Here is a 53,704-nt window from a genome sequence, read left to right on the forward strand (position 1 = left end):
CTCAATGCCCTCCCCGGCCTCCGCTTCGGCGACATCGCCATCCGGCCCTTCCGCCACGAAGTCGACGACGTGCTCTTCGGTCTCGTCATCGAGACCTTCGAAGGCACCGAGCACGCCGAGCTCTACCCGGACGACCTCGGCTTCTACGAACCCTGGGACGGCTCGTACGACACGTAGGGAAGGGCAGATACCTCGTCAGTGGCATCTCGCCCTGCTCAGGTGGCGGTTGCGGGTCGGTGGCGTGTGATCGTGTAAGGCGGGGTTGCTGTATGAGGCTGCTGTACGGGACTCCGCTCGGCGTGCTCTCCGGTGCTGCTGCCACCAGATTCACCGCTTGGGTGGAAGGATCGGCAGCGGTCTTCTGGCCTCTCAATCGGCGGCAGACGGATACCGGGATGCCGCAAGGTCTTCGGCAAGATCCTTCAAGGTGAGGTCGGCGTTCAGCGCGGTGACCACCGCCTGCGTCAGCGGACGCAGGGCATGGACGTGCCGCACCGCGTCGAGGTCTACGGGCACTTCGTAGTAGTCCTCGGCGAACCACCGGAACGCCTCCGCGGACGGATCGACGAGCAGCCCGAACAGGTGCGCCGCTCCGTCGGGATCGCTCTCACCGTCCGGATACTCGATCTCACCCGCCCGCCAGCGGTCGTCGCCGGCCTCGCGCCACAGGCAGGCGGTCACGATCGGCATGCCGTCCTCGTCGCAGAACGCGGGCTCTTCGACGCAGTGGCGGAAGATGTCGGGGACCGAGTCGAGCACCCCCGGCCACGGCCCGTCGTTGTTGTACGGACTCATCACCGCCTCGTGATCGAAGCCGCGGATGTACGCACCCGTCGCTGAGAAGACGATGGAGTACTCATCTCCAGAGCCGTTGCGCATGGAGGCCATCTCCTCCCTCGGGCTCCAACCCGCGTCGAAGGAGTGGTAGCGGCTCGCCCACTCCGGGCTCAGGATGGCCTCCAGCACCGCCATGGACCGGCACAGGTCGCGGAGTATCGGGACACCGGGCAGCAGGCGGGCCACATCATGAGCAGTCATACGCCCATCCAATCGAACGCCAGTGACTGAATCGTCCCGGGTTTCGAGGACCTTGCTGTGTCCTGAGTGTGCCCTGCCCTCGTAGATCTGGGTGATCTCCGGCTCGCGATGCGATCACCTGCGAAGACAGCTCGACCATGCGGCTGAGCAGCGGCTACGTATGTGGACGTCTCACACCACTTCTCGCTGGTCCCGGTGCTCCTACGGAACGGCGACGGAACAAGGGCAGAGCACGGGGGCGGTCTGCGCCGCATCTTGGTGAGCGCCTGCTTGCAAACGGGAGCCAGGCACGACGTAGAGGGCTTCTCGCCCTGGCCAGATGGCAGCTGCGCTATGGTGGCGTGTGATCGTGTAAGGCAGGTTGCTGTATCCGCCTGCTGTACACAGCACCCGGCTCCGGTGGCGACACCGCCTCGGCGGCCTGCGACGCCGTTACCGATGCGGACGGGGGGAACCGCTGTAGCCCTCGCGGACCCGTACCAGAGTGGAACTCTGGCGACCACGTAGGAGAGCGTGTCCGAGGGGCGTGTTGAACCGTTCACCTATCTCGCTGACCAGGAGAAACGCTGGCTTGAGCTCGATGAGTAACGTTGCGGCGGCTCCCGCCAGGCGCGCTTCTGCGGACACGGCGTGATCGGGAATGCCGTAGCGTCGAGCCCTGCCGTAAGGCGATCTTGATAGCAGTTCCTCAAGGAGAGGATGGCATGACGGCGTTCGATCAGGCCGAGCGTCGGTCCTGGGCGGGACAGGCTACTGCCTACGCGAGCAGTTTTGCCAAGCTCTGCGCGTATCCGGTGCCTTGGGTGCTCGATGCCGCTGAAGTCTGTGCGGGAACTCGGGTGCTCGATGTGGGGACCGGCACCGGAACCGCTGCTCTGGCTGCCTGTGAGCGAGGAGCGAGAGTGACTGCCGTGGATGCTGAGGCAGGCATGGTTGCCCTCGCCGCACGGGCTGCATCCGCAATCGACGTGCGGCTCGCCGCCCTGCCCCACTTGCCCTTCGGGGATCACGAGTTTGATGCCGTGATCGGCAATTTTGTACTCAACCATGTCGGGCGTCCACGAGATGCCGTAGCGGAGTTGCGGCGAGTGACGCGCCCAGGCGGACGCATCGCTGTGACCATCTGGGCGGTCCCTGGCGCTCCCGGACAAGCACTGCTTGGTCAAGCTGTTCAGGCAGCAGGGGTTGCTCGTCCTGCTCACCTGCCCGCTCTTGCTCCTGAGGATGACTTCCCTCGCACGGAACATGGCTTCGCCGCACTGTTGAGTGAGATGGGCCTGGCGGACGTCTCCTGCGACACTCTTACTTGGAATCACCGGACGACCCCAGATGAGTGGTGGAGCGGTCCGGCCGCTGGCGTGGCGACGATTGGGCAGATCGTGAGGAGTCAGCCCAATGCGATCATCATGGAAATCAAGGGCCACTACGACGCGTTGAGCGCGCAGTTCGCTGACCCGGATGGTGTATTGATGCTCCCCCACGCGGCACTGATGGCGCATGGTCGGGTGTGAAGGACGAACGACCTTGGCCCCGTGGCCCTGGTCTGCTCGGCTCGTCCCGGGTCGATGGCGGGCGGGATGGTCAGGTCTCCACCTCAGCCACCTGCGCCCCCAGGCACCCGACGCAGCGATCATCCCGGAGCCGGAGCGCCCCGCCGGAGGCATCGAAACCTCAACTTGAGGCACTAGCGCGACTTGGGACAAGTGGAGCTAGATCAACTGGCGGTGCGATCGTAGAGTACTTCCTTGTCCTATCGATCACTGGAGTGAAGCGCGAGGATCATTTGGTCAAGGGCGTGATGTTCGATTTCTCCGGGACGCTCCTGAGGATCGAGCCCATAGAGCAATGGCTGCGGGGTGCTCTGGATGACAGCGGCCGGCTTGTCCGCGACGACGCCGAGGTCACGGCGTGCGCTGACCGTCTGCGGCTCATGGGTGCCCAGCCCGGCGGTCCTGTGCCCCACGTGGTGCCCCAGCACCTGGCCGATCTCTGGCGTGATCGCGACCTAACCGGTGTGCATCATCGGGCCTGCTACACCGCGCTGGCACGAGAAGCCCAGCTTCCTGACCCTGCCCTGGCCGAAGCTCTCTACGAGCGAACTTTTCATCCGATGGCTTGGCAGCCCTACCCGGACACTGTGCACGTCCTCAGAGAACTGCGCCAGCGCGGAGTGCCTACGGCGGTTGTCAGCAACATCGGATGGGACCTGCGCCCTGTATTCAAGTTTCACGGCTTAGCCCAGTACATCGACTTCTTCGTGCTCTCCTACGAGATCGGTGTGATGAAGCCTGATCCCCGGATCTTCCACGTCGCTTGCGATGAGCTTGGACTTGCGCCCGACAGTGTTCTGATGGTCGGTGACGACCGTGATGCTGATACTGGTGCCGCCACACTTGGCTGCCCTGTGCATCTTGTCGAGCCGCTACCTGTCAGCGCTCGCCCGGACTCCCTTACGCGTGTTCTCGATCTGCTCGGGGATGGCTACCGCTAATCCTTCGGCTACATGGGGCGCCGAGACGTTCGGTCGGTGTTGCCGACGTCGTGGCGGTGCGCCGCCGAGGTCGGTTGGTTTGCTGGGCGGGGCGGGCGCGCGCGCCGTGGGTAGGGTAGGCGCGAACCGCCGCCGCCCGGGACCGGCCCCCAGGTCAGAGGGTGGTGGGATGGTGGCCGAGGTGAGCCCGCGTGTGGGGACGTTGCTGTCAGCACTGCTGTCACCGCCCCGCCGGAGCCTGCCGAGGACGTTCCAGTCTGTAGGACCATGTCCCCATGTCAGTGACCGAGTTCGCCGGCGTGGCCGAGGACCAAGATCGTGGCGTCACCCCCAGGGCAGGGCTGTACGAGTTCTGGACCGCAGAAGACGCCCACATCTACCTCCACGACACCGACTTCAGACGCCTGACCTATCAGCCCGGCCAGCCGCCGGTGCTGGAGCTGGAGTTCGTCTACGACCCGCAGTGGACTCCACCCGAGCTGTCGGGGACGCCCGCCGTGGTCTTCCGGTTCGAGGATGTACGCCTCGTCGAGTGGTGTGAGGACCAGGAGGGGCATGACTGCGTGGCCACCCACCCAGATGCTCCTCACGGTCAGGTCAGCTGCTTCGACTGGGACGGCAGCGACCTGTTCGTATTGGACACCTTCACGTTGCGTCTGGCCTTCCGTGCGCCGCGAGTAGTGGTGACGGTGCACGCGAAGTAGAACGGGGAGCCCAACACACCTTCCCGCTTGAATCTCAGACCACTTCATTACGAGTGAGAACGAGATCGTCCACAGGTGTCCACGAACCTCCGCCAGCCCAGCTTGCGCACCACTATGAGGGCCTAGTCATCCACAGCCATCCACAAGCGTCCGCTGCCGTTGTTAGCATCCGCGTTAGCAAGATCACAGGACATGGAATCACGGGCCTGCCCCGAGGCTGGACCAACGTGAACTGCCAGATCTCCGATACAGCGCGAGATGCCAACCAGAATTGGCGGCCCTGTAGGCAATGATCGGTAACGCATGTGTCCCCATGTTGTTCAAGGAGTGCCATGATTGCTTCCGATGACGACGGATGGTGGATCGTCGGCTATGGGGGAGACGGATGGGCAGACCTTGACCTGATCCGCGACCGGCTCGCCGCGGGCGCTGATCCCAACTCCGGCGTGAATGTCTTCGACAAACCGCTGCACGTAGCAGCTGATCGGGGATCGCCGGAAGTGGGTCGCCGAGCTGGCCGCGCGCGTTGACGATGTCGATGCCGAACATCGGGGCCGTACCGCTCTCTGGATGGCTGTCTTCGAAGGACGCGACGACAACGCTCGAGCCCTCGTCGCCGCTGGAGCGGACCCGTGGCGCCTCATGATGGACGGCTGGTCCCCCGGCCGCCTCAGCCTGGCCGGACCCACACCCGACCTCTTCCCCATCCCCTCACCGGAGATCGGCCTCTCCGAGACCGAGGCCGCCGCCGCCGCAGAAGCCAAACGTCTGATCTGTCCATCCCCTAAAAACGTGGAGACTCGGTTATGCGGCGGTGGCTTCCTGAAACCTCGCCGTGGTGGCTGTTCGCGCGGTCATGATCTGCCGCTCGTAGACGATCGGGGGTAGCCCGTCGGCGGCACTATGTCGGCGGCGGGTGTTGTAAAAGTCGACGATCCAGGTAGCGATCTTGAGATGTGCTTCGGCCCTGGTGGCGAAGCGGTGCCGGTGGACGTATTCGACCTTGAGGGTGGAGTTGAACGATTCGGCGGCGGCGTTGTCGAGCGCGCAGCCGACCCGGCCCATCGATTGGACGACGCCCCAGCGCCGGCAGGCGTCCTGGAAGCGGGCGGCGCTGTATTCGCTGCCGCGGTCGGTGTGGAAGATCACCCCGTCGACGGTGCCGCCACGGGTGACGGCGGCCATCTGCAGCGAGGCGATGGTCAACGCCGCGTCGTGATGCTCGGACATGGCATAGCCGAGCAGCCGGCGGGAGAACAGATCTTCGACCGTGGCCAGGTAGAGCTTGCCCTCGTCGGTGACGATCTCGGTGACGTCGCCGCACCACAACACATCCGGCGCGACCGCGGTGAACATGCGCCGGACCAGGTCGGTGGCGGCGGGGCGTTTGCCCTGACGGGTCAGCGACCGGCGTCTCTTGGCCGCTCTGCCGGCTAAGCCGAGTGTGGCCATGCGTCTGGCGACGGTGTTCTCCGATACTCGCCATCCCGCCTCGTGCAGATCACGAGTGATGCGCGGGCTGCCGTAGGTGCCGCCCGAGGCGGTGAACCTGGCCTCGATCACCGCGTCCAAGTCCGCGCGGCGCTGCTGTCTGGCCGTCGGCGCCCGGTCGCGCCACTTGTAGTACCACGACTGCGAGACGCCCAAGGCCCGGCAGGTCAACGCGTGGGGCACGCCGTAGTCGGTCTTCTGGGAGCTGATGAAGGCCGCCACGTCTATCGGCCCATCGCCTCTCGAACCCACAAGACCACCGAGCGTTTGAGGACATCCCGCTCCATCTCCAGCTCGGCGCGTTCCTTGGCCCATTCGGTCCGCTGCCTGCGCAGCCTGGCGAGTTCCTCCCGCTCCGACTCTGCCAGCTCACCACCATTGGTGTCCTGCTCGCGGGCCAGCCGGTCCATCTGCGCCCAGTTGGCCAGCGTGCCCGCATTGATGCCCAGATCCTTTGCGACCTGCGCGATCGGCTTTCCTGTCTCCCGCACGATGCGCACCGCACCCGCCCGGAAATCCGGATCGAACCTGCGTCTGGTCTCTCCCACGACCCAACCTTCTCCTTAGGTCAGGTCTCCACGCTAGAAGGGGAGGGCCAGATCCCCGCATTGGGAGACTTCTATTACGACGGCCTGAGCCTGGCCTGCGTGGCCGGTATCAGCACAGCCGAGGCGACAGCCCGCCTGGAAGCCACACCTGCCGACGACGTGAACATCGACGCCCTGTACGAGGCCTGGTACAACGTCCCGGACGCCGACCGGATCATCGGCATCACCGACGTGCCCGGCGGCTGCGTCATCACCCAGCCCTGGGGATACACCGCCGATACTCCCGGCCTGGTCAAGCGCGTTTCGTCGGGCACGGTCTGCTACAGCCTGTACTCCAACCCCAAGGGTGGCATCAGCGGATACATCGTCCGAGACAGCACGGTCGTAACTTGGGAGGCGCACACCGCCTACATGACTCCCCCTGACGCCCCTGCTGAGGAGATCCTCGCCGCCTACCTCTACCGCAACCACCCGCCAGCGTTTTGCTGCGCTGGTGCGGACCTGCGCCTGGCCGACGCCCGGCCGATCACTGGCCCACCCGGCGCCTGGTTACGACTGCCCGAGCGGGACTGGTCGAACTGATCAAGCGGCATAGGAGTGCCCGGCTCCATGATCCGGAACCGGGCCATTATCTCGGTTGCGCAATGAGGAGATTTCGAACCTCTGACCCCTTCGATGCGAAGCCGCTTGATCGCGCCGCTCATCAGCGTCATTGACCAACTTGACCTGTGAAAACAGTCCAGCGAGATCCATGACGTCCGCGCTTGTACGCCTCGATCGTCACTCAGCTGGTCACCTACACCTACCGGTCGGCTGACACCGGCTCTTCACGCATGCCCTTGTTACTCGCCCTCGTCGGCGACCCGCGCAACAACTTCGATGACCTTCCAGAGGGCACTGTCCGATCGGCGGTAGTAGACACGGCCATCCCCATCAAGCCTCTCCTCGACCAGCATCCCAAGGTCTACAAGACGCGTGAGTTCTTGCCGTACAGCCGTGGGAGCACCACATGTACGAGGAGGCTCCGACTGATAGAAGCGCGCCTGGTCGAGCTGAAGCACCCACAGCGCCAGACGCAGGCGGGTCTCGCGGCCGAAGAGCAGGCGCCCTACTTGCCCGATGCGGAGGCATCATTTGCTCCCACCCTTGTCAGACCGCCCTTCCCAGTACCGTGCGATCCGCGGAAACCGATGCCGCATGTCGTCCCAGCTATCGATAGTCCACTGTTCGCCACGAAGTTCCGACGAATTCGTGGCGACACCTCGCGCGCCCACCTGGCTAAAGAGGTGCTCTATCTCTAAACCGGTCATGGCTTTGTATGGGTCCCAAGCCACGTAGGAGAGCTGTTCAAATTCAGGCCATTCTTCATTTGTCCACCTGCAGCCTTTGCGAGCTAGAAGGCGCAGCAGCTCTGGAACTTCGATCAGACTGTCAGGATCGGCCACAACGCGTTCAAAGGTTTCGCGTCCCAGTCCCTGGAGCCACCGCCGGAAGTACTCAAAACCATCATCGGATCCCATGCCGAAGACAGCGAAATACGCCCCCCAAAGCTCCCAGGTCGCGGCTTGTGTCTGTACCACATCAAGCCACATCTGGAAGTCGACGATCTCCTCAGCCGTACGCTCTCGCAAGTGGGCGTCCAACCAGGCTAAGCGCTTCTTCTTTGTCTTGGCGGCGCGGCCGGACTCCTCGATCAGAACCCAAAAGCCGTCTATGTCCATAAAGAAGGATCTTGACATAAAGGCTGATACTTCACCAGGCCAGGGAGTGCTCGGGTCGTTTCTATAGCTCCAGTACCGCCTGAGCAGGATGCAACCAACTGAGGTTTTCTCAATGAAGACTTGCGCCAGTACTTACATCAGCAGGCCCTATGGAGCCCTATAGACAGCCTCGCGTTGGCCTTATGGCATCGGTGAGGCACGGTCTGGACCTGCTCCGGCAGGAGTTCCCCGCGTGGGCCATCTTCCTGAGCGACGGGGGCGCGCTGTACGCAACCCGACGCGGTGTCTCCCTGACCGGCGCTCAGATCTACAAGGGCATCCACCAGACTGTCGCCGCCGACGACACCGAGACCCTTGCCCGACTCCTGCGCAAGCAAGAAGGCATGACCGATGGGTGACTACGTCGGCTACCACGGCATCCACGTCGCGCTCGGATATCCACAGTGCGCCTCCATTGAGTGGAATCCGGTGACCCCTAGAGCTGACCGCGTACGAGTGCAGGCAAGCACCTGCGGTTGCTCGCAGGTCATTTACGAGTACTGCTCGGCGGGCGGGCTGTTCTTCGTCCGCCGCCACGACCGGACGGGCGATCGTATGTCGGTCATGGAAAGCGACTGGCTGATTCGGCGCCTTACAGAGTCCCTGTGGTTGCGCATCCTCAACGGCGAAGCGAGGTGAACCGCCGGCCAAACACGTAGCCCAGCACGCCGCGGCGTCCACAACTTCATCACCGCATCACCACAGGTCGACACCAGACCTGCGGTTCCGCGTGCCCGCGCACTGGCAGTTTTTCTGCCAGTGGCCTACATCACCCGCCTCATCGTCGAAGCAGGCGACGACGACAAGGAGGCGGCACGTGGCAACCGAGCACCTCACGCAAGGCCAGCGCATCGCGCGGGCACGCCACCGCAAGGGCTGGGATCAGGCCGCACTCGCCGAGAAGATCGGGCGTTCCGTCTCCTGGTTGTCGAAGGTCGAGAACGGGCGGATGCCTCTGGACCGGATGAGCGTCGTGGGACAGCTCGCCGAGGTCCTCGAGGTGGAGGTATCCGAGCTGACCGGCCAGCCGTACCGGCATGAGTCGGCGGATCTCGACTCCGGACACGCTGCGATCCCAGGGCTGCGGCTCGCACTCCAGCAAGCCACGATGCCCGGCGGGGCGGCGCTCCTCGCGGGCCGTCAGCCGCGCAGTCTCGACGAGCTGGAGGCACACGTACGGCTCGCCGAACAGCTCCGCAAGCTACCGCATGCCCGGCTACACGATCTCCGGCACATCCACGCGACCACGCTCCTCCTGGCGGGGGTGCCCGTCCACGTCGTCGCGGCCTGCCTCGGCCACGCCGACCCCTCCATCACCCTGCGCGTCTACGCTCACGTGATCCGCGCGGCGGAAGCCTCGGCGGCAGACGTCTTCGCTCAGGCGATCGGAGAGTAGCGGAAGCCAGGCTGTTAGCAGGGGCGTTAGCAAGATCCCGAGATTGTCCTGACAAACACGAAGGCCCGCTCCAGGTTGTCCCTGGTAGCGGGCCTTTCGAGTGAGCGCGGCCGAGAGGACTCGAACCCCTAACCTTCTGATCCGTAGTCAGATGCTCTATCCATTGAGCTACGGCCGCTCGCTGCGTAAGCAAGCATAGCGGACCTGAAGCCATGCCTCGAACCAATTCGCCGCGTCATCCCCGCCGACGACCCTGTGTACAACCTTCTGTGTATCCACAGCCCACCCCCCGGTGTCATCCACACCCGCGCGACCGGTGATGAGATTGGGGGATGAGACGAGACGTCCTGGCCGCCCTGGCTGCCTTCGCCGTGGGTCTCGTCCTGCTGGCGGCCAGCGCCTACTACCACCGCGGCGGCCCCGCCTGGCTGCCGGTCGTGCCGTTGGCGCTCACCTGCGCCGGCGTGGCCGTACGGCGGGCGGCGCCGCTGGCCGCGCTGGCGTTCGGCGTGGCGGGGCTGGGCCTGGACGTCGCCTTCGCGGGCCCTTCGCTGCCCACCACGCTGATCTTCACCGACAACCTCTACTCCGCCGCCCTGTACGGCCCGGCGCGGTTGGGCAGGTGGCTGCTCTACGTCACCGCCGCTGGCGCGGTGATCATCGGCGTTGTCTTCAGCTTCACCGAGAAGAACCTGTGGAAGATCTCGGTCGTGGGCATTCAGGCAGGACTGGTGCTCGTCGTGCCGGTGACGACCGCGATGGTCCTGCGGCAGCAGCGCGACCAGGCGGCGGCCGAGCGGGCCAGGGCTGAGCAGGTGGCGCATCTGGCCGAGCTCGACCGCAACGCCGCGATCGTCGCCGAGCGCACCAGGATGGCCAGAGAACTGCACGACATGATCGCCAATCACTTCAGCGCCATCGCGATCCAGTCCACGGCGGTGCTGTCGCGCAAGGATCTCGACGCGGGGGCCGTCCAGCAGATCATGGCTTCGATCAGGGAGAACAGCGTTCAGGGCATGGCCGAGATGCGCACGATGATCGGATTGCTGCGGCAGGAGGGCGAGGACCCTGACGCGACGACGAGGCCACGGCTTCGGGATGCCGCCGACCTGGCGGAGCGGGCGCGGCAGGCGGGCGTGGAGACGCTCATGACGGTCGAGGGCACCCCGAGGGAGCTGCCCGTTTCGGTGGATCTGGCGGGGTATCGGATCGTGCAGGAGGCGTTGACGAACGCGATGAAACATGGCGGCGACCGGGCGGAGGTCACGATCACCTACGCGCCCGCGCACGTGGGAGTCGTGGTCGACAATCCGTTGAACGACGACGGCCCGGCGCTGCCCGGCTCGGGCGCTGGGCTGATCGGGATGCGGGAGCGGGCGACGCTGGTGGGCGGGCTGTTCGAGGCCGGGCCGTACGAGGAGAAACGTTGGCGCGTGCGGGCGACGCTGCCGACGAAGGAGGAGCGGTGACGATCAGGGTGCTGGTCGCCGACGACCACGCGGCGGTCAGGGCGGGGATCGTGCTGATCCTGGGCGGCACCGGTGACGTCGAGGTGGTGGGTGAGGCGGGCGACGGCGAGGAGGCCGTCGCTTTGGCACGCGACCTGCGGCCCGACGTCGTGCTGATGGACGTCAGGATGCCGAAGAAGGACGGCATCTCGGCCACCAGGGAGCTGGCCGGCGTGGCGGACGTGCTGATCCTGACGACGTTCGACGTGGACGAGTACGTCTTCGGCGCGCTGCGGGCGGGCGCGGCGGGGTTCCTGTTGAAGAACACCGACGCGGAGGCGCTGGTCGACGCGGTCCGCCTGGTGGCGCGGGGCGACGGGCTGATCTCTCCCTCCGTGACCCGGCGGTTGATCTCGGCCTTCGCCGAGCAGCCGGTACGGCGGGAGCCGCCCAAGGACCTGCTCACCCCGAGAGAGCGCGAGGTGCTCGCCTGCGTGGCCAGGGGCCTGTCCAACGCGGAGATCGCCAAGGAGCTCGACATGGCGGAGGCGACGACGAAGACCCACGTCAGCAGGGTGCTCAACAAGCTGGGCCTGAGGAGCCGCGTGCAGGCCGCCATCTACTACTCCGAGGGGAGCTGACGGCGGCCCGCCGCGGGATCGGCCGGCTATTCGGCGACGGGCACGTAGAGCAGCAGCGCCTCCGCGACGCAGACGGGACGGCGCTCGCCTTCGAGCTCGACGGACACCTTGACGGTGGCCAGCTGGCCCGCCGGGCTGTTCTTGATGTCGACCAGTTCGCCGCTGGCCCGCACCCGCGACCCGACGGGCACGGGCTTGGGGAAGCGGACCTTGTTGAGCCCGAAGTTGACCGCCATCTCGATCTGGCCGACGGTCATCAGCTCGGTCAGGAAGGAGGGCAGCAGCGACAGCGTCAGGAACCCGTGGGCGATCGTCCCGCCGAAGGGTGTCTCCTTGGCCCTTTCGGGGTCGACGTGGATCCACTGGTGGTCGTCGGTGGCGTCGGCGAAGAGGTTGACCTGGTCCTGAGTGATCGTGCGCCACTCGGTCGGGCCCACCGTCTCGCCGGCCGCCGCCTTCAACTCCTGCACGTTCGCAAAGCTCCGCATGGGTCGAACCCTATTGCGCGGCCGCGAGGTTGACCATTCGGAACGCGTCCGGCTTGTCCCCCTTTGTGGCTCCCCAGTACAGGATCGTGCTGGGCGCCGAGGAGGTGCCGACGCCGCTCCAGTTGCCGGGGTTGTCCGGCAGGGTGATCGTCTCGCCGGTCTCCAGGTCGCGGACGGTGTCGCCGAGGAACACGTACCTGTCGAGGACAGGGTAAGGCGACAGGCCGGAGAGGAACCCGTCGAACGGCTTGACGTCGGACCCGTCCAGCCGCTGGCTGAGCCCGTCTCCCAGGCACCAGACGGGTCCGCAGCGCAGTCTCTTGGCGTCCGGAGAAGCGGTGACCTGCCGCGTCTCGCCGGTCTCCAGGTTCACTACCTTCGTCTGGTTCGCGCTCGTCCCGCCTTCGCGCGAGGCGGCGTCGCCCGCCCACGGCCAGCTGATCAGGTGCAGGCCGTCGGCGATCTTCTCGGGGTCGCCTCCTGCCTGCGGCAGGCGCCACACCGTGCCGTCCAGCTCCGACCAGTAGATGTGCTCGCCTTTCACCGCGATGGCCTCGATCCCCATGTGCTCGCGGGTGAAGGTGGCGACCATGCGCGCCTGACCGCCGGCCAGCGGCACCGTCCAGATCTCCCGCACCTTGTCCGCGTTCACCCACCAGACGATGCTCTTGTCGTCGAAGGCCGCGTCCTGCGGGTAGTAGCGCTTCAGTCCCGGGGTGGCCGGCACGTCGGTCACCTTGCGGAACGTTCCCGTCTCGCTGTTGTAGACCTCGATCGCGCCCGCCTTCTCGAACGCCGCTTCCGCGTTGAGCAGCACCTCGGTCGGGCTGATGCCGGTGATGGGGCGGTATCTCCAGCCGTCGGCGTTCTTCGCGGGCATCGTGAACAGCGCCTTCGGCCAGGCCTGCCCGATCGGCTTCCCGCCGACCTCCCGCGGTGGGGTCTCGACGTCCGTCTCCATGCTCGCCACCGCGTCGCCAGGGCTCTCCGAGACCGGAGATGCCACGCCGCCTTCGCCCCCGCTGGAGAAGACGCCTCTGGCGATCGCGGTGCCGGTGCCCGCCACGCCGATCACGGCCGCGACGGCCAGCGCCGCGCCCATCCATCTCCGCTTGGTACGGCGGCGCCGCCGTACCGTGATCGCCGCCGTCAGGTCCCGCTGCGGCGCGGACTCGGCCGCCTCCCGCAACGCGCGGACCAGATCTTCCTCAGTCCTCATCACGCTTTCCCCTTTTCGAGCACGCCAGGACTGACGCGGAGTTTCTCCAGCGCGCGTGAGGCCTGGCTGCGCACGGTGCCCCGTGAGACGCCGAGGATCTCGGCGATCTCCTGATCGGACAGGTCCTCGTAGTACCGCAGCACGATCACCACGCGCTGCCTGCGAGGCAGCGCGCGCAGCTCGTTCCACAGCTCTCCGAAGGAGTGACTGTCGTGGTAGGAGCCCTCGGGAAGGTCGTCCGTGAGGTGCTCTCTGCGGCGCCTGCGCCACCAGCTGACGTGCTGGCGGGCCATGATCGTGCGCACGTACCCCTCGGGGTTGTCCTTGTTGCGCACGCGCGTCCAGGTGTCGCCGAGCTTGAGCAGGGCTTCCTGCACGAGGTCGGCCGCGTCCTCGGCGTTGCCGGAGAGCACGTAGCCGTACCTCAGCAGCGCCTGGCCCCTGGCGCGGACGAATTCTTCGAACTCCACGTACCGGGGACGCTCGGGGGGCTCAGGCTGTTGCAAAGATCTTTACTCGAATCTCTCGCGCACGTGTTCGATGGCGCGCTACAGTTCTCGGGAGGCTCTCGAACAGAGGTTCGGCCAGGTGGGAGGGGGTGCCATGCTCGTCCAGACACGCCGTAGGTGTTTCTTCCCAACTCTAAGACGGCCGCTATACCCGGCTATAAAGTCCGAGAGCGTGGATCCTGTGCGCAATCCCTACGCCCCTGGCGCCGGACAGCGCCCGCCCGAGCTCGCCGGCCGCGACCGCGAGCTGCAGCAGTTCGAGGTCGTGCTGGAGCGGGTGGCCCGGGGCCGCCCCGAGCGCAGCATGGTCGTGACCGGTCTGCGTGGCGTGGGCAAGACCGTCCTGCTCAACACGTTCAAGTCCATGGCGATGCAGCGGCTGTGGGGCACCGGCAAGATCGAGGCCAGGCCCGACCAGTCGATCCGCCGTCCTGTCGCCGCCGCTCTCCACATGGCGGTGCGCGAGCTGGCGCCGAGGCACCGCGCGCCCGAGCGCATCGAGGAGTTCCTCGGGGTGCTGAAGGCGTTCGCGATGCGCGATCCCGCCGCGGCCAAGGGCACCTCCCACTGGTCGCCGGGCATCGACGTGCCGGCCAGCAGAGGCCGTGCCGACTCGGGCGACCTGGAGATCGACCTGACCGAGCTGTTCGTCGACGCGGCGAGTGTGGCTACCGACCTCGGGGTCGGCGTGGCGCTCTTCATCGACGAGATGCAGGACGTGCAGGCCACCGACATCTCCGCGCTCTGCGCCGCCTGTCACGAGCTCTCCCAGACCGGCGGGCCGCTGATCGTGGTCGGCGCGGGGCTGCCCCACCTGCCGAGCGTGCTGTCGGCCAGCAAGAGCTACTCCGAGCGGCTGTTCCGCTACGCGCGCCTCGACAAGCTCGACCGCGACGCCGCCGACATGGCGCTTCTCGTCCCCGCCAGGGAGGAGGGCGTGGAGTTCACCCAGGACGCGCTCGACGCGCTCTACGAGGCGGCCGACGGTTACCCCTACTTCGTCCAGGCCTACGGCAAGGTCGCATGGGACTACGCGCCGCGCACCCCCATCACCCTCGACGACGTCAAGGTCTCCGCGCCCGAGGCCGAGGAGGAGTTGGCGGTCGGCTTCTTCGGCAGCCGTTACGAGCGGGCCACGCCCGCCGAGCGCGACTACATGCACGCCATGGCCTCGATCGGCGACGAGCCCGTGGCGACCTCCGACGTGGCCGACGCGCTCGGCCGCAAGCCGTCGAGCCTGTCGCCCGCCCGCGACAGCCTCATCAAGAAAGGGCTCATCTTCTCGGCCGAGCGCGGCCTGATCGCGTTCACGGTGCCCCACTTCGGGAGGTTCCTGCGCGCTCAGCCCATCTGACTCTCTCTAGCCGTGTCTAGAGGGGAAGCTAGGCACGGCTAGAGAGACCCATATTTCTTTGTATAACGCTGTCTAGCGTCAGGCCGATACGGCCGTATATTCCGGCATGGAGCCGGTGTCGTCCCTGCCCACTACGGCCATGCGCACGATGGGATGCCGTCCGGTGAGGTAGACGGCGAACACCACGTCGTCCCTCTCACGGTTCGCGAAGACGAAGAACCGCCAGCACAACTCCCGCCACGTGTCGTACGGCTCGGCGGAGAGCAGCTCGTCAGCGTGCGACCGCCAGGTTGCGCTCGCCTTGAGCCTGGCCAGACCGACGCTCTCGGCGGCGGGCCGCTGCTCGCACGGCGCGCGGTAGCGGATCCGGTCGACGGCCTCCTCCAGCTCGGGCGACAGGACGGCCAGCACGGCCACGCCGGCCAGCGTCCACCACGACAAGCCGGACATGCCCGTTACCGGCGCCCAGACCGACAGGATCGCCATGCCGGTCAGCACGACTGTGCGGGCGATCGAGCGCACCCCGACCGGGGTCGAGCTGACCTCGCCGAAGCAGCCGCAGCCCGCGTCGGGCCGCCGCCTGCGCAGTTCGAGCAGCACGTAGGTCGACAGCGCGAAGAACACGACGGTCCCCCACCTGAACAGCGGATGGATCGTGAGGAGCAGCCCGACGGCCAGCACCAGCTCACCCACGGCGCAGCAGACCAGCGCCGGCTTGCGCAGCGGTCCCGGCACGAGCACGGCGGGCCCGAGCCTGGTCAGCGCTCCGGGCTCGCTGTCGGTGTGGACCGTCGCCAGCTTCGCGAACGTCCCGAGCACCAGCAGCACGATCAAGATCGGCAGTTGCGATTCGAGCATGCGTGTCACCCCAATCCGACCCGGGCATTGAAGCACCCCTTGGTCAGTTCCCCACCCAGTTCCACGAACGACGAGGTCGACAGCTCCACGATGCGACCCCTTGGGGAGGTGCCGCACTCGACGCACCGATCGCAGAACCGTCCGGCCATGCAGCCGCACGCCACGATCGGCAGGCTCGCCGCCCTGTCTGTGCAGACATTACGGATGTGCAGTAACGAACCAATTGCCAGGTACGGCAGCCCGACGCACGAGACCTCGGCATCGGGACACGCCGCGTCAGAACGCTCCACCATGGGATAGGCCGCGCCGCGTTCGTCGCAGTCGAAGGCGTCGGACCAGGTGGCGGTTCCGTTGATGCGTTGCTGCGCTCCGCCGTACGCGGGGGGAGGGGTTGGTACGGCACGCGCGGGATGGCCGGGCTGCGACGTCGCGGGCAGCAGAGCATGGCCCACCCCGTCGTCGCGGATGCCGATGGCGTCGAAGAGGTAGCCCGGTTCGAGTTGGGGATGGCGCACGCGGAGGCGCCCGGTGGTCCGGTAAGGGATCACCACGCTGCGGCGTCCCCTATGGGGACCGCAGTCGAGTTCGACGTGCAGGTCACGGCGGCCTTCGATGGAAAGGATCGCGCCGGTCATGCGGGTGATGTCAGCCCAGATGCGATCGGCGACCTTTCCGTCGCGCAGCGCCCTGATCAGGACGGTGGCGCCGATGGGGAGATCGCCTGGCGCCAGGTCGCCGCCGTGCCACGCGGTCGCCCAGGGCGCGATGACCAGCCGCTCCTCGGCGCCCTGCTCGGTCTCGATGATGATCAGATGAGGGCTGACGTCGACGATCTGGCCGTTGACCGCGCGCAGTGGATCGCCGCTTTCCGGATCGGGTCCCGGGTGGCCTGCGTCGCGGCCGAGCGCCGCCGCCGCGAGGATCCGACGGCGTTCCGTGCTGTTCACTCCCCTAGCGTCACATAACTCCCGGCTCTTGCCCGCAGAGGAGAGCAAAATACACATCCTCGGTGGAACGCATTGACAACCGATGTGCGGCAGACCTTGACTGCACTTTGCTGTTGGTGGGGCGAATCCTGGATTCTGGTTCAGCCGCAATAGGGGCTCGGGCTGCGATTCTGGCGACGATGCAGATTGCCCGGCTGGATGAGGAGTTCCGCGAATACGTCAGGTCTCGCGGACCTGCGCTCCTGCGCGCCGCCCACCAGCTGACCGGGCATCCCTGCGACGCCGAGGACCTGCTGCAGACCGCGCTCGCCAAGACCTACCTGGCGTGGGACCGCATCAGAGATCACGCCGCCTTGGATGGATATGTACGGCGAGCAATGATCAATATCAACATTTCGCAATGGCGCAGGCGGAAACTGGAGGAGTTTCCCGCCGACGAGCTCCCCGACATCCCCGTGGCCTTCGAGGCTCCGTGCGAATGGGAGGAGTCGCTCGAACACGCGCTGAAAGGGCTCCCCGACCGCATGCGCGCCGCCGTCGTGCTGCGCTACTACGAGGACATGACCGAGCCGGAGATCGCCAGAACGCTCGGCATCAGCGTCGGCACGGTCAAGAGCACCGTCTCGCGCGCGGTGGCCAAGCTCAGGGACGAACTGTCTGTCCCGGCTCAATCGCCCCCGCGGTAGCGCAGGGGTGAACGACGTCTCTGATCACGCGCAGCGTGGCCAGGAACTGCTCGAGCTGCTCCTCGGTCAGCAGCCCGGTGAACGCCTCCTCGATGTCCATGAGGTGCTGGGGCAGCAGCGCCTGGAGCTTCTCCGCCCCCTTGTCGGTCAACGCCGCATACGAGGCGCGCCTGTCGGTGGCGCACGCCTGGCGCACGACGAGCCCGTCACGTTCCAAGCGATCGACGACGCGCGTCACACCACTGGTGGACAGCCCGGTCTGCGCCGCGAGGTCGCCCATCCTCAGGCTCTGCTCGGGCGAACGGGCGAGCCTGATCAGCGTTCCGAAGTCGACGTCCGACAGGCCGGACGAGGCGAGAGCGGGGGACATCCTCGCCACCAGGCCGGCGTGGACCTCCGCCAGCAACCCGAACGCCGTCAGTCGGGGGTCATCAAAGGGGATCACGTTCATATCGTAGACGACGATAGTTGACGAGGGGAATATTCCTCGTGTAGACATCTGTTGTCGCAAACATCCGCAGCGCAAACATCTCTGCCGAGGGAGAACACAGACATGAGCACTCGCACCTGGGAAGGCCTCTCCATCCCCGCCGCCGGCACCTACACCATCGACGTGAACCACACCCGCATCGGCTTCGTCGCCAAGCACATGATGGTCAGCAAGGTCCGCGGCAGCTTCGAGAAGTTCAACGGCTCCATCACGATCGCCGAGAACCCGCTCGAGTCGTCGGCCGAACTCACGATCGACGCCGCCAGCATTACCACCAACGTCGGCGACCGTGACGCCCACCTGCGCAGCGGCGACTTCCTGGACGCCGAGAAGTACCCCGAGCTCACCTTCAAGAGCACCCGCGTCGTCGGCCACAAGGGCGACGAGTTCACCGTGCTGGGCGACCTCACCATCCGTGGCGTCACCCAGGAGGTCGAACTCACCGTCGAGTACGGCGGCGTCGGCACCAACCCCTGGGGCCAGCAGGTGTGGGGCTTCTCCATCTCCACCGAGTTCGACCGCGAGGAGTTCGGCCTGACCTGGAACGCCGCGCTCGAGACCGGCGGCGTGCTGGTCGGCAAGAAGGTAAAGATCGAGGTCGAGGGCGAGGCGAACCCCGCCGCCTGACCCCTTTGTCCACAGCCCGCCGCGACCTGAGCGGGCTGTCATCCACAGGTAGCGAGCACGTTACCCACAGGCAGTGGATAACCTTGGTGACAACCCGCTGGTCAATCACTTTGCCGCGCCGCCGGAAGGCCGGTACTCTGTCCTGAGCCAGCTGGCAACCAGGAGGATTCGCCTAGTCAGGTCTATGGCGCCGCACTGCTAATGCGGTTTGGTGGCAACACCATCCGGGGTTCAAATCCCCGATCCTCCGCAGATCGAAGGCCCTCTCCCGAAACCGGGTGAGGGCCTTTCTGGTGTCCGGGTTGCAGTTTGGGTTGCAGTTATCCCCAGAGGGCCGAGTCCATGCGACCACTCGCGTCCTTCATCTGCATGGTGGCGACGTGTGTGTACCGCTCGGTGGTCGTCACCCTCGTATGGCCGAGAACCTCTTGGACCACGCGGATGTGGACGCCTTGCTCGATCAGGAGCGTGGCGGCCGTGTGTCTGGCGTCATGGACCCTGGCGTCCCGTACGCCGGCCTGCTTGAGGATGGTTTTCCACATCTTCCAGTCCTCGGTTCGCTCGATCGGACCCCCGAGGCGGGTCGTGAAGACCAGGTCGTGATCCGTCCACCTCTCCCCCGCCTTCAGCCGCTCGGCGGCCTGGATCTTCTTGTGAGCCTTCAGTTGTTCAAGTAGCGCGGGAGGGCACTGGAGGGTGAGCTTGCTCTTACCCTTACGCGGCCGGAAGACGAGACCGCCGCCCGAGCGCCGCGGGCACTTGTCCGCGTGGCCAGCGCAGTCCTTCAGGCACGGCCGCTTGTAGCACTTGTGCCCCGGCTTGGCGCAGGTCGGTTCACAGCTCCGATCATGGCTGTGGACCGTGCAGTTCTTCTTGCACGGGAGGCGATGCCACTTCCTCCCGCAGGCGTGCGGATCAGCGCACCCATGACGCCACTCCGAGCGTTGGATCTGGAACCAGGCCCTGATCTCGCCGGTCTCCAGGTCGATGTACGACCAGCGAAGACCCAGCGCCTCCCCCTGCCGGATGCCCAGAGCAAGAGCGACTGACCAGCGTGCGGCGTTTCGTTTGGTCTTGGCGGCTTCGAGGATGCTTCGCGCCTCTTCGCGGGTGAGCGGATCTATCTCTGTGACCGTGGCCGAGGGAGCGTCGATCAAGGTGGCGACGTTCCGATTGACGCGACCCCGCCTGAGGGCGATGGTCAGGGCTCGGGACAGGATGCGATGGACCTTGAGGACGGTGCTCGTCGAGAGTCCTCGTTCGAGCATGGTCGTGTACGCGGCGTCCAGGTGCTCAGGGGCGAGCTTGTCGAGGCGGTGCTTACCGAGGAGCGGCACGATCCAGTGGCGATTCTTCGAGCGGTAGTCGGCTAGCGTCCGGGGGGCCAGCTTGTCGGACAGCACAAGGCGCTCACAGATCACGTCGAGGAACTCCGTCATCCACTCTTCGACCGTGGGGACGCGGCCCGGCTTGTTGACGTTGCCTGACTCCCTTTGTCGCTCCAACTCGCGAACCTTACGGGTGACCTCTGCCTCGCTCACGCCCTTACGGTGGCGGCGGTCAGGGGAGCCGTCCGGCTTGATGCCCACGGTCACCCAGCCATGCCAGAGGCCATCCTTGCCCTGGTAGATCGATGAGCGCCCGTTGGGCTTTCTGCCGGCCATCAGGCGACCTCCTCGTGTTCCAGGGAGTGGGCGAACTCCGCAAGAGCAGCGGCGGGGATGAGGCGGTAGCCATCGTGTTTGATCGAGCGAAGGTCGCCCGACTTGATCAGCCGGAAGACGGCGGTACGGCTCATGCCGAGCATCACGGCCGCGTCCTTCGGGCGGTAGAACAGGGGGTCCATGTCAGGCCGCCTTCCCGGTTGCCGAAAGGTCTGGTGGTGGTTCGCCTGTCGCTCTGGCTTCGAGGGCCAGGAGGCTGGCGCGAAATTGCTGGCGCCGTGCGATGCCCCGGAGGAGTTGCGCGGCGCGGGGTGTGCGGGTGGGGTCGCTGCTGGAGACCGGGTGCCAGATGTAGCGGTGGCGGTCGTTGGCCGCCGGGTCGTCGAGGCCGAGGAGTTCCAGGGCCCAGGCGCGGCGGTCCTGCTTGTGTTCGCGGAGGGTCTTGTTGGACCACTTGCGGGAGACCAGGACGCGTCGGCCCGCGTAGCCGAGGTGTTCGGGTCGGTGGGCTTTGCCGCGGCAGTGGCCGGGAGTCATCCCCCGCTTGGCGTCCTTGGGCTGGACGCCGTACCGCAGCCAGTTGGGGCAGGTGGGCGAGCACGGTTCGTAGCGCAGGGCGTCGAGCATGCGGGTGACGTGGTCGCGGCGTGCCTGGTCCTCGTCGTCGGGGTCGAGCGGATCGCCGAGTGACTTGGTGAGGTACTTGGTCAGGTAGCCGAGGGCTTTGTTAGCGGCGGGGCTTCCAGCGAGGACGCCTTGGACGTCGGCCTGGTCGCCGAAGCGGAGAACGTGCAGGGGCTCTTCCAGGTCGTCGAGGGCCTGGTCCCAGGTGGGCAGGATCTCCCCCGTGGCCGGGTCGAGGTAGCCGTCTTCGTCGTTCCAGATCGGAAGGTTCTCGCTGTCGTGCTTCACTTCGTCGGCGGGTGGCCACCAGACCTGGTGATAGGTGGCCGCGGCGATCTGCTTCATCTCGGCGCGGGGCAGGGTGCCGCGGATGGCCATGTGGAGGTGTGGAGCGAGGCGCTTCTGTGGTTCGACGCTGGCGAAGTACTGGACGTCGTAGCCGGCCACGCGGCGGAGGTTCTGCACGAAGCGGTCGACGAGCTTGGAGAAGTGCAGCGCGTCGCGGGCGGCTCGTCGGTAGTCGTAGCTGGTGGGGTCTGCGGGTGCGCCCTTCCGGATCTTGCCGTAGGACGGGAGGGTCAGCGTGACGAACATCGAGGGCCGGTAGACCTGGCCCTGGGAGCTGGTGAAGGTGCGGCCGAGGGTGGTGGGTCGTCGGGTTCGCTTGGGCAGGTCGGGGGCGTCCTGGCGGCGTCGGGTTGAGCGGGTTCGCTTGGCGATCTGGCGGCGGCCGAGGAGGTTGCCGCGCATGCCTGCCTCGTTGATTTCGGCATCGACGGCGACGATGGCAGCGTCCCAGTCTTCTACGTCTTCGCCCGCCTGGTCGCGCTTGGCTTGGACGTCGGCGCGGAACTCGACCAGCCAGCGTTGTTCTTCGGTGGCGGCGGCCGGGTCGGCGGTCGGTTCGTGGTCGAGGTGCCAGCCTTCCCGGCATTGGGCCTTGCGGAGCTGCTGGTTGCGCTTGGCGCACGGTGGGCACTTGGCTTCCTGCGTGGTGCCGCATGGGAGGTCGAAGGGCTCGATCTGGCCGGTGACGATGTCCTGGCGGCGGAGTTCGATGGGGCGGATGCATACGCCGTTGGATTTGGCGATCTCGATGGCGACGTCCAGGACGAGGGGCATGGTGTCGCGGACGAGGCGGGGAAGGGTGCGGTCGGTTCCGTTGGTCACACGGCCTCCTCGAAGAGGGACGCCATGTGGCGGATGTCCTCGTCGGAGACATAGGCGGCGCGTGCCCTGATCGGGTCGGGCGACGTCTCCAGCCGTACGTACGACACGCCCGCACCCACGTGGGGAACCGGGGAGATGTGGTCGGCCAGCGCTCCCCTGTCGCGGGCTCCGTCACCGAGCACCATGTCGACCTGTTCGGATTCGTCGAGCCGGAGCGCGATCTTGTCGGGGAACAGGTTCCGGATCGTGATCACGTCCTTGCGGGGGTCCTGGAGAGCTGCCAAGACGCCCACGCCGACCGCACGGCCTTGTGTCGTGAGGGTGGCGAGCGCGGCGGAGATACGCTGCCGTAGCGCCCGATCGGACTGGTAGGCGGTCAGGAACGCGATCTCGTCGACCACCACCAGGACGAAGGGGTCTTGCACGGTGGGGACGTGGTCGCGCTGGACTCCGGCGAAGCGGCCGGCCCGCTCCTGCATGACCTTGACCGCCTCGTCGAGTAGGTCGGCGCAGTCGGCCGGGTCGGCGGCGTAGCGGTCGCCGAAGATGGCGCGGCCGAATGACAGCTCCATGAGCTTGGGGTCCAGGGCCCAGATCTCAGCCAGCCCGGACAGGATGGCGGGGATGAGCCCGCGGATGGCTGACCAGAGGATCGAGCCCTTGCCCGCTCCTGTGGCGCCGGCGACCAGGACGTGTGTGCCGTGCAGCTTGAGGAGCCACGGCTTGCCGTCCTCGGTCTGTCCGATCTCGACCGGGCCGACCGTGGCGGCGTCTGGCATCGGTACGGCGGGCAGGGGTTCGGCGAGGGGATCGCGGCGGGGGAAGGTGAGCAGGAGTCGGCCGGCTCGTTCGACGCTGACCCGGCATGAGGGGGCGCCGAAGCCGTGGGCCAGGGCCTCGATGCGGTCGGCCCAGTCTTTTGCCGCTTGCCCGTCGAGCATCTTCACGGTTACGACGTCGGCCCACGAGGTGCAGGCGACGCGGAGCAGGCGGGGCAGGTAGTCGCGGCCCTTGATGTGGCGGCCGAGTCCGGAGACGACCATGACGGGTTGCCAATGGCGCCGGTAGATCCAGACGAGCCGCCACCAGGCCAGAAGGCGGTAGCCGATCCAGGGGAGGACGACCTTGGGGTAGGTGATCGCCCACGGAGCGACCAGGACGATCGGCACCGCGACGACGACCAGCGCCAGGCGCCAGCCGTACAAGCTGAAGATTGTGCTTGGCGCGGCGGCCACGGCCGAGGCGATGGGGTGTCGCCAGAGGGACCGGACGAGGCCGATGACCAGACGAGCCGCGAAGATCACGATGGTGACGATCGCGGGGGTCTGGACGACGGCGGGGCGGAAGACGACGGCGGTGTCGGGGGTGGTGGAGACCAGGCCAGAGACCGGATCGCCGGGCAGTTTCTTCAACATTAGGCTGGGGGCCTTCCTTGATGTGAGAACCCAGGGGAGAACCAGGGCCGCCGGAAGTTGGCGCTTCTGGCGGCCCGCTTGGAATCACGCCTGCTTGGCGTGGAAGCTCTCGCAGGCGGCGAGGTAGGCGGCGGCGCTGCGCGCCAGCTCTTTGGCGAAAGAGAGGTCGGCGTCTGTCACCTCGGCCGAGCTGCCGGGGCAGAACGACACGTTGAGGGAGCCCATGTAGAGGGCCAAGATCGGGGATCGGTTGCTGTAGGTGTGACAGGTCACCCATGTCCCCTCGCCGCTCTTGAAGGAGTGGCTGCTGACCGCGCTGGTCATTTCGGCGTCTCCTTGGGAGCAGGCAGGGAGCGGAACATGTGCTCCACCGCGGCGGCGAAGGCGGCGGCCTCCTTGGCCAGCTCGCGAGCGAACGTGACGTCTGCCGGGGTGATCTGGTTGCTGTGAGACGTGGTCACCAGGACCGATATGGCGTCGAAGTCGAGGGCGAGGACCGGGGTCCTGCGCGGGTACGGGTGGGATTTGGCGCTGGACGGGCCGCTCGACTTGAGGGTGATCACCGAGACCGGGCGGGGGCGCTTCATGCCTGGTCCTTGGGCTTGGCCTGCGCGCGGGGAGCGCGCATCCCGGTGGCGCGGATCGAGTAGGCGAGGCGGCCGGTGTTCTGGGCGACGTACGGCGTGACGGTCATCCCGTCGAACTCCACGGGGACGATCGGGAGTCCAGGCGCCGCGGCGGGAGCGATGGGCTGGGTCGGAGCGAGGATCTTCACGGCCACGGTCTTCTGGGAGATCTTCGTGGTCGGGTCGGCGTCCATGACGGCGACCTGCCAGACCAGCTCTCCCGTGGTCTTGTCCTTGGCGTAGACGGTGCGGCCGTTGGACGAGGCGTCGAAGTCCTTGACCTGCTCGACCTCGCCGACGAGGTAGCAGCCGTGGGGGAAGACTTGATCGAAGCCGATGGGGATGGGGCCTTGGATGGCCATCGTTCTCTACCTCCTGTGTATCCCCCTAGACAGTTGCGGGCGGGTCCGCTTTCGAGTGGGTGTCTAGGGGGCTATGCACTGAAAGTAGATCGCAGTTTGAGAACTGTCTAGGGGGGTGGACGAAATCTCTTAGGAGAACGTCCAGTAGATGGCAGTGGCGTCATCGGAAGCCTTGCCCCGCGGCCATCGAGCACCGTCCAGGTCGCCGGCCTCAGCCTCACGGACGTGCCGGATCAGCTCGTCCGGCCCGTACTCGTCGAGCAGGTTGAGGGCCTGCTGCCAGGTGGCCAGTTCGAAACGGTCGACCAGCCGGGACGCGCCATCGCTGAGCAGTGCCGCGGCCTTCACCGTCTCGGCGGGGACGCTCCCGGTCAACGCCTGGTCTGCGGCCAGCGGGTCGACCGAGGCCACCCAGAAGCCGCCATCCCTGTTGCGGTGATCGCGCAGGGTCTCCACGTAGGCCCGGTGCGCCGCGACGTGCTCGACGGTGTCAGCCGCCAGGGCGTCCATGGCTTTCCTGTAGCGTTCGCCGACCTGGGCCTCGCGATCGTCGCAGATCACCATCGGTTCGGCGGCGCCGATGACGTCCAGGACGAGGACCGAGTCGGCCAGGACGAGCCAGTCGAGCGCGTTTGCGGTACGGCGCAGCATGACCACGGTCGCGGACGGCGAGCCTGGATGGCTGAGGTCGCACGCGAAGTCGTGCATCGAGGCGACGGTCTTGATGCCGTCAGCCAGGATCCCCGTCAGCGAGCCTTCGGTCTGGTTCATGCCAGCGAGCAGGGTGGAGCCGAGGGCTTGCGCGTACCACGCCACACCATGCGCGCACCCCGAGTCCGAGCCGTTCGGCGTGCCCACGCCGTCCAGGAGAACGGCGGCGCCGGGTGTCGCTCCAGCGAAATCCTCGTTGGGACGGCCGGGGGCCGCTTGGGTGGCAAGGGCGACGCGCACGGCTAACTCTCCTTGTCGTGGCGGTAGAGCGGGCTGGCCAGTTTTGACCTGACGGGTTCCCCGGTCTCCGGGTCGTACTCCACCTCGACGACGGTGGAGAACCGTTCTTCGCCGACCTGCCCCCACAACGTCGCGATCTCGGACGTGATCAGGTCGACCACGCCGAGCGTGCCCCGAGGGTGGATGCCGGTGAACACCAGGACGTTGCCCTGCCCGTCCGGACGGGACAGTCGGCCGAGGTACGCATAGTCGACCGAGCGCACCGGGTCGGAGTCCTCCCCCGACCGATACGTCTCGCCGGTCCGCCGGTCCCGCAGCGTCCAAGCGCCATCCTTGACCCACTCCAATACCGGGTCCGACTCGTACAGCGCCCCCATGACGGGGGAGAGCCTCGGCCCGCAGAACACGATGAGGTTCGGCCGGTTCAGGTCGACGTCGCCATCGAGGGGGACGTGTTCGAGGTTGATGGACAGATCGAAGCCGCGCGCCAGGTCCTCCAGGCGCTTGGCAGCGGTGACGTCCTCCATGGCAACGACGGGACGGGCGTTGTTGGCCTCCCGCTTGAGAGGGGTGGCCAGCGTGATCGTGCCCGTACCGAGGAAGACGCCTTCAGGCGCCGGCCCCGTGTGCTTGATCTGGTGGATACGCCCGCGGGACAGCCCTGCCTGCTGAGCGATCTGGGCATACGAGATGCCCTGTGCGTGAAGCTCCTGGATCACTCGGCGACGGAGCCGAGCCAACTCGGTCACTTCTTGTTGCGCCGCGCTCAGTCGCTCGGTGGCCTGACGGATCAGCAAGTACGGGTCCTCGATCGCGGCGATCCGCTCAAGGTCACTCGGTGGCACGGTGGTTCCCTTTCCGTGGTGCTCCGCCGAGTCTAGGCCCCTAGACGATTCACCGTCTATCCCCCTTGACAGCACAGATCTTAGGGTTTCGCCGGTAATTCGACTTACTGCCCGGATCGCTGATCGCCGTCTAGGAACGCCGCGCGTCAACGCGCCTGACCAGTCAAGAGCGCTATCCACAGCCTGTGGGCTTCCGTCCAGATGACCCGCCCGGACTCGGCCTGGCGTTCTCCCCGAGCGGTTCTGCGGAGGTAGTAGAGACCGCCCGACCTGCGCAGCTCGTAGACGACCCGCCGACAGTCACAGGTCCACTCGACGACGCGAACCCGCCCGTCCCTCCGCGGAGCTTCCCACTCGATCTCTTCGTACTCCGGCGACAGGGGCGCCGGGTGTGGAGCGAAGCACATCAGGATCGCACCATGGCGAGGGGCGATGCCTCCAGGACAGCCCAGACCGTCCGGCCGTTGTCGTCGCCGGCCACGCCCCACTTCGCAGCCAGTCCCGAGACGAGCGCCAGGCCCCGCCCGCCCATCTCTGTCGGAGACAGCGGGAGCAGGCGCGGAGTACGAGGGCCGCCCTCATCCTGTACGGCCAGACCCAAGGTCAAGCCGATGACTTCGAGGGAGACGATAAAGCGGCCACCGGGACGGCCGCTGTTGGTGTGCCTTACGGCGTTGGTCGCGAGCTCGCTCACGATGAGGACGGCGTCGTCGAGGTCTGGCCAGGTCGGGAGGAATGCGGCGACGAAGCGGCGAGCTTCGAGCACCGAGATGGCAGAGCCGAGGAACACTCGGTTCACGCGCCAGGAGGACATGGACGGCTCCGATGTCTAGGGGGCTATACAACCATGCCGCCAGCGTATGAGCCCCCATGCGAGGACTCAAGTTATTCCACTTATAAATAAGTCACTTCGGGTGAGTGTCGAGTTGCCGGAACTCCGCAGCGACGCGACCAAGCAGCGACCGGAGCTCCTCCCCGTACACCGCGACCCCAGCAAACGCCTCGAAGGTCTCAACGTGAACCCGCACATCCTCGACATCGGTCAAGGTGTGCTCAGCGGTCAGGCTCTCCACCATGCTTGCCGAGCCATCGAAGATCGTGAACCCGTGGAGAGCGAAGCGCGGCACCTGCACCGACCAAGGAACGACACCGACCCGCACGTGCGGCAGCGTGGACGCTTGCCCCAGTCGATCAAGCTGCGCCTGCATCAGGGACGCCGGCCCTGGCCACGTCCTCACCGCCCCCTCCGTGAGGACGAACGAGAACTCCCGCCCTGGCTGGAAGAGGATGCTCTGCATCTCGACGCGCACGGCCGCGGCCCGGGACGCGGCGTCTTCATCGACGTCCCGCCCGATCGAGAGAGCCAACCGCGCATACTCGGCCGTCTGGAGCAGGGCCGGAATCATTGCCGATTGGAACGAGGCCACCCGATGCGCCGCTCGCACGCGGGCCGCGTTCGCCGACTCCCGACCCGCCAAGCCACCCTTCAGTCGCGAGACCTCGTCCCGCAGGCGTGTGAGCAGAGCATCCAACTCGGCTCGCGCCTCCCTGGAAAGCTCCAGAGCTTCCACGAGACGCTCAACCGTCTCAGGCAGCGGCAGCAACTGGCCCGTTTCGATCTGCGAGATCGTCGGCTGAGTCACGCCGGCCCGCGACGCCAGATCCTTCCCAGTGAGGCCGGCATCCTTGCGTAGTCGTCGGAGCAACTCACCCAGTGCCCGCAGGCGGTCTCGACGATCGTCCACATCCAGCGTTCTACCACCCGTACGACGATCGGTTCAGACGCTGATCCAGATCACTGCCGAATTGTTCTCATGGGTATCAAGGGCGGCGCAAGCGCCGCCACGCGGCCAGAGCTTGCGGGCCGCACGCTGCGCGTGCGGCCTGGGGGCCGTTCTCGCGCGCGCCCGCCACTCGGGCCGCGCACTTCACAAGCTACCCCGAATTACCAAAGCGGCTTCGTTGAGATCGTGGGAGGCACCCAGAGCCGTATGGATCTCGCCCTCATGCCCGTCCGCCATCGTAGTTGCGCTTCCCACCGACGATCGCCGTACAGATCATCGCTGTGGAGATAGCACGGCAGCCGGAACTCTTGGCCTGGGTGAATCACGGCCACGGGTATCCAATCTTCGGCTGCGTCCTCCTCCTGTCGCTTGCCCTCGTAGAGCAGGGCGACATCGACGCCGCGAGCTACCCGGTTGCCCACGTTAGAAACTACGAGCTCACACCTGTATGAGCCGTCTCTGTCGATCTTCTCCATAAGCTCTAGACGCGCTTGCAAGGCAGCCGCTCGCTGCCCTCTGACCAGCGTCAACACAAAGGTCGCTAGGCTGATCAAGAGTGCCGCGATTGCCAACCAGTCCGAAGACCTAAGCGAATCCATCAGTGGAAGAAGCCTCCGGCGAGGCGCCGCGCTAGAAAGCCTTATCTCTGGGCAAACTTGGTGAAGATCCGCATATAGTCCTGCTGAGGCACTTCTTTCGTGTCAGAGCCGATTCGCTCATAGAGCTTTCCATTGAAGAAGACCGGCTCTCTCGATGGCTCGATTTTTAGAAGCCCCCACTGCGAGACCGCCATAAGAGATGAGTCGAGCATTTCGCCCGATACTACGCCCAAACCCGTCAGAGAGGCTTGGGTGCGTAGACAATCTCCTCACCAACCAGGACCAGTATTCGCTGAGGCTGTCACCATGAAGATTTGCCTCCCGCTCCAGTCCACATATAGCAAACTTGCGGAAACGGACAGCCCTTACGCCGTCTAGTTTTTCGATCTTCGCAGCATCTTCTTGCTTGTCGGCTATTCCTATTGCGATGTAGCCGGTATGACTACTCCCCGTATTGCATATAGCAGTTAGGGTACGCGCAACTTTGGCTAGCGCTCCATCGTCGAACGCCCTACCGTGGTCAGTCAGCGTATAGAAACCTTGCTTACAGTCAAACAGTTGGTGCTCGACTAGCGAATTGGTGAGCAGAGTTTCGAGTTGACTGGACCAACCAAAGCGAGCAGGATCCTCCTCCTGCCCATTGGCGACCTCCTCCATCGTCGGGGCGAGTATACCCTTAAACGCATTAATAGTCTGTCGCTTTGACCCCGACTCCCAGTCGCCACCGCTCGTAATATTCGCTGCGGCGGCAATACCCCTCACCCGCCCGACCACAGCAGGGACGTCGTGGACGTGACGCTTAGGGTCATCCTTAAACATGAGCTCCCATAGCGCCAGGAAGAGAGCGTGAAGATACCGGGGGCCACGCCCTGTGGGAGGAACACCAAGCAGATTACCGAAACGAGCTTCTGCGTTAGTTGTGATCGCTCGGATAACGTCGTATACCTGCATGAAGTGTTTCGCTAAGCGCTCCTCACCATACATGGAGATGAGATTAGTGATTTGCTGGGCTGCCTCACTTGTTGTCTCTTCTACAGTATTACTGAAACTGTAATAATCGTCTCTGACCTTTGTGCCTGACGACGGCACCGGATCCACAAGACAATCGATCAGAATATCGAGAACTACCTGCTCGTCCAGGGACTGGCGAACATCTTCTCGGCGCAAAATGCCATTCTTCACCCAGTAGATATCATCTACCAGTACGCCGTAATCTAGATTGCGATTACTTATGCTCAGCATCGGCATTTGTCGAAGAGGAATAGAATCGTCCGGAGACGTGTCACCTCGAATCTCAGAAGAGATTCGACGAACGAGATCTGCAAGCGGAGAGATTGTTCCCGCCTGCCTGAGTCCCTGCCTAGACAGGCGCCGGCCGCCAGAGTTGATTCGCCTAAATACTTCATCGATAGAGCTCTGACTTTCAGCTCTAAAAACCGACAGCGCCAGAGAGTAGTTGGCGAATGTTACCGAAGATGATCGATCCAGCTTAGGCGTCTTCTGCGTTAGCTTATTGTCATCCTTTAGAGCTTTAGTGTCAGCCAGAGTATCTAGATCAAAATACTCTCCTTGAAAGTCATATTCTTGCTCGATGAACGAAAAAATCGCATTTAGGCGCTGCATGCCATCGATAAGCTCAAGCGGCGAGTCGGGAGAGGTTGTAACCTCAGCTACCAGAAAGAGGGGGAGCGGGAGAGCGAGCATGATGGAATCCACCAGTCGCTGCTTCTCTTCGACACTCCATACAAGCTTACGCTGATAGCGGCGGTTCACTCTATAGCGATCAGAACGATAGGCCGTATATGCCTGCTGGATAGACTCGCTGCGAACGGTAAGGGTGACGCTAATCGGTGTTGACATGACCCTTCCTTCCTTCACTGCGGATATCCCCAGGACGTTACTACAAGACCAAGATTGACACACGCCGAATCGCACATTGATCCCAGAGTGTCTGAATTTCAGGGTCAGTTAGTGGTGACCTCAGCGTCTTGCCCTGCATACCACCTCCGAAGCGGAGTGCCAAGGAGGAACTCTCCTGGAAGCTCAGACGACGGTTTACGACCATGACCGATAGCCTCAAGACCGGTAGACTCCAGTATCCTTCCCTAGATGTCCTTCTGGCTCTGACGCCTACTGGTCGACATCCAAAGACGGACCCTCACCCAGAGAGGTTCCCTTAGGGGCCAGCGTTGAGTGGTAGCTGCAGTGGACACCCGGAGGCTTGTTCTAGTCCAGCTGATGGGATGGGATGGCTGAACACTCCGCGCTTAAGAACGTTGGTGAACGTCGCGCTGGACCCAATTCGCGATCACACGGCTATAGGCCTGGTCTAGTTGCAACCCGGGCCCGTACATAGCCGCCTCATAGAAATGGACACGTCCAGGCGGACCAGCTGGAACCGATACCCATCTCCAGCATGGGATCGTACGGCTTGGCCGCCGCGGCCTGTCTGCCCATCGCTCGGTAATAGTTCTAGAAGACCCCCATGCTGAGCTTCCGGTCGTATGGCGACGCGGTGCGCCGGCGTAATGAGAGGGCGACGGGCATGGCCTGAACGACGAGAACGACTACAGGCGCAGGCGTTCCAATTGCGGGTCGTAGCAGACCAGGTCATGATCGCTGGCCACGCCAGCGGCGAAGGCTGAGGCTTCTTCGGCCATGCTGAACACCATTGGAAAGTAGATGAGTGAGCCGTTGGCCGCGTCGATCAGCGGGCTCATCGACCAGGGGCTGTCCTCGGATTCGTCGATGTCTGGCCAGCGTTCGAGAAGGGCGTCAACGTAGGCGCGGATTCGAGGGGTCGGCGGTACGTCTCCGTCCTTCTCCATCAGCTCCATCATGCCCTCGTACACACCCCCGGCGATCTTGTCATCGGCGGGTTTCACGCCCTCCCAGACGGCCAGGTCATAGCTCACGGTGACCTCCTGCCAACTGCGTCCTCCGATGATCGCGTCGATGTCGCACCCTACAGCGCTCGATATCGGGCCAGAACTCCCACAGGGCGCTGCACTCGTCTCGGCCAAGATCTGGGACAGGTGTGCGGTGCCCCTGAGGTTCAGTCCAGGTCCAACTCACCCTGCCCAGCCAAATAGGCGAACGGTTCGAGTCGCCCCTCCAACATCGAAGGGAGAGATACTGAAGACCCTTCTCCTCTCCCGGTTACAGACCGGGCACTCCGGCTCCGGGATGGTCATCGCCAGAACCCATACCCGACAGGGCTGTTGCTGGCTGATGTTGAGGCCTGACCATCCCGCCCGCCAGCGACCCCGGACAAGCCGAGCAGACCAGGGCCACCAGTACCAGATCGTTCGTCCGGTGGGGCGCTCCATCTGGTACTGGTGGCCCTGGCCCGCTTCCCCTTCGGGCGGGTCGACGGCAGACGGGATGGTCCGGAGGCGAGGTGTCCGCTGGCGCAGACGAAGATCGACAAGGGTTGCAGTTTGGGTTGCAGTTCCGCGCCGTACCACCCTGTTCCAGCGGGAACGCCCTGCCGCATCGGGCTACATAGAACGCCCTGGAACGATCAGGCTCCTAGCTGCTAATGCGGTTTGGTGGCAACACCATCCGGGGTTCAAATCCCCGATCCTCCGCAGTAAAGAGGCCCTCGCCCGAAACCGGGTGAGGGCCTTTCTGGTGTCCGAGCGGCGGCCCGAGGGGAGAGCGCCCTGTCGCCGGCGATCGCGACCCGAATGGTGTCGTGGGCGCGCGCCGACGCGCCCGGCGCCCTCAGCGGCCGGGAGATCGAGGTCCTGGGCGCGGTCGCCCAGGGGATGAGCAACAAGGCCATTGCCGCCCACCTATGCATAAGCGAGGCCACGGTCAAGACCCACCTGCTGCATATCTTCGCCAAGCTCGACGTCGACGACCGCACCGCCGCCGTGACCGTGGCGGCCACGCGGGGGATCATCCGCCTTGGCGGCTAGGGCAGGTCTTTCGTACTCGCTGGGTTGTGCGTTGCCATGAGCTGAGCGGCCAGCGCTCGCGCAAAGCTCGGTCCCTTCGTGTCGGAGCCGGCCGTCGGCCATCAGCCGCCGCGGCCGCTCCTGGTGGCCGGACTCCGCAGCCGGTTCCCGACCGCAGCCAGTTGAGCCCGCAAGTCGTCGGCCTGCTGTAGTGCGGCCATATCGGCCTCAGTTACGCAAGCCCCGCATCGAGCGGCAACGGGACCCGCCGGCCGTTCGCGGAGCGTTCGAGAACCGAGCCGCCCTCGTAAGCGGCCGCCTCAGGCATCTGTGGGGTCATCTTGGACGAACGCGAGCCCATGTACCGCTCATAACCCGGTCTGAGCTGGCGTTTCTCGCCATCGGATCACCTGTCAAACGGCGCGTACGCCCGTACGGAGGAGCCTGTCGAACAGGCTGACAACACCGATCTTCTAGCGGACACGTGAGCGAACCGAAACGTTGGATTCCGCCACGCAGGAATCGCCCCAGCCCCTGAACCAGGAGTAACGAATGAAGCTGCCCTCATGCGCCGCTGCCCTCACGGCGGCCGTCCTGTTCGCTTCGCTGACTGGAGTGTCTGGGGCGTCGGCGGCACAGGCGGCCGACGCTGAGGCCCTTCCGAGCGTGAATATGGAAGCCACTGTCAAGGCGGCCCAGATCGACCCGCGGCGGCCCGACAGCACGCTGACCCCGGGCGCCGAGGACAGCGTGCTCCTCGTTGAGCAGGCGCTGCGCGACCGAAGCTTCCTCGACGCGAAGTGGGTGGACGGTTACTTCGGCACCACAACGGTCACCGCCTACGCGAACTACCAGAAGTCGCTCGGCTTCACTGGTCTCGACGCCAACGGCCTGCCAGGCAAGACGTCGCTCACCAAGCTTGGTGCCGGCCGATTCAAGGTCACCGACGTCATCGACCCGGGCACCCCGGTGTCGACCGGCGGTTTCGTCGTCAACACCCGCACACGAAGCATGCTGGCGGAGGCCAAGCGGCTGCTCGGCCGCGACCTCAAGCTGGATCAGGGTTCGAACAACCCCGGCGGCGACCCCACGTCCGCGGGCACCCACGATGGCGGCGGCGTCGTCGACATCTCGGTAAAGGGGATGAATTCCGCCACCCGCACCGCGGTCGTCCGCGCGTTGCGCCTTGTCGGCTTCGCCGCATGGCTGCGTAGCCCCCAGCAAGACAACTGGCCGTGGCACATCCACGCCGCTGCCATCAGCGACACAAGTCTCTCCGGCCAGGCCCAGCACCAGATCGGTGACTACTACCTCGGCCTGAACGGACTCGCCAGCCGTGGCCCGGACGACGGCCCGAAGGTGACCATCCGCACCTGGGAGGAGTACCAGCGCCGCTGACTCGTCCATCCGAAACCCAGGCTCCGCAGACCATTCAGAATCCCAGCTCCGCAGACAGAAGGAGAACAGCATGAGAACGCTAGCCAGGATCCTCACCGCGGCGACCGCCGCGATGGCGCTCGGCGGGACGGTCCTCGCCACCGCATCGCCCGCCTCGGCCGCGAACCGCGACGGCATCTGCGATACCGGCGAGTTCTGCTACTACTTCAACAGCAACAACCAAGGATCGGTCTCCGACTTCACCGGATCGATCGACGACTACGCCACCACACAGCCCACCTGCTACGACTTCAAGGGACCCGGCAACGGCAAGGGCGAATGCATCAAGAACGCCGCCGCCTCCGCCTGGAACCGCAGCAGCAAGACCGTCCGCGTCTACTTCAACAGCGGCCACGCCGGCACCTACCAGGACTTCGCCCCAGGCACCAAAGGCAACCTGAACCCCGACCTCAAGAACCAGAACGCCTCGCACCAGTTCAGCCCGTCATCATCGTCGCGCAGCAACATGTCGTTCTCGCTCTACACGGCCAGCGGCACGATCACCTGCGGGTTCGACGGTTACACCTCCACCTCCGGCCGGCACGAAGGCATCGACATCGCCCGCGGTGTGGGCTCGAATGTTCACAACCTGGTGGCGGGCGAGGTCATCAACGTTGCACGCGGATACACCGGCAGGGCGGGACTTTCCACGATCGCCATCTACAACGCCGCATTAAACAAGACGGTGATCTACCTGCATTCCGCTCCGCTGTCCTCCTTGCGCGTGGGCCAGCAGGTCAGCCGCGGCCAGATCATCGCCACCGAGTCGTGGCATGGAGTGTCGAGCCGTTCATCCGCACACACCCACGTCGAGATGCGCCCCGGACGGTACACGCGTGCGGCCAAGAGCGTCGGCGACCCGCACCTGGAGAACCCGAACCCGACCTCGTTCTGGAACTCCCAGGGCTACAGCATCCGATAACGCTTAGCGGCCACTGACAAGAAGAGGACGACAACTGTGCCTTTACGAAATGTCCGGCTGATCTCGCGGCTCGCCGCGGCGACCGCCGTGATGGCGCTCGGCGGGACGGTCCTCGCCACCGCATCGCCCGCCTCGGCCGCGAACCGCGACGGCATCTGCGATACCGGCGAGTTCTGCTACTACTTCAACAGCAACAACCAAGGATCGGTCTCCGACTTCACCGGATCGATCGACGACTACGCCACCACACAGCCCACCTGCTACGACTTCAAGGGACCCGGCAACGGCAAGGGCGAATGCATCAAGAACGCCGCCGCCTCCGCCTGGAACCGCAGCAGCAAGACCGTCCGCGTCTACTTCAACAGCGGCCACGCCGGCACCTACCAGGACTTCGCCCCAGGCACCAAAGGCAACCTGAACCCCGATCTCAAGAACCAGAACGCCTCGCACCAGTTCCTGAGTTCCGCACCGCCGACGCCGACCGGGTGCAAGACCGACGGCACGGACACCAAGCTGCCCACGACGATCCTCGTGTACCGGAAGTCCCTCGATCGTGTGGAGCGGGTGGAGTTCAAGACCTACGTCAAGAACGTCCTGCCCAACGAGTGGGTGTCGAGCTGGCCGAGCGAGTCCCTCAAGGCCGGGGCGATGGCCGTGAAGAACTTCGGCTGGTACTGGGCGCTGCACTCCAACCGCAAGACGGCGAGCGGCCAGTGCTTCGACGTCTACGACCACACGTCGAGTCAGGTGTACAAGCCCGGCTCCGCGAAGGCGGTGACGAGCGCCGCGGTGGACGCGACTTGGGGCGCCCGGCTGACTCGCAACGGGAAGATCTTCCGAGCCCAATACTGCGCTACGACGACGGCGTGCGGAAATTGGGTCGATGGCGACTGGATGTCGCAGAACGGCTCTCGCGATAAGGCCAGAGCGGGCTGGAACTACTCCAGGATCCTCCAGCACTACTACACGGGGATCGTTCTCAGCTCCTGACCCCCCTGAGACCGTCCGACTCTAGTTCCCCGCCGTGTCACGCACGGCGGGGAACTAGTTTCCATCGACGATGATCTGGAAGTTGATCGGCCGGCTTCCGGGGAACACGACCGCTCCCGAAGCGTCCACCATCTTGAATCGCACGTAGCACAAGCCCGGCTTCTTGGGCGTGGTGATGACGGTCCGGATGTCGACTGTCTCGCCAGGTTGCGTGTCCTTGATCGGCACGTCGGGAATGGTCTGGCATTGATCAGCTTGCTGCGTGACGTCGAGGCGACGCAGCAAATATCCCTTCCACGGCACGGCCCCGGCGTTCTTGAGCCGCCATACCTTGGTCATGGTCTTGCCGGGACGGACGCGCGTGCAGTCGGCAAGCGTGACATCCTCGATGAACACGGCCGCATCACCCTTGTGCAACGGCGGGGCCCAAGGCGGGTTGGTCGAACGCACTGGGCAATCGGCTGGGGGCGGCGCGGCAATCGATGGGCTGCCGGTCGGGTTCAGACTGTGTCCCTCGGGTGTGGAGCCGCGATTGACGGCGGCCACGACGAGGACCGCTGCCCCCATGATGACAGCCGCTGCCGCGAACGCGGCCGGGCGGGTCAGCCGTAATCGCCCTCTGCTCCCCGGCGCAGGGCGCGGAGGCTGGACGTCGCCCGCGAGCTCGTCGGACGGTGGCGGCGGCGTACGCACGAATGCCGAGGTCTCGCCAGTCGACCGGGGCGCTTGCGGCCTGCTGGCAAGGTGCACGGTACGAAGCTCCGCGGCGCCTGTGGCGGAGACTGCGAGTCCACCAGACGGACGGTCCCCCGAGGTGTCCACGCGCATTGAGGGATTCCCGGCGCTCGCTGATCTGATCGCCCTGTTCGCTCTCTCCCAGAGTTCGCGGTACGTGGCCGGGTCCGCGTTGCACGCCTTGACGAACTCGACGGTGGTCTCCCAACTCGGGAGCCGGTTACCCTTCGTGGCTTCGTGCAACGTCGTGTGAGAAATCGCCCCCGACCGGCCGGACATCTCCCGGAAAGGTGGATTACCGACCGCATTGCGCAGTTCCCGCAGGGTAGTTGCGAAATCCTCGATTATCTCCGCCCGTGCACGCCTGTCGTCCACCGTGCGAAGGTAACAGCACCCACGGTCTTCGCTCAACCCGAACCGGAATCTGTGCGAAGCCAGGCGAGATGAACGCGCAATAGCCATACGGCTCATCCCCGCTACGACTGGAAGCGGCCACGCACCAGGCCGAACAGGCCCTTATCCTGGTCGAACGCGACGAAGGAGACCCGAGAAGCCACCTCTACCCCACCCGATAATGATGGACGTAGACGATTACGCCTATGAGTCGGGGCGCTACGACAACCCGGACACCACATTGACCTGAACATCCTTAGCCGAGCCGGTCTCGGCGGCGTATGTTCAGGTCGGTGATTCGCCCGGGGTCCGTGACCGAGACCGAGACAGCATGCAGCGGAGCGGCCCGGGCCAGGCGGCGAGCGGCATGGGCCGAGTGCCCGATCAAACCCTCCTGCGGGCTGCGAGGATAACAGCTCGTAAATCTCATGCGAATAGGAACGATCAAGGAATGCCACCCGTCGGTACCTGATATGGCATATCACCGGGCGGCATCCTTGGACATTCTAGGTACCGACATGTGCAGACAGAGCGATAAATTAAAATACGGTGCGGCAGGGCCCGGCATAATTTCTGTCGGATTTTGATCCGTAGGTTCCGGGTTCGAGCCCCGAGCGCCCTACCACCAACGACCTGGGCGGACTCCCCGATCTCCATGATCTGGAAGCCCGCCCAGTCGCCAGAGAGTCCGGCCCATGCGAGCTGCTGCCTCTGTTGAAAGTGTCGCTGTGATGTGGGTGTAGCGCCTGACCGAGGATTTCCTGGACGACGCCGATGGCCACGCCCCGTTCGATGAGGAGAGTCGCGGCGGTGTGCGGGCGTCGTGGACGCGGGCGTCTTTCTCGACTTCGGCCAGGCGAAGGAGTTCCTGCTGGATACAGATCGTCAACTTCATGCTCTACGGATTGCTCACGCTCCTGTTCTTCATCGTCAGGCTCGGCCTTATCGCCATCGGTCCTTCGTGACGGACCCGGCCCTCGGCTACCCTGCGGCGACGCCCGCTGTCGCGAGCCTGGGCGGTTCCATCCACAACCTCACGAGTCCGATCGTATTCATCGCCCTCCCTGCCGCCTGTTTCGTGCTGGTAAGGCGCTTTGCTCGCGACAAGTGGCGCGGATGGGCTTCCTACTCGATCGCGACGGGCACCCTTGCCGTTGTGTTCTTCATGCTCTTCTTCGCCAACGTTTCGGCTGCCAACGGTCAGGACCGGGGGGACCTCGCCAGCCGGGCTGTTCGAGCGGATGCCCACCGTCATCCTCGGTGTCTGGCAGAGTCTTCTCGCGCTCCGGCTCCTGAGCGCGGAGATCTCTGCCCGCGGTGGCTGGCACGACCTGCGGCCCGGCCACCGCGGGTTTTACCACCAGCACTCTGAACGCGCCCGCCAGTGCAGGCGGGCGCGTTCTTGTCGTTTTCGGGTTGGTAATAGGTCAGCAGCGTCTGCGTGTTCTAGAGCCGGGCCGTACAGCGGACGCATTTCGCCGGCGGCACCGGCGGCACATCGCTCCAGCCCACCTTCCTGACGATCTCGGCGCGCCAGGGAACGCCCTCGGGAGTCAGACCTTGCTTCCCGAGCAACTGGCCGGTCCTGCGGTCGATCACGATCTGCCCTCCCGTGAATTGGATGGCCAGCCCGTCGAGCCCGAACGTCCCGGGAATGTCGTCGACCACCTTGACGTCCGGCGAATTCGCCAGGAGAAGATAGGCGGCGGCCCTGGTGCCAGGCGTCGCTGGTGAGGTGATGAGCCGCGAGGCGGCCGTCCTGAGCCACGCCTCGCGCTCGGCGGCCACTTGAGAGTCGAAGCTTTCCAGCAGCTGCGCCCTGAGCGCCGCCGGCTCCTTGGGGAGGCTCCGCAGCTCCGTCAGCGTCGGCTTCAGCCCATCGGCGAGCTCCAGCCCCAGATCCAGGTCCGCCGAGGCATATGCGGGCATGTTCTTGTCGCACCCCCGGGCGGGGCACAGCTGGGGGGAGCCGTCCCGTCGCCACGCCTTCAGACCCTCGGCCGTGTACGGCTTCGACGATATCGGCTCGCGCCAGCCGTAGACCTCGCGGTTGGGCCCGAAGGCGAGCACTTCCATGGCCCGTTCCTCGACCTTGTAGGGAGGGCCGTTCTTCGTCCGCATGACGTCCTCGGTGTCACGTCGCCAGTAGCGGCCCTTCGCCTCCGGCGCCGCCGCCAGCCTGGCGGCCGCGGCTTCCAGTTTCTGCATGGGCGTGACCGCGACCGGCTCCACCGCATGTCGAGGCACGAGGGCCACCACCGCGCCGGCCACGAGCACGACAGCCGCCGCGACGAGCGCCGTCCCCGTCCACGACCTTCCGCCCGCCCGCGCCCTGGAAGCCGGGAGAACCTGTGCAGTCGCGAATACCCTCTCCCGCGCCGCCGCCAACTGATCGGCCGACGAGGGCGGCACATCGGGCATCACCGAGTCGATGACCTGGAACTCGTTCATCCCAACACCTCACGCAGCTTGGTCCTGGCCCTGCTCAACCGGGACGCGACCGTCCCCGAGGCGATCCTGAGCGCCGCCGCCACCTCGTCGTAGCCCAGCCCGCCGTACGCGATGAGGAGCACCACATCGCGCTCCCCTTTCGACAGCCGCGCCAGCGCCCCCGCCAGCCGGTCGACCGTCACGCTCGCGCTGAGCCTGTCCACGATCCGCTGATCGTGTCCCTCGTCGTCAGGTGGCGGCCCCGTCCTGGCCATGGCGCGGTACTTGCGCACCTCGGCGCGCCGGTGGCGGCCGATGAGGTTGGTCGCGATGCCGTACAGCCACGGCCTGACCCCGCCCATGGCCAAGTCGAAGCGTTCACGTTGCCTGAAGGCGATGAGGAACGTCTCCGCGGCGAGATCCTCGGCCACATCGAGGTCGAGCCTGCGCCCGATGTAGCGCCGGATCTCCTCGTAATGGGCTTCGAAGACTGCCTCGAAGACGTCAGGAGCAGTGATCACACCCTTGTTTGCCCGCAAGCATGCGATCCTTCCAAGAAATCTTGAGTAGTTGTCGCAGAGAGATTGTGCGGGCACAGGCCCAAGATCGTGCTGGGCCGTCCATGCCGGGGCGGCTGCTTCGCCGGCAGCTTGGCGGGAGCCCGGCGAGCCGCCACGTGAGCGGGTCGGTCATCGTCTGCATGGGCCCGCTGCTTCGCTTCGAGGCGTTCCTCGGGCGTCTGCTCACGGTCGGCGCCGAGGAGGATCAGGCGTCGGTCCTCGGGCTGGAGGGCGGGGTTGGTCCATTGAAGGGTGAGCTTGGCCTTGCCCTTCCACCTGCGGAAGACGATCCCGCCACCCGTCCGCCTGGGCCTCTTGTCCACGTGGCCAGTGCAGTCCTTCGGGTACGGCCGCTTGCTTGTAGCAGGGCAGCCAGGCTCGCAGGTCGAGCGGCGGTTGTGGATGGCGTGCCTGGAGCCATCCTGGTCGTGGTGATCACGACCTGCTTTCGGCCGGGTCCGCGGTGATCCATCAGGGAGCGACACCGCGGCTGGTGGGCTCCGGACATACGCACGAGCCGCAGCCTTCTGCGCGGGTATGTGCGCTCAGGCGGGGGAAGGGGCGGCCAGCGCGAACTCGGCGTCGGCCACCGTCTGGTGGCAGTCGAAGACGTGGTCCAGGCACGTACGGCGCAGGAGCCGCTCGACCATGCCGCGCGCCCCAGCCAGTGCCAGGCGACCCCCGGCGGCCTCCATCCGCCAACGAGCGCCGATCAGCGCGCTCAGCCCTGAGGAGTCGCAGAACACCAGCTCGGACAGATCCACGATCACGGCGGGCGGACGCGACGCCGGCTGGGCCAGCGCCATGACCACCTCCCCGGTCAGCAGCGCCCTGGTAGACAGGTCCAACTGCCCCTGCAGGGCGATCACGACAGCCGAAGAGCCGCTGCGCATCGAGACGCGCAGCGGCCACGCCAGCGCCCCCGGCACGCCGATCTCGCCCATGACGACCGCCCCTTCTTCGCCTACCAGACAATTTCCCTCACTACCAGGACAAACGCTCTCGGCACGGCGCGCGAACCGCCAAGGTTTCGTTGCCTGCGGCTCAGCCGGGGATCCAGATGCCTCCACCGATGTGGAGCGTCGCCAGGACGACGCGCAAGGGTTGATCAAGCCGGCCTCACTGGTGTCGCGGCGGCTTGCCGTCAGCGCCCGCAGCGCCCCGCCATGGCTGAAGGGTGAGACCGGATGCTCCACTGGCGCCGGCGCGACATCCGTCCCCGCCCAGGCCCGCGCCCGCCCAGCAGACGCGATAGGAGACCCTCCATGAGGTCATCTTCACCCTGCCCGCCGACCTCCCCGGCCCGATCTCGGTCGTGGGCGACCTCAACCACTGGGACGCGCCACACCGCCGTCGTCGCGGTTCCGGCAGGGGCTTCCGCTGTCTGGCCGAAGGCGGCGTGGGCGGCCGCTTGATCGTTCCTTACGAACGGGCGGGGCGCCACGGCGCCCCCAGGACTGAGCGTTTGGTGCGGCTTGGCCGGGTAGCTGACCGGCCACAGCGTCGACAACCAGGGGGTGGCGAGATGAGTGAACCGTGGAGCTACCGCGAAGGCATCGACTCCGGCACGGACGTCAGCCTGGTGGGCTTCGACGTCGAGGCCACCGACGGCAAGATCGGTACGGTGGACGAGGAGAGCAGTGCGGTCGGCGAGAGCTACATCGTCGTCGACACCGGGTTCTGGATTTTCGGCAAGAAGGTCGTTCTGCCCGCCGGCACCATCACCCGGATCGATCAGCAAGAGCGAAAGGTCTACGTCGCTCGCACGAAGGAAGAGATCAAGGACGCTCCGGAGTTCGACGAGAACACCTACAAGGACCCCACCTATCGCCAGCAGCTCGGCGACTACTACAGCCGCTACCCCTATCAGCCCTACGGCCGGTAGGCCCTCGTCCGCCCGCTGCCCAGCCGATCATGATCGAACGACCGCCACGTGCCTTACCGACTCTCCGCCGTGGTGGCCATCTGCCTGCGCTCCTCGCGGGTGGCGATGAGCCCGGCCGGGGCGACGAGCTTGGACTCCTCGAACGGCGCCTCGGTGCTCGGAAGCGGCTCCTTGGACCGAATGGCCTGCGTCCACAAGCGGGCCGCGTCCAGGATCACGATGATGATCAGGATGGCGAACAGGGCGGCGAGGATCCCGTCGACAGTGGAGTTGATCACGATCTGCCGCATCGCGTCCATCGACTTGGCCGGAGCCAGGATCTGCCCCCGGTCCAGCGCCTCCTGGAAGCGGGCGCGCTGGGCGAAGAAGCCGAGCTGCGGATCGGTGGAGAAGACCTTCTGGTAGCTCGCGGTCAGCGTGACGGCGGCGTCCCAGGCCAACGGTATCCCCGTCACCCACGCCCACTTGAGCCGCCCGCTCTTGATCAGCAGGGTGGTGCCGACGGTGAGTGCCACGGCGGCGAGCAACTGGTTGGCGATGCCGAAGAGCGGGAAGAGCTGGTTGATTCCGCCGAGCGGATCGTTGACCCCTTGGTAGAGGAAGTATCCCCAGGCGCCCACGACCACCGCGCTGACCGCTGTCAGCCCTGGCCACCAGCTCACCCGGCCGAGGGGCTTCCACAGGTTGCCCAGCGTGTCCTGGAGCATGAAGCGGCCCACTCGGGTACCCGCGTCGACCGTGGTGAGGATGAAGAGCGCCTCGAACATGATCGCGAAGTGGTACCAGAACGCCTGCAGCGCCGGTCCCCCGAGGAAGCCGGAGAAGATCTGCGAGATGCCGACGGCCAGCGTGGGCGCGCCCCCGGTCCGCGCGATCAGCGTCTCCTCCTGTACGGCTTGCGCCGCCGCCTGCAATTGCTCGGGCGTGATGACGAAGCCGAGGTTGCTGACGGCCCGCGCGGCCGACTCGACGGTCGTGCCGACGACCGCCGCGGGCGAGTTCATCGCGAAGTACAGCCCGGGGCTCAGCAGGGAGGCCGCGATCATGGCCATGACGGCGACGAACGACTCCATGAGCATGGCGCCGTAGCCGATCATCCGGACCTGGGTCTCCTTCTGGATCATCTTGGGCGTGGTGCCTGAGGAGATGAGCGAGTGGAATCCCGACAGGGCTCCACAGGCGATGATGATGAACACGAACGGGAACAGCGATCCGGCGAAGACCGGCCCCTTGCCGTTGAAGGCGAACTCGGTGAACGCGGGGTTCTGCAGTACGGGCATGGTGATGGCCACGCCGACGGCCAGCAGCGCGATGGTGCCGATCTTCATGAACGTGGACAGGTAGTCGCGGGGAGCCAGCAGCATCCACACGGGCAGCACCGCGGCGACGAAGCCGTAGGCGATCAGCCACAGTGCCAGCGCCGACGGGCTCAGGGTGAAGGCGGACGCCCAGTCCGACTCCTGAACCCAACCGCCGGCAACGATCGCCAGGACCAGCAGCGCGACGCCGATCACGGTGGTTTCCACGACCCGGCCCGGCCGAATCTTGCGCAGGTAGAACCCCATGAACAGGGCGATCGGGATGGTCATCGCGATGGAGAAGACACCCCAGGGGGACTTGGCCAGCGCGTTCACCACGACCAGCGCCAGTACCGCCAGCAGGATGATCATGATCGCGAAGACGGCGATGAGCGCCGCCGCCCCGCCCACCGGGCCGATCTCCTCGCGCGCCATCTGCCCGAGGCTCTTGCCGTTGCGCCGCATCGAGAAGAACAGGATGACCATGTCCTGCACGGCGCCGGCGAAGATCACGCCTGCGATGATCCAGATGGTGCCGGGCAAGAAGCCCATCTGGGCCGCGAGCACCGGTCCCACCAGCGGCCCGGCCCCGGCGATGGCGGCGAAGTGGTGGCCGAACAGGATGCGGCGGTCCGTCGGGTGGTAGTCGATGGAGTTGTTCAGCCGTTCGGCGGGTGTGGCCCGGCGGTTGTCCGCGCCCAGCACCTTGTGCAGGATGAACCGGGCGTAGAAGCGGTAGGCGATGGCATAGGAGCCGAGTGCCGCGGCCAGCAGCCAGACGGCGTTGACCTTCTCGCCCCTGGACAGGGCGAGCACGCCCCATGCCGCCGCGCTGATGACGGCGACCACCGTCCAGATGATGACGGAACGGACTTTCACCGCTCACCTCCCCGTACGGGCCTGCCCAGGCAGCACCGCAGCCCGGCGTCCGGCGGCAGATCGGTCGTGAAGCGCCGCCAGCGCCACAGCGGGCGGCAGTCGATCGTGACCGGGATGTCGGCGAGGTGCGTCCAGGCGATGGGGTGGGCGTACACCGGATCGGTTCCGAGCGGCCGCGCGCGCCGGGGCAGGCTGGACCGCCGCAGCGCCCTGACCGAGAACTCCCCCGCGTCCGCACAGCACAGGCCGGTGGCATGCCAGTCGAAGAAGACCACCTCATCGGCGCGCAGCGCCTCGCGGGCGGCAGTTGTGAGTGTGATCCTGGACATCCGCGGCTCCTGCCTCCAGATCCCCCGGACGCTACCCGGGTACAGGTGGCTGAAACACCGCGCTGACCTGCGGCTCGAGGCCGCGCGTCGCAACCCCGCCGATCACTCTCTCGTCGAATCGGACCTGGAACGTTCGGCCGCCGGAAACTCCTGGGTTCAAGGGCGTGATCGCTCGGAGTACGGCGAAAGGCTTGCGAGCCCGAGCGCGAAGAACGTGGGGCGATTCGACGCCGCCAGCTTTGCCACGTCTTGCCCAGCTCGCTGACAGGCTGACCCCCATGACCGACGACGACATCGCCATCGTCAAGGCGCTGCTGAATCGGCTGTCCACCAACGCCGCCCGCCTGGCGTGGCCAGACGTCCGTCTCCACCCTGGAGACGAGACTTCGGTCGCGTTCATGGGCACCGTGGGCGACCCTGACTTCGTCGCCCACATAGCCGTGCACCGCGGTCCCGAGCTGCTGCGGCACATCGCGTACTCAGGTTGGGATGGAGTGTCGTTCCTGCTGCGCTGGGCGGACAAAGCCATCGAGTAGCTGATCGCTCTCCAGTGATCACACACGGATCGGGATGTGCTGATCAAGTGCGTCGCAGCAGACGTCGAAGCCGCTGTGCCGAGGGCACTCGACCTCACCTGCTCGCGGGCAGTAGTAGACGTCCGGGCAGCCGCAGTCGAAGAACTCGGGCAAGGGGTCGGGTAGGCGGCTCACGACCGTGAGCATGCATCCGGGACGCCACGGTGCGCAAGCGAAGATCTTGGCCTTGGGCTCGGCTCTCCCCAGGACCTCGACGAGGCCTCCGTCGCGCAGGAAGGAGACCAATCGGTCGCGATCCATAGATCGGGACCGGGCCTGGGGAAACGCGTGAGCCTGTATTGCGACCCCTGTTCCTGCTCATTCCGCAAGATCGACAGGAACGGGCATCCCTGACTTGACCTCCAGTACCGTGCGGCTGCCCAGGGGGCTGCTGAGTCGTACCGTGACCTGTCTGAGGTATCCCATCGCTGAGCACACCCGTCCACCCTCGTGCGGGCGTTCTTCCACCACGATCACGGCGGCATGTTCGGACTCGACGGCTCGGGCGGGGTAGTCCGCGCCGCAAGGACCGGTGGCCCTTGCCCCGGTGAACTCGGCGGTGAGCGTCCTCCCATCATGATGGACGATGACCTTCTCCACGAAAGGCACGAAAGGAACCTGGAGAACGGGGGCGGACGGTGCCGGAGCAGCCCGGGCACCGTCTCTGGCGAAGGCCTGCTCATAGCGCTCAAGAGTCTGCCGTACGTGCCTGTCGAGCCGCCGGTCGTGCTCGGTTGTGACCCATACCAGAGCCACCAGACTCAGCACAGCGGCTAAGGCAATGACGACGGCCCAGCGCTTACGCGTCATGTTCCTAGGACGTCGGCCAGGCGGTTCTGGTTCACCTGCCAGCGGGACGCCCCAGGGACGGGCGAGGTGCGTGGCGCCGTCTTCCGTACCGGGCGAAGTACTGGTCAACAGCGGTCACGGCTTCCGCGTTCAGAGTCATATCCCCTCCACTGGTAGGCCCGCTCTCCTGCGTTGCCGGCTCGTCGACGAGCAAGGGTTGGCCGGACTCCGCTCGGATCCAGGCAGGCGAGGCGCCCGACGACGCCCTCGGTGGGACTCACGCCCGGCCTGATCGGCGCGGCGACCATAGTCATCATCGCGTGGATACGTATCGGCAGGCGTTCGGTGAGCATCTCACTGCGGATCCTGGCATCGAGCGCGGCTCGCACGGTGAGTCCGTGGAACCTCCACGTCCCCGCCATGCCCGGGCGCCGTGCTCACCGACTGCGCCTTCTCACCCGATGGATCGATGCTCGGCGTGCTCGACCTGAGCCTGAACCTGTACGGCCGGGACCTTTTCTCGGTCGAGGTCACGCGGGGCCGGTTCAGAGGTGGATGGCGAACTCCACCTGTGCCAGCGGCCGCCCGTCACCGAAGTCGTGATCGCGGAGCACGCCCGTTTCCGTGAAGCCGCACTTGGTGTAGAAGCGCCGGGACTGCGGAGTGTCGTGCAGCGTCCACAGGTGGACGTGGTCGAAGCCGTCCTTCTTGAGTCGTTCCAGCGTGGCGGTCATGAGGGCTCTGGCGGCTCCCGTGCCCCAGCCGTCCGGGTGGGCGAAGAAGCTGTAGATCTCCGCTACTCCCGGCTTCGTTCTGGAGGGGCCGAAGCACGACAGGGCCAGCGGGCGCCCGTCGCCCCTCGCCAGCATGATCGTGTCCTTGGTCTGGACGATGCGTTCGTGCCACTGGGTACGGCGGCGCCGTACCGCCTGCTCGGCGAAGTCCGGTGCGAAGAAGGGGACGTAGGCGACTTTCCATGCCTCTGCGTGGATCTCGCCCAGAGCGTCCCCGTCGGCGGCTGCGGCCTGCGCAATGGTGAAGATCATCATGCCACTCTAGCCACACGCTCTCGCTCCTGATCGGCGGCACCGTCGAGGGTCGGCCCGTCCGCACCAGGGACGCCCAGCACGAAACCCCCAACGGGGGAGCCCGCGCCGGAGCAGGATCACGCCGGTGTCTGATCCGGCGCGGCGGAGTCGCAAGGCCGATACCGCCCTGCCACCCGCCGTTCGGTGACGTCGATGTAGTCGTGGAGGACCTGGCGCGAACGGTTGAGCGTGTCGATGTGCTCGTCCAGCCCGTGCAGGCGAGCTCGCAGGACGGCCAGCAGCTCGGGGCAGGACTCGAGGTCGGGAGCCGCGCCGGTGGCGCACGGCAGCATGTACCCGATCTCCTGGGTCGACAGTCCTGCTTCGAGCAGCCTTCTGATCTGCGTCACGGTCAGGACGGCATCGTCGGTGTACTCGCGGTAGCCGTTGGCGCCGCGGTCGGGCTCGAGCAGGCCCTGCGCCTCGTAGTAGCGCAGCTGGTGCGCGTTGACTCCGGTCTGCCGGCTCAGCTCCCCGATCAGCACGCCCGCTCCTCCTTGACCTTCATATCGGTGTGAACGTTGATGATTCTGCCATGACCACCTCAACTCACCTCGAGGGGAACATGATGCAGAGCCCCACTCCCGTGACGGTCATCGGCCTGGGTCTGATGGGCCAGGCGCTGGCCGGTGCGTTCCTGCGCGACGGGTATCCGACGACCGTGTGGAACCGTACGGCGGCGAAGGCCGACCAGCTCGTCGCCCAGGGCGCGAAGCTGGCGGACTCGGTCGGCGACGCCGTCGCGGCCGGCCCGCTCGTGGTCGTCTGCGTGTCGGACTACGCCGCCGCGCGCGAACTGCTCGATCCGCTGGGCGCGGTTCTCGACGGCCGGGTCCTGGTGAACCTGACCTCGGGCACGTCGCAGGCGGCCCGGGAGACCGCCGAGTGGGCGGCGCGGCGCGGCAGCGCCTATCTCGACGGCGCGATCATGGCTGCCCCTGCCGCCGTCGGAGCGGACGCCGTCATCCTCTACAGCGGGCCGCGGTCGGCCTTCGACCTGCACGCGCCGGCGCTGAGGAGCCTCGGCGCGGGGACGACGTACCTCGGCGAGGATCATGGCCTGTCGTCGCTGTACGACGTGGCTGTGCTGAGCCTGATGTGGAACATTCTGAACGGCTTCCTCCAGGGCGCCGCCTTGCTCGGCACGGCGGGGGTGGACGCCGCGACGTTCGCCCCGGTCGCGAAGACGGGGATCGGGACCGTCGCCGACTGGCTTTCCGGGTACGCCCGGCAAATCGACGACGGCACGTACCCGGCCCTGGATTCCACCATCGACACTCACCTGGCCGCGATGGAGCACCTCGTCCAGGAGAGCGAGTCGCTCGGTGTCAACGCCGAACTGCCGAGGTTCGTCAAGGCCCTGGCCGACCGAGCAGTAGCCGAGGGGCACGGCGGCGACGGCTACGCGGCGATGATCGAGCAGTTCCGCAGGCCCGCAGGGGTGCGGCCGTGACCGGCGGCCGGCCGGACCGCCGGCCGGACCCGGACCTGACCGCCACCTCTTTCGAGCCACGCACCCTGCTCGCGGAAAGCCGGCTCGGCGTGCTCGCCACGATCAAGTCGGACGGCCGCCCCCAGCTGTCCCCCGTCATGCCCTTCTACGACCAGGACACCGGCGTCATCCACGTCGCGATGAACGAGGGAGCGGCCAAGACGGCGAATCTGCGCCGGGACCCGCGAGCCGCGCTGGAGGTCACCAGCCCCGACGGCCGAGAGTGGGCCACCGCCGAGGGCGCCGTGACACTCACCGGGCCGGGAACAGACCCCCACGGTCCCGAGGTGGAGGCGCTGGTGGACTACTACCGCCTCGCCGCAGGGGAGCACCCGGACTGGGAGGAGTACCGGTCGGTCATGGTGTCCGACCGTCGAGTGCTCATGACGATGACGGTCGACCACGTGTACGGCGCGACGATCCGCTGACAGCTTTCGTCCGGGTCCCCCGGCGACGGCGAGCAGGCGGTGCGGCTGCCGGGGTGCGCGGTGTCAGGCGAGCTCAACAGCGCACGACACCCCGTGCCGGCACAGGCCGCGCGCTCACCGCCGACCCGGCGTCACGCGCGGCGGCCGCCGCGGCGTCGCCGGCGTGCTGGTGCGACCGCTCATCAGCATGATCCGCCATCGGTGTCCGCGTCACCGATGACCGGGCTGACGAGTGCCCCGCGGGCCGTGTCAGCGCGACATCAGTCCGGTGACAGCGGTGCTGGGCATCGTTGGGTGCACGCCAGAGGTCACGGCACAGCGAACCCGATGACCTCGGTGTCACACCAGTGAAGCGGAAAGGGAAAACGTCATGTCGGACACCACGCTCTCCAACCTCGTCGACGCTCGCATCAAGCTGGCCATGTCGGACGCCGAGCAGTCGGTCGGCGCGGCGCGCCAGGCCGTCGAGCGGGCGACCGCCAGGGTGGCCGAGGCCGAGCGCGACGCCGCCGCCGTCGCCAGGCAGAGTCAGGCGGATGCCCGTGCCATGGCCAAGCAGGTGCGGGCCGAGGCGCTCGCGCAGGGCAGGGAACTCGCCGACGCCCTCGCGGTCAAGGCGGCGGCGATCAAGGCGGGGGCCTCCCGTACCGAGCACTAGACCGGAACGCCCGCGCCTCTGGAGGCGGCGGCCACCCACCTGGAAGGCGGCTACCCGCAAAGAAGGCCGCCCACTCGGATGGCGGACACCCGCAAACAAGGCCCCCCACTCGGATGGCGGGCACCCGCAAAACAAGGCCGCCCACTCAAGAGGCGCCCGCTCACAGGCGCCTCGGAAGGGGGCCGTCCGCTCGGAAGGAGGCGGGGTCAGTCCTCGGGGAGGAGTGTTCCCAGCGGCCCCAGGTCCAGGTTGAGGTCGGCCGGAGTCAGACCGAACCGGTCGCACAGCTCGGTCATCGCCTCCTCCAACCGCATCAGTGTCAGGCCGAGCACCTCGATCTGGTCCTCGGACAGGTCGCCCTGTTCCATCCGCCGTACGGCCTGGCGCTCCACCAGCTGCCGGACGAGCTCGACCAGCGTGAGCACCAGGCGGGACAGGTCGCGCTCCATCGCCTCGGCGTCGGTCTCGATGCGCAGCCTGCTGGTCCGTGCCGTCCGGCCGGTCTCCATCGTGATCTCACCTCCTGGTGGTGCCGCCGGCCGTCGGGTCGCAGTCGCGGACGGACATGATCAGGGCGCGTACGGAGATCCGTACGAGGTCGATGTCCGCGATGGACAGCACCAGGTCGCCGCTCACGACCACGCCGCCCGCCAGCAGCCGGTCCAGGAGGTCGACCAGCGCCACCCGTTCGGGCGGGAGCCTGCCCTCCCTGGCCAGGGCGGCGCCGCGGGACTGCTCAGTCATCGCCGAGTACCTCGGGCTCCGCGGGGTCGGCCAGGTCGGTGAAGGAATAGGGCGCCCACGGGCCGGTGATCTCGATGTCGACGCCCGGCTCGCGCAGTTCCTCGACCAGGCGGTCGAACGCCTCCCCGCGGTCGTGTTCGACGAGGTAGGCGCCGTTGAGGATCATGAGCTCCTTGCGGCCGGACAGCTGCGGGTCCTGCGCGCGGTGACGGCGGCTCGCGATGGCGAAGGAGGAGAGGGCGTCGTGGATCGCCTCCGCGCGCGCGGCGGCCTGGCGCCACGCCTCCTCCCGGCCGCGAATGCTCTCCTGGCGCCGCCGGAGATACGCGGCGCCGGGGCCGCCCGCCGTCGTCGCGCCCTCCTCGGCGGGAGGGGCGGACGCCAGGTCGACGTAGGCCTTCACACCCCATTCCTGCCGGTCGGCGATGCGGGCGAGGACCTCGATGAAGTCGTCGTGCCGCCGGCTCAGCAGGCGCCTGATCTGCTCGTCATCGCTGTACACGGTCACGAGCCTGACCGGCGCGGCCGGCCTGCCTTCGGCGACCGCCTCCACCACGCGGTGGTGCGCTCTCGCGGTCTCGCCGAGCCAGTCGAGGTCCTCCATCGACTCCCGTAGCGGCTCCGCGCCGAACCGGTCGAGCGGCACGGTGCTCACGTACGCGACGAGCCCCGCGTGCGAGATGGCCCGAACCTCGGTGCCGCCGACGCCGGCCAGGCCTTCAGGACAGGGGAGGCCGGTGTCGGAGGTCACCGCGTAGAGGTAGGTCCCTTCGTCAGTCATGGTGATCATCCGATCGTCCGGCCTCCAGGGACTGCCGCTCCTCGAGCGCGGTCAGCCGGGCGCGCAGCCTGCGGTTCTCCTCGAGGAGGCCGCGGTTGTCGCCGGTGAGCCACGGGTCGTGCTCCCACCAGTCGATGCCCATCTCCCTGGCCGTGTCGACCGAGGCGATCACCAGGCGCAGCTTGATCGTGAGCAGCTCGATGTCGAGCAGGTTCACCCGGATGTCGCCCGCGATCACCACGCCTCGGTCGAGCACCCGCTCCAGGATGTCGCCCAGGTTGGCGGGCTCACGGCCCGGTGCGGCGACAGAGGAGCGCGGGCGTACGCTGGGCGCGAATCGTGAGGCTTCCGTCATGTCATGACCCCTCGTACGGATTGTCGCCGCTTCCTCGCCGGTAGCGGCCCTTCCTCCGGTAGGCCAGCAGGTTCCCCTCCAGGTCGAGATCGGCCTCGTAGAGCGCCAGGATGTCCCCGGACGAGGGGATGCGCCGGTCCTCGACGACCTCGACGACCACCACCCACCCGTCCTCCACCGGCTCCACCAGCGTGACGCTCTCCGCCTCTCTCGAGGTCAGGTCGACGATGTGGCGCAGCCCGACCTCGCTCGCGGTCGCGGCCGTCAGCTCGCGGTCACGACGCCTGACGGGCCTGTCGGCCTGGTCCTCCTCCGGACGCGCGACCCTGCGCTTGGCGGGCACGGGGTCACCTCCTCTCCGTGTCCTCCGGCTCGGCGTCCTCCGGCGCGGCGTCCTCCGGCACCGTGTCCTCCGGCTCGGCCGCCGACTGATCGGTCATCCGCTCGAGGACCTGGGTCATCGCCTCATGCGCCTCCTCCTCGGAGATCACGTCCTCCGCCTGCGCCGCCTCGATCTCCTCCAGCTGGCGCCTGGCCACCGCGGGGTCGTGAAGCTCGCGATCGACCTGTTCCTGGATGACCTCCGCGAGGCGGATCAGCCCCTTGAGCGGCGCGAGCGGCAGGCCCAGGATGCCGGTGATCAGTCCCATCACCGTGCCTCTTGGTTCTGTGACACGACGAAGTCGTACGGCGCCAGCGGGCCGAGCAGCCGCAACGTGATCCGGCCTGACCAGCGCCGCCCGAACTCGTCCACGACCCGCTCGAGCTCGCCCTGCCGGCCGTTCTCCACGAGAAGGGCCACGTGTACCGCGTCCTGCTCGTGCGAAGGCGGCCGCTCGGACACCATGACGCTGACGCCCTCGACCCCCTCGACCAGCGCCTGCGTGTCGGCATCCCGCTTGGCCGTGATCGACCCGTTGATGATCTCGCCGAGCTGGATGCGCCGGTCGCGTGAGGCGTCGTCCGGCAGCTCGCGGATCTCCTCCCGCAGCCGCGCCGCCTCGGGGTTCTCGTCGAGCACCTCGCTGAGCACCACGTCCTCCACGTAGCGCCCCTTGACCACGTACTGCGCGCGCCCCTCCAGCTCCGCCAGGGCGGCGGCGAAGTCGTCGTGGTACGGCTCGAGGAACTCCTCGAGCACCGCGTCGCCGTTCGCGAGCACGGCGCCGAAGCGGATGGGGAGCACGGGCACCTCCGCCGCCGCAGCGTCGAGAAGCTGCTCGTGCGCCATCAGGTCCTGGGGGGTGCCGAGCGGGCGGTCGAGCTGGATCTCGCTCACCAGCGCGGCGATCTTCCCGTGCCGTACGGCCCGCACCGAGGCGGGCGGGTCCCCCACGCCCTTCGCCTCGGGGTCGATCTCGACCTCCGCCGGCACGACACCGTAGATGTAGTACCCGTTCACCTGCTCGGTGGGAGGGTTCTCGCTCATGTCACGCCTCCTCCCTTCGCGACCGCGCTTTCCTCGGCGCCTCTTCGCGGTCGCCTGCGAAGTCTCGCAACCTGTCACCGGCGGCCTCGAGCGAACCCCGGGCGTCGCCGCTCCGGACCTGCTCGATCTGCTCCAGTTGTTCCGCCTCCCCCATCTCCTGTCCCTGGGTCACCCCTTCCAGCATTTCCGGGACCCCTGGCTTCCTGGACTTCGTGAGGTCCAGCCGGTCCGTCGCCTCGGCGAAGCGCAGATAGGTGTCCACGCTGGCCACGACGATCCGCGCGTCGATGCTCAGGATCTCGATGCCGATGAGTGAGACGCTGACGTAGGCGTCGATGACAAGCCCCTTGTCGAGGATCGAGTCGATGACGTCCGCCAGGCTGGTCGCGGACCCGCGGTTCCCACCGCCTGCCGCAGGCTGCACCGTCATACCTGGGTCCTCCTTGCTGATCGCTTCACCGGCCCCCGTCACCGCGCGCGCGTGCTCCGCGTGGCTCGGGCCGGCCTGTCGCCCTCGTCCGCTGTGCGGCGTCGCCGTACTGGACGCTTCACACCCGCGTTCTTGGGCCGTTCCCTGGCGACGACGGGCGCTGCTTCCTCCTCCTCTTTTTGTTCGGGTTCCTCCTCTTCCTCGAGTTCCGCCTCTTCGGGCTCTTCCTCTTCTTCCTCTTCCTCCTCTTCCTCCTCCTCTTCGGGCTCCTCTTCCTCTTCGGGCTCTTCTTCCTCGAACTCCTCCTCGTCCAGCTCAGCCTCCTCGTCCGGCCGCTCCTCGTCTTCGCCGCGCTCCTCCTTCTCCTCCCCGAGGGCGGTCTCGTGGGCCTTGACGACCTTGCCGTCGTGGATCTCGCCCCGCCAGCCGCGGTCGGCGAC

66 protein-coding genes and 2 tRNA genes (1 of these 68 running past the window's edge) are annotated in these 53,704 nt (G+C 66.4%); 24 read left to right on the forward strand and 44 right to left on the reverse strand.

The annotated features are described in order from the left end of the window. Positions 1–369: 369 nt before the first annotated feature. Positions 370–1,038: a hypothetical protein gene (locus tag AC3EO4_RS20865; RefSeq protein WP_431897199.1), complete on the reverse strand. Its 669-nt coding sequence runs from the start codon at positions 1,036–1,038 to the stop codon at positions 370–372. A 704-nt stretch (positions 1,039–1,742) separates the two neighbouring features. On the opposite strand from AC3EO4_RS20865, the gene AC3EO4_RS20870 reads away from it, so the two are divergent. From AC3EO4_RS20870 to AC3EO4_RS20885, 4 genes are all read left to right on the forward strand, one after another. After that, positions 1,743–2,549 (forward strand): class I SAM-dependent methyltransferase, encoded by an 807-nt coding sequence (locus AC3EO4_RS20870; RefSeq protein WP_431897201.1) that lies wholly within the window; start codon positions 1,743–1,745, stop codon positions 2,547–2,549. Positions 2,550–2,803: 254 nt separating this feature from the next. Beyond that, positions 2,804–3,529, forward strand: coding sequence for an HAD family hydrolase (locus AC3EO4_RS20875; RefSeq protein ID WP_379574980.1), 726 nt, complete (start codon positions 2,804–2,806; stop codon positions 3,527–3,529). A 275-nt stretch (positions 3,530–3,804) separates the two neighbouring features. After that, on the forward strand, positions 3,805–4,233 hold the full coding sequence (locus AC3EO4_RS20880; RefSeq protein ID WP_379574981.1) for a hypothetical protein: 429 nt from the start codon (positions 3,805–3,807) through the stop codon (positions 4,231–4,233). A 332-nt stretch (positions 4,234–4,565) separates the two neighbouring features. Then, on the forward strand, positions 4,566–4,763 hold the full coding sequence (locus AC3EO4_RS20885) for a hypothetical protein (RefSeq protein ID WP_431897203.1): 198 nt from the start codon (positions 4,566–4,568) through the stop codon (positions 4,761–4,763). 274 nt (positions 4,764–5,037) lie between these two features. Here AC3EO4_RS20885 and AC3EO4_RS20890 read toward each other — a convergent pair whose 3' ends face one another. Together AC3EO4_RS20890 and AC3EO4_RS20895 are read right to left on the reverse strand one after the other, a co-directional pair. Beyond that, a complete protein-coding gene (locus AC3EO4_RS20890; protein WP_431897205.1) occupies positions 5,038–6,039 on the reverse strand; it encodes an IS3 family transposase in 1,002 nt (333 codons plus the stop codon). Then, complete coding sequence (locus AC3EO4_RS20895; RefSeq protein ID WP_431897207.1) at positions 5,949–6,272, reverse strand: transposase; 324 nt, start codon at positions 6,270–6,272, stop codon at positions 5,949–5,951. The genes AC3EO4_RS20890 and AC3EO4_RS20895 overlap by 91 nt, the downstream gene beginning before the upstream one ends. 60 nt (positions 6,273–6,332) lie before the next feature. Between AC3EO4_RS20895 and AC3EO4_RS20900 the strand changes: the two genes are divergently transcribed. Next, on the forward strand, positions 6,333–6,854 hold the full coding sequence (locus AC3EO4_RS20900) for a hypothetical protein (protein WP_431897209.1): 522 nt from the start codon (positions 6,333–6,335) through the stop codon (positions 6,852–6,854). 548 nt (positions 6,855–7,402) lie between these two features. Here AC3EO4_RS20900 and AC3EO4_RS20905 read toward each other — a convergent pair. After that, positions 7,403–7,993 carry a DUF4240 domain-containing protein gene (locus AC3EO4_RS20905; protein WP_379574983.1) on the reverse strand — a complete coding sequence of 197 codons (591 nt, stop codon included), beginning with the start codon at positions 7,991–7,993 and terminating at the stop codon, positions 7,403–7,405. A gap of 191 nt (positions 7,994–8,184) precedes the next feature. Between AC3EO4_RS20905 and AC3EO4_RS20910 the strand changes: the two genes are divergently transcribed. The 3 genes from AC3EO4_RS20910 (at position 8,185) to AC3EO4_RS20920 (ending at position 9,428) form a co-directional block, all read left to right on the forward strand. Continuing rightward, on the forward strand, positions 8,185–8,391 hold the full coding sequence (locus tag AC3EO4_RS20910; protein WP_379574984.1) for a hypothetical protein: 207 nt from the start codon (positions 8,185–8,187) through the stop codon (positions 8,389–8,391). Beyond that, positions 8,384–8,671 (forward strand): hypothetical protein, encoded by a 288-nt coding sequence (locus AC3EO4_RS20915; RefSeq protein ID WP_431897211.1) that lies wholly within the window; start codon positions 8,384–8,386, stop codon positions 8,669–8,671. The genes AC3EO4_RS20910 and AC3EO4_RS20915 overlap by 8 nt, the downstream gene beginning before the upstream one ends. A 178-nt stretch (positions 8,672–8,849) precedes the next feature. Further along, a complete protein-coding gene (locus tag AC3EO4_RS20920; RefSeq protein ID WP_431897212.1) occupies positions 8,850–9,428 on the forward strand; it encodes a helix-turn-helix domain-containing protein in 579 nt (192 codons plus the stop codon). A gap of 105 nt (positions 9,429–9,533) precedes the next feature. Here the strand turns inward: AC3EO4_RS20920 and AC3EO4_RS20925 are convergent. Beyond that, a tRNA-Arg gene (locus AC3EO4_RS20925) sits at positions 9,534–9,606 on the reverse strand. A 154-nt stretch (positions 9,607–9,760) separates the two neighbouring features. On the opposite strand from AC3EO4_RS20925, the gene AC3EO4_RS20930 reads away from it, so the two are divergent. Continuing rightward, positions 9,761–10,897: a sensor histidine kinase gene (locus AC3EO4_RS20930; RefSeq protein ID WP_379574987.1), complete on the forward strand. Its 1,137-nt coding sequence runs from the start codon at positions 9,761–9,763 to the stop codon at positions 10,895–10,897. Continuing rightward, complete coding sequence (locus tag AC3EO4_RS20935; protein WP_379574988.1) at positions 10,894–11,517, forward strand: response regulator; 624 nt, start codon at positions 10,894–10,896, stop codon at positions 11,515–11,517. The genes AC3EO4_RS20930 and AC3EO4_RS20935 overlap by 4 nt, the downstream gene beginning before the upstream one ends. 26 nt (positions 11,518–11,543) lie before the next feature. Here AC3EO4_RS20935 and AC3EO4_RS20940 read toward each other — a convergent pair whose 3' ends face one another. From AC3EO4_RS20940 to AC3EO4_RS20950, 3 genes are read right to left on the reverse strand one after another with little or no spacing between them, the layout of a single operon-like run. Continuing rightward, entirely contained in the window at positions 11,544–12,005 is a 462-nt protein-coding gene (locus AC3EO4_RS20940; RefSeq protein WP_379574989.1) for a MaoC family dehydratase, read from the reverse strand. A 10-nt stretch (positions 12,006–12,015) separates the two neighbouring features. Beyond that, a complete protein-coding gene (locus tag AC3EO4_RS20945; RefSeq protein WP_379574990.1) occupies positions 12,016–13,224 on the reverse strand; it encodes a TolB family protein in 1,209 nt (402 codons plus the stop codon). Then, a complete protein-coding gene (locus tag AC3EO4_RS20950) occupies positions 13,224–13,694 on the reverse strand; it encodes a SigE family RNA polymerase sigma factor (RefSeq protein WP_379574991.1) in 471 nt (156 codons plus the stop codon). Before AC3EO4_RS20950 ends, AC3EO4_RS20945 begins: the two co-directional genes overlap by 1 nt. A gap of 211 nt (positions 13,695–13,905) precedes the next feature. Between AC3EO4_RS20950 and AC3EO4_RS20955 the strand changes: the two genes are divergently transcribed. Beyond that, the gene (locus AC3EO4_RS20955; protein WP_379574992.1) at positions 13,906–15,087 is read left to right on the forward strand and encodes an AAA family ATPase; all 1,182 of its coding nucleotides are present in this window, start codon (positions 13,906–13,908) and stop codon (positions 15,085–15,087) included. A gap of 78 nt (positions 15,088–15,165) precedes the next feature. Here AC3EO4_RS20955 and AC3EO4_RS20960 read toward each other — a convergent pair whose 3' ends face one another. Further along, on the reverse strand, positions 15,166–15,945 hold the full coding sequence (locus tag AC3EO4_RS20960; RefSeq protein ID WP_379574993.1) for a MauE/DoxX family redox-associated membrane protein: 780 nt from the start codon (positions 15,943–15,945) through the stop codon (positions 15,166–15,168). Positions 15,946–15,950: 5 nt separating this feature from the next. After that, positions 15,951–16,892: a hypothetical protein gene (locus tag AC3EO4_RS20965; protein WP_379574994.1), complete on the reverse strand. Its 942-nt coding sequence runs from the start codon at positions 16,890–16,892 to the stop codon at positions 15,951–15,953. A 179-nt stretch (positions 16,893–17,071) separates the two neighbouring features. On the opposite strand from AC3EO4_RS20965, the gene AC3EO4_RS20970 reads away from it, so the two are divergent. Further along, entirely contained in the window at positions 17,072–17,578 is a 507-nt protein-coding gene (locus AC3EO4_RS20970; protein WP_379574995.1) for a SigE family RNA polymerase sigma factor, read from the forward strand. Here the strand turns inward: AC3EO4_RS20970 and AC3EO4_RS20975 are convergent. Further along, a complete protein-coding gene (locus AC3EO4_RS20975) occupies positions 17,535–18,029 on the reverse strand; it encodes a MarR family winged helix-turn-helix transcriptional regulator (protein ID WP_379574996.1) in 495 nt (164 codons plus the stop codon). The genes AC3EO4_RS20970 and AC3EO4_RS20975 overlap by 44 nt on opposite strands. Before the next feature lie 102 nt (positions 18,030–18,131). Here AC3EO4_RS20975 and AC3EO4_RS20980 point away from each other — a divergent pair, with 102 nt between their 5' ends. Both AC3EO4_RS20980 and AC3EO4_RS20985 read left to right on the forward strand, forming a co-directional pair. Beyond that, complete coding sequence (locus AC3EO4_RS20980; RefSeq protein WP_379574997.1) at positions 18,132–18,695, forward strand: YceI family protein; 564 nt, start codon at positions 18,132–18,134, stop codon at positions 18,693–18,695. 161 nt (positions 18,696–18,856) lie between these two features. Next, positions 18,857–18,945: transfer RNA gene (locus tag AC3EO4_RS20985), tRNA-Ser, on the forward strand. 70 nt (positions 18,946–19,015) lie between these two features. Here AC3EO4_RS20985 and AC3EO4_RS20990 read toward each other — a convergent pair. The 14 genes from AC3EO4_RS20990 to AC3EO4_RS21055 form a co-directional block, all read right to left on the reverse strand. After that, entirely contained in the window at positions 19,016–20,359 is a 1,344-nt protein-coding gene (locus tag AC3EO4_RS20990) for a tyrosine-type recombinase/integrase (protein ID WP_431897218.1), read from the reverse strand. Next, positions 20,359–20,541 carry a helix-turn-helix domain-containing protein gene (locus AC3EO4_RS20995; protein ID WP_431897219.1) on the reverse strand — a complete coding sequence of 61 codons (183 nt, stop codon included), beginning with the start codon at positions 20,539–20,541 and terminating at the stop codon, positions 20,359–20,361. Before AC3EO4_RS20995 ends, AC3EO4_RS20990 begins: the two co-directional genes overlap by 1 nt. Position 20,542: 1 nt before the next feature. After that, positions 20,543–22,153: a replication initiator gene (locus AC3EO4_RS21000; protein WP_431897221.1), complete on the reverse strand. Its 1,611-nt coding sequence runs from the start codon at positions 22,151–22,153 to the stop codon at positions 20,543–20,545. Continuing rightward, on the reverse strand, positions 22,150–23,568 hold the full coding sequence (locus AC3EO4_RS21005; protein ID WP_431897223.1) for an FtsK/SpoIIIE domain-containing protein: 1,419 nt from the start codon (positions 23,566–23,568) through the stop codon (positions 22,150–22,152). The genes AC3EO4_RS21000 and AC3EO4_RS21005 overlap by 4 nt, the downstream gene beginning before the upstream one ends. Positions 23,569–23,652: 84 nt before the next feature. Further along, a complete protein-coding gene (locus tag AC3EO4_RS21010) occupies positions 23,653–23,892 on the reverse strand; it encodes a hypothetical protein (protein WP_431897224.1) in 240 nt (79 codons plus the stop codon). Then, the gene (locus AC3EO4_RS21015; protein ID WP_431897225.1) at positions 23,889–24,155 is read right to left on the reverse strand and encodes a hypothetical protein; all 267 of its coding nucleotides are present in this window, start codon (positions 24,153–24,155) and stop codon (positions 23,889–23,891) included. Before AC3EO4_RS21015 ends, AC3EO4_RS21010 begins: the two co-directional genes overlap by 4 nt. Continuing rightward, positions 24,152–24,556, reverse strand: coding sequence for a plasmid replication, integration and excision activator (locus AC3EO4_RS21020; protein WP_431897227.1), 405 nt, complete (start codon positions 24,554–24,556; stop codon positions 24,152–24,154). Before AC3EO4_RS21020 ends, AC3EO4_RS21015 begins: the two co-directional genes overlap by 4 nt. A gap of 129 nt (positions 24,557–24,685) precedes the next feature. Next, positions 24,686–25,507: a protein phosphatase 2C domain-containing protein gene (locus AC3EO4_RS21025; RefSeq protein ID WP_431897229.1), complete on the reverse strand. Its 822-nt coding sequence runs from the start codon at positions 25,505–25,507 to the stop codon at positions 24,686–24,688. A 2-nt stretch (positions 25,508–25,509) separates the two neighbouring features. Continuing rightward, positions 25,510–26,352 carry a sigma factor-like helix-turn-helix DNA-binding protein gene (locus AC3EO4_RS21030; RefSeq protein ID WP_431897231.1) on the reverse strand — a complete coding sequence of 281 codons (843 nt, stop codon included), beginning with the start codon at positions 26,350–26,352 and terminating at the stop codon, positions 25,510–25,512. 406 nt (positions 26,353–26,758) lie between these two features. After that, a complete protein-coding gene (locus tag AC3EO4_RS21035) occupies positions 26,759–27,151 on the reverse strand; it encodes an ATP-binding protein (RefSeq protein WP_431897233.1) in 393 nt (130 codons plus the stop codon). A gap of 106 nt (positions 27,152–27,257) precedes the next feature. Then, positions 27,258–28,097, reverse strand: coding sequence for a helix-turn-helix domain-containing protein (locus AC3EO4_RS21040; protein WP_431897234.1), 840 nt, complete (start codon positions 28,095–28,097; stop codon positions 27,258–27,260). Between the two features lie 200 nt (positions 28,098–28,297). After that, positions 28,298–28,735, reverse strand: a complete 438-nt coding sequence (locus AC3EO4_RS21045; RefSeq protein ID WP_488186348.1) for a hypothetical protein — start codon at positions 28,733–28,735, stop codon at positions 28,298–28,300. A gap of 117 nt (positions 28,736–28,852) precedes the next feature. Continuing rightward, on the reverse strand, positions 28,853–30,595 hold the full coding sequence (locus AC3EO4_RS21050; protein WP_431897236.1) for a GmrSD restriction endonuclease domain-containing protein: 1,743 nt from the start codon (positions 30,593–30,595) through the stop codon (positions 28,853–28,855). Positions 30,596–31,302: 707 nt separating this feature from the next. After that, positions 31,303–31,650 carry a hypothetical protein gene (locus AC3EO4_RS21055; protein ID WP_431897237.1) on the reverse strand — a complete coding sequence of 116 codons (348 nt, stop codon included), beginning with the start codon at positions 31,648–31,650 and terminating at the stop codon, positions 31,303–31,305. Between the two features lie 774 nt (positions 31,651–32,424). Here AC3EO4_RS21055 and AC3EO4_RS21060 point away from each other — a divergent pair. The 4 genes from AC3EO4_RS21060 to AC3EO4_RS21075 all read left to right on the forward strand — a co-directional run bounded on the left by AC3EO4_RS21060 (position 32,425) and on the right by AC3EO4_RS21075 (position 35,986). Further along, a complete protein-coding gene (locus tag AC3EO4_RS21060; protein ID WP_431897239.1) occupies positions 32,425–32,658 on the forward strand; it encodes a response regulator transcription factor in 234 nt (77 codons plus the stop codon). 531 nt (positions 32,659–33,189) lie between these two features. Next, entirely contained in the window at positions 33,190–34,035 is an 846-nt protein-coding gene (locus AC3EO4_RS21065) for a peptidoglycan-binding domain-containing protein (RefSeq protein ID WP_431897241.1), read from the forward strand. A 70-nt stretch (positions 34,036–34,105) separates the two neighbouring features. Beyond that, positions 34,106–34,996 carry a peptidase inhibitor family I36 protein gene (locus tag AC3EO4_RS21070; RefSeq protein ID WP_379572685.1) on the forward strand — a complete coding sequence of 297 codons (891 nt, stop codon included), beginning with the start codon at positions 34,106–34,108 and terminating at the stop codon, positions 34,994–34,996. A gap of 36 nt (positions 34,997–35,032) precedes the next feature. After that, on the forward strand, positions 35,033–35,986 hold the full coding sequence (locus tag AC3EO4_RS21075) for a peptidase inhibitor family I36 protein (RefSeq protein ID WP_431897243.1): 954 nt from the start codon (positions 35,033–35,035) through the stop codon (positions 35,984–35,986). Between the two features lie 54 nt (positions 35,987–36,040). Here AC3EO4_RS21075 and AC3EO4_RS21080 read toward each other — a convergent pair whose 3' ends face one another. Next, on the reverse strand, positions 36,041–36,382 hold the full coding sequence (locus AC3EO4_RS21080) for an NBR1-Ig-like domain-containing protein (RefSeq protein ID WP_431897245.1): 342 nt from the start codon (positions 36,380–36,382) through the stop codon (positions 36,041–36,043). 1,693 nt (positions 36,383–38,075) lie between these two features. Here AC3EO4_RS21080 and AC3EO4_RS21085 point away from each other — a divergent pair. Next, a complete protein-coding gene (locus AC3EO4_RS21085; RefSeq protein WP_431897352.1) occupies positions 38,076–38,486 on the forward strand; it encodes a DUF998 domain-containing protein in 411 nt (136 codons plus the stop codon). A 74-nt stretch (positions 38,487–38,560) separates the two neighbouring features. Here AC3EO4_RS21085 and AC3EO4_RS21090 read toward each other — a convergent pair whose 3' ends face one another. The 3 genes from AC3EO4_RS21090 to AC3EO4_RS21100 all read right to left on the reverse strand — a co-directional run bounded on the left by AC3EO4_RS21090 (position 38,561) and on the right by AC3EO4_RS21100 (position 41,048). Next, positions 38,561–39,565 (reverse strand): hypothetical protein, encoded by a 1,005-nt coding sequence (locus AC3EO4_RS21090; protein ID WP_431897247.1) that lies wholly within the window; start codon positions 39,563–39,565, stop codon positions 38,561–38,563. Beyond that, a complete protein-coding gene (locus AC3EO4_RS21095) occupies positions 39,562–40,083 on the reverse strand; it encodes an RNA polymerase sigma factor (RefSeq protein WP_431897248.1) in 522 nt (173 codons plus the stop codon). The genes AC3EO4_RS21090 and AC3EO4_RS21095 overlap by 4 nt, the downstream gene beginning before the upstream one ends. 566 nt (positions 40,084–40,649) lie before the next feature. Further along, positions 40,650–41,048, reverse strand: coding sequence for an STAS domain-containing protein (locus AC3EO4_RS21100; RefSeq protein ID WP_431897250.1), 399 nt, complete (start codon positions 41,046–41,048; stop codon positions 40,650–40,652). 371 nt (positions 41,049–41,419) lie between these two features. On the opposite strand from AC3EO4_RS21100, the gene AC3EO4_RS21105 reads away from it, so the two are divergent. Then, positions 41,420–41,989 (forward strand): PRC-barrel domain-containing protein, encoded by a 570-nt coding sequence (locus tag AC3EO4_RS21105; RefSeq protein WP_488186349.1) that lies wholly within the window; start codon positions 41,420–41,422, stop codon positions 41,987–41,989. Between the two features lie 53 nt (positions 41,990–42,042). Here AC3EO4_RS21105 and AC3EO4_RS21110 read toward each other — a convergent pair whose 3' ends face one another. Together AC3EO4_RS21110 and AC3EO4_RS21115 are read right to left on the reverse strand one after the other, a co-directional pair. Beyond that, a complete protein-coding gene (locus tag AC3EO4_RS21110) occupies positions 42,043–44,166 on the reverse strand; it encodes a carbon starvation CstA family protein (protein ID WP_431897252.1) in 2,124 nt (707 codons plus the stop codon). Next, positions 44,163–44,495 carry a hypothetical protein gene (locus tag AC3EO4_RS21115; protein ID WP_379572698.1) on the reverse strand — a complete coding sequence of 111 codons (333 nt, stop codon included), beginning with the start codon at positions 44,493–44,495 and terminating at the stop codon, positions 44,163–44,165. The genes AC3EO4_RS21110 and AC3EO4_RS21115 overlap by 4 nt, the downstream gene beginning before the upstream one ends. A 278-nt stretch (positions 44,496–44,773) precedes the next feature. Here AC3EO4_RS21115 and AC3EO4_RS21120 point away from each other — a divergent pair, with 278 nt between their 5' ends. Continuing rightward, positions 44,774–45,031, forward strand: coding sequence for a hypothetical protein (locus AC3EO4_RS21120; RefSeq protein WP_431897254.1), 258 nt, complete (start codon positions 44,774–44,776; stop codon positions 45,029–45,031). 18 nt (positions 45,032–45,049) lie between these two features. Here the strand turns inward: AC3EO4_RS21120 and AC3EO4_RS21125 are convergent, their stop codons facing one another. From AC3EO4_RS21125 to AC3EO4_RS21140, 4 genes are all read right to left on the reverse strand, one after another. Then, on the reverse strand, positions 45,050–45,331 hold the full coding sequence (locus AC3EO4_RS21125; RefSeq protein ID WP_431897255.1) for a hypothetical protein: 282 nt from the start codon (positions 45,329–45,331) through the stop codon (positions 45,050–45,052). A 57-nt stretch (positions 45,332–45,388) separates the two neighbouring features. Continuing rightward, the gene (locus tag AC3EO4_RS21130; protein ID WP_431897256.1) at positions 45,389–45,880 is read right to left on the reverse strand and encodes a hypothetical protein; all 492 of its coding nucleotides are present in this window, start codon (positions 45,878–45,880) and stop codon (positions 45,389–45,391) included. A 524-nt stretch (positions 45,881–46,404) separates the two neighbouring features. Then, on the reverse strand, positions 46,405–46,905 hold the full coding sequence (locus AC3EO4_RS21135; RefSeq protein WP_431897258.1) for a GNAT family N-acetyltransferase: 501 nt from the start codon (positions 46,903–46,905) through the stop codon (positions 46,405–46,407). Positions 46,906–47,024: 119 nt separating this feature from the next. Then, a complete protein-coding gene (locus tag AC3EO4_RS21140; RefSeq protein ID WP_431897260.1) occupies positions 47,025–47,432 on the reverse strand; it encodes a MerR family transcriptional regulator in 408 nt (135 codons plus the stop codon). 50 nt (positions 47,433–47,482) lie between these two features. On the opposite strand from AC3EO4_RS21140, the gene AC3EO4_RS21145 reads away from it, so the two are divergent. From AC3EO4_RS21145 to AC3EO4_RS21155, 3 genes are all read left to right on the forward strand, one after another. Continuing rightward, positions 47,483–48,400: an NAD(P)-dependent oxidoreductase gene (locus AC3EO4_RS21145; protein WP_431897262.1), complete on the forward strand. Its 918-nt coding sequence runs from the start codon at positions 47,483–47,485 to the stop codon at positions 48,398–48,400. 35 nt (positions 48,401–48,435) lie between these two features. Beyond that, positions 48,436–48,867: a PPOX class F420-dependent oxidoreductase gene (locus AC3EO4_RS21150; RefSeq protein ID WP_379573033.1), complete on the forward strand. Its 432-nt coding sequence runs from the start codon at positions 48,436–48,438 to the stop codon at positions 48,865–48,867. A gap of 370 nt (positions 48,868–49,237) precedes the next feature. Then, positions 49,238–49,525, forward strand: coding sequence for a hypothetical protein (locus AC3EO4_RS21155; RefSeq protein ID WP_379572704.1), 288 nt, complete (start codon positions 49,238–49,240; stop codon positions 49,523–49,525). 206 nt (positions 49,526–49,731) lie between these two features. Here the strand turns inward: AC3EO4_RS21155 and AC3EO4_RS21160 are convergent, their stop codons facing one another. The 9 genes in view from AC3EO4_RS21160 to AC3EO4_RS21200 are tightly spaced (at most 38 nt apart) and all read right to left on the reverse strand, a layout consistent with a single transcriptional unit that may run on beyond the window. Continuing rightward, complete coding sequence (locus AC3EO4_RS21160; protein ID WP_379572705.1) at positions 49,732–50,034, reverse strand: gas vesicle protein K; 303 nt, start codon at positions 50,032–50,034, stop codon at positions 49,732–49,734. 7 nt (positions 50,035–50,041) lie between these two features. After that, the gene (locus AC3EO4_RS21165) at positions 50,042–50,269 is read right to left on the reverse strand and encodes a gas vesicle protein (RefSeq protein ID WP_379572706.1); all 228 of its coding nucleotides are present in this window, start codon (positions 50,267–50,269) and stop codon (positions 50,042–50,044) included. Next, positions 50,262–51,050, reverse strand: coding sequence for a GvpL/GvpF family gas vesicle protein (locus AC3EO4_RS21170; RefSeq protein ID WP_379572707.1), 789 nt, complete (start codon positions 51,048–51,050; stop codon positions 50,262–50,264). Before AC3EO4_RS21170 ends, AC3EO4_RS21165 begins: the two co-directional genes overlap by 8 nt. Continuing rightward, the gene (gene gvpJ, locus AC3EO4_RS21175; protein WP_379572708.1) at positions 51,043–51,405 is read right to left on the reverse strand and encodes a gas vesicle protein GvpJ; all 363 of its coding nucleotides are present in this window, start codon (positions 51,403–51,405) and stop codon (positions 51,043–51,045) included. Before gvpJ (AC3EO4_RS21175) ends, AC3EO4_RS21170 begins: the two co-directional genes overlap by 8 nt. A 1-nt stretch (position 51,406) precedes the next feature. After that, a complete protein-coding gene (gene gvpO / locus AC3EO4_RS21180; RefSeq protein ID WP_431897264.1) occupies positions 51,407–51,748 on the reverse strand; it encodes a gas vesicle protein GvpO in 342 nt (113 codons plus the stop codon). Between the two features lie 4 nt (positions 51,749–51,752). Continuing rightward, the gene (locus tag AC3EO4_RS21185; protein WP_379572710.1) at positions 51,753–52,055 is read right to left on the reverse strand and encodes a gas vesicle protein GvpG; all 303 of its coding nucleotides are present in this window, start codon (positions 52,053–52,055) and stop codon (positions 51,753–51,755) included. After that, on the reverse strand, positions 52,055–52,834 hold the full coding sequence (locus AC3EO4_RS21190; RefSeq protein ID WP_379572711.1) for a GvpL/GvpF family gas vesicle protein: 780 nt from the start codon (positions 52,832–52,834) through the stop codon (positions 52,055–52,057). The genes AC3EO4_RS21185 and AC3EO4_RS21190 overlap by 1 nt, the downstream gene beginning before the upstream one ends. A gap of 1 nt (position 52,835) precedes the next feature. Further along, a complete protein-coding gene (gene gvpJ / locus AC3EO4_RS21195; RefSeq protein WP_431897265.1) occupies positions 52,836–53,264 on the reverse strand; it encodes a gas vesicle protein GvpJ in 429 nt (142 codons plus the stop codon). 38 nt (positions 53,265–53,302) lie between these two features. Beyond that, on the reverse strand, positions 53,303–53,704 hold the 3' end of the coding sequence (locus AC3EO4_RS21200; RefSeq protein ID WP_379572712.1) for an SRPBCC family protein. The gene runs 795 nt beyond the window's last position; 402 of the gene's 1,197 nt are visible here — the last part of the coding sequence; the start codon falls outside the window, past its right edge; the stop codon is at positions 53,303–53,305.

The organism is Nonomuraea sp. bgisy101 (assembly GCF_057708945.1).

Excerpts from the sequence above, each read along its gene's own strand:
- AC3EO4_RS20865 (WP_431897199.1), bottom strand. The coding sequence starts at position 1,038 with ATGACTGCTCATGATGTGGCCCGCCTGCTGCCCGGTGTCCCGATACTC.
- AC3EO4_RS20870 (WP_431897201.1), top strand. The coding sequence starts at position 1,743 with ATGACGGCGTTCGATCAGGCCGAGCGTCGGTCCTGGGCGGGACAGGCT.
- AC3EO4_RS20880 (WP_379574981.1), top strand. The coding sequence starts at position 3,805 with ATGTCAGTGACCGAGTTCGCCGGCGTGGCCGAGGACCAAGATCGTGGC.
- AC3EO4_RS20885 (WP_431897203.1), top strand. The coding sequence starts at position 4,566 with ATGATTGCTTCCGATGACGACGGATGGTGGATCGTCGGCTATGGGGGA.
- AC3EO4_RS20890 (WP_431897205.1), bottom strand. The coding sequence starts at position 6,039 with ATGGGCCAAGGAACGCGCCGAGCTGGAGATGGAGCGGGATGTCCTCAA.
- AC3EO4_RS20905 (WP_379574983.1), bottom strand. The coding sequence starts at position 7,993 with ATGGACATAGACGGCTTTTGGGTTCTGATCGAGGAGTCCGGCCGCGCC.
- AC3EO4_RS20915 (WP_431897211.1), top strand. The coding sequence starts at position 8,384 with ATGGGTGACTACGTCGGCTACCACGGCATCCACGTCGCGCTCGGATAT.
- AC3EO4_RS20930 (WP_379574987.1), top strand. The coding sequence starts at position 9,761 with ATGAGACGAGACGTCCTGGCCGCCCTGGCTGCCTTCGCCGTGGGTCTC.
- AC3EO4_RS20940 (WP_379574989.1), bottom strand. The coding sequence starts at position 12,005 with ATGCGGAGCTTTGCGAACGTGCAGGAGTTGAAGGCGGCGGCCGGCGAG.
- AC3EO4_RS20945 (WP_379574990.1), bottom strand. The coding sequence starts at position 13,224 with ATGAGGACTGAGGAAGATCTGGTCCGCGCGTTGCGGGAGGCGGCCGAG.
- AC3EO4_RS20960 (WP_379574993.1), bottom strand. The coding sequence starts at position 15,945 with ATGCTCGAATCGCAACTGCCGATCTTGATCGTGCTGCTGGTGCTCGGG.
- AC3EO4_RS20970 (WP_379574995.1), top strand. The coding sequence starts at position 17,072 with ATGCAGATTGCCCGGCTGGATGAGGAGTTCCGCGAATACGTCAGGTCT.
- AC3EO4_RS20975 (WP_379574996.1), bottom strand. The coding sequence starts at position 18,029 with ATGAACGTGATCCCCTTTGATGACCCCCGACTGACGGCGTTCGGGTTG.
- AC3EO4_RS20980 (WP_379574997.1), top strand. The coding sequence starts at position 18,132 with ATGAGCACTCGCACCTGGGAAGGCCTCTCCATCCCCGCCGCCGGCACC.
- AC3EO4_RS20990 (WP_431897218.1), bottom strand. The coding sequence starts at position 20,359 with ATGGCCGGCAGAAAGCCCAACGGGCGCTCATCGATCTACCAGGGCAAG.
- AC3EO4_RS20995 (WP_431897219.1), bottom strand. The coding sequence starts at position 20,541 with ATGGACCCCCTGTTCTACCGCCCGAAGGACGCGGCCGTGATGCTCGGC.
- AC3EO4_RS21005 (WP_431897223.1), bottom strand. The coding sequence starts at position 23,568 with ATGTTGAAGAAACTGCCCGGCGATCCGGTCTCTGGCCTGGTCTCCACC.
- AC3EO4_RS21010 (WP_431897224.1), bottom strand. The coding sequence starts at position 23,892 with ATGACCAGCGCGGTCAGCAGCCACTCCTTCAAGAGCGGCGAGGGGACA.
- AC3EO4_RS21015 (WP_431897225.1), bottom strand. The coding sequence starts at position 24,155 with ATGAAGCGCCCCCGCCCGGTCTCGGTGATCACCCTCAAGTCGAGCGGC.
- AC3EO4_RS21020 (WP_431897227.1), bottom strand. The coding sequence starts at position 24,556 with ATGGCCATCCAAGGCCCCATCCCCATCGGCTTCGATCAAGTCTTCCCC.
- AC3EO4_RS21045 (WP_488186348.1), bottom strand. The coding sequence starts at position 28,735 with ATGGATTCGCTTAGGTCTTCGGACTGGTTGGCAATCGCGGCACTCTTG.
- AC3EO4_RS21050 (WP_431897236.1), bottom strand. The coding sequence starts at position 30,595 with ATGTCAACACCGATTAGCGTCACCCTTACCGTTCGCAGCGAGTCTATC.
- AC3EO4_RS21060 (WP_431897239.1), top strand. The coding sequence starts at position 32,425 with ATGGTGTCGTGGGCGCGCGCCGACGCGCCCGGCGCCCTCAGCGGCCGG.
- AC3EO4_RS21065 (WP_431897241.1), top strand. The coding sequence starts at position 33,190 with ATGAAGCTGCCCTCATGCGCCGCTGCCCTCACGGCGGCCGTCCTGTTC.
- AC3EO4_RS21070 (WP_379572685.1), top strand. The coding sequence starts at position 34,106 with ATGAGAACGCTAGCCAGGATCCTCACCGCGGCGACCGCCGCGATGGCG.
- AC3EO4_RS21090 (WP_431897247.1), bottom strand. The coding sequence starts at position 39,565 with ATGAACGAGTTCCAGGTCATCGACTCGGTGATGCCCGATGTGCCGCCC.
- AC3EO4_RS21100 (WP_431897250.1), bottom strand. The coding sequence starts at position 41,048 with ATGGGCGAGATCGGCGTGCCGGGGGCGCTGGCGTGGCCGCTGCGCGTC.
- AC3EO4_RS21115 (WP_379572698.1), bottom strand. The coding sequence starts at position 44,495 with ATGTCCAGGATCACACTCACAACTGCCGCCCGCGAGGCGCTGCGCGCC.
- AC3EO4_RS21120 (WP_431897254.1), top strand. The coding sequence starts at position 44,774 with ATGACCGACGACGACATCGCCATCGTCAAGGCGCTGCTGAATCGGCTG.
- AC3EO4_RS21125 (WP_431897255.1), bottom strand. The coding sequence starts at position 45,331 with ATGGATCGCGACCGATTGGTCTCCTTCCTGCGCGACGGAGGCCTCGTC.
- AC3EO4_RS21130 (WP_431897256.1), bottom strand. The coding sequence starts at position 45,880 with ATGACGCGTAAGCGCTGGGCCGTCGTCATTGCCTTAGCCGCTGTGCTG.
- AC3EO4_RS21135 (WP_431897258.1), bottom strand. The coding sequence starts at position 46,905 with ATGATCTTCACCATTGCGCAGGCCGCAGCCGCCGACGGGGACGCTCTG.
- AC3EO4_RS21145 (WP_431897262.1), top strand. The coding sequence starts at position 47,483 with ATGACCACCTCAACTCACCTCGAGGGGAACATGATGCAGAGCCCCACT.
- AC3EO4_RS21155 (WP_379572704.1), top strand. The coding sequence starts at position 49,238 with ATGTCGGACACCACGCTCTCCAACCTCGTCGACGCTCGCATCAAGCTG.
- AC3EO4_RS21160 (WP_379572705.1), bottom strand. The coding sequence starts at position 50,034 with ATGGAGACCGGCCGGACGGCACGGACCAGCAGGCTGCGCATCGAGACC.
- AC3EO4_RS21165 (WP_379572706.1), bottom strand. The coding sequence starts at position 50,269 with ATGACTGAGCAGTCCCGCGGCGCCGCCCTGGCCAGGGAGGGCAGGCTC.
- AC3EO4_RS21170 (WP_379572707.1), bottom strand. The coding sequence starts at position 51,050 with ATGACTGACGAAGGGACCTACCTCTACGCGGTGACCTCCGACACCGGC.
- gvpJ (WP_379572708.1), bottom strand. The coding sequence starts at position 51,405 with ATGACGGAAGCCTCACGATTCGCGCCCAGCGTACGCCCGCGCTCCTCT.
- AC3EO4_RS21185 (WP_379572710.1), bottom strand. The coding sequence starts at position 52,055 with ATGGGACTGATCACCGGCATCCTGGGCCTGCCGCTCGCGCCGCTCAAG.
- AC3EO4_RS21190 (WP_379572711.1), bottom strand. The coding sequence starts at position 52,834 with ATGAGCGAGAACCCTCCCACCGAGCAGGTGAACGGGTACTACATCTAC.
- gvpJ (WP_431897265.1), bottom strand. The coding sequence starts at position 53,264 with ATGACGGTGCAGCCTGCGGCAGGCGGTGGGAACCGCGGGTCCGCGACC.